Source organism: Pseudomonas sp. zbq_18 (genome assembly GCF_043102245.1).
Classification (GTDB): Bacteria; Pseudomonadota; Gammaproteobacteria; order Pseudomonadales; family Pseudomonadaceae; genus Aquipseudomonas.
The window spans coordinates 169526-226547 of record NZ_JBICIT010000009.1; the positions used below are offsets into that span (position 1 = coordinate 169526).

A 57022-nucleotide genomic window follows, 5' to 3' on the forward strand; every position below is an offset into this window, starting at 1 on the left:
CGCCTGAACACCATCCTCGACAGCGTCGAAGCCTATATCTATATCAAGGATCCGGAGTTCCGTTACCAGTACGCCAACCACAAGATCTGCGAACTGTTCGGCCGCCGGCGTGATGAAGTCATCGGTGCGACCGACGAAAGCTTCTTCGACGCCGCCACCGCGGACAATCTGCGCGCCAACGATCGTCGTGTATTACAGCAGGGCGAACGGGTGCAGCTGGAGGAAATCAATCGCAGCATCGATGGCACCGATGAGCGGGCCTATTTGTCGGTCAAACTGCCGCTGCGCCGCGCCGACGGCAGCATCTATGCCCTGTGCGGCATTTCCACCGACATCACCGAGCACAAGAAGAATCTGGAGCAGATTCACCAACTGGCCTTCTACGATCCGCTCACGGGCCTGCCCAACCGCCGCCTTTTGCAGGAGCGCCTGCAGCACGCCCTGGACCAGCACCAGCGAGGCCAGCAGGAAGGCGCGCTGCTGTTCATCGACCTGGACAACTTCAAGAACCTCAATGACACCCTCGGCCACGCCATGGGCGACCAGTTCCTTCAGCAGGTCGCCCAGCGCCTGCGCAGCCAGGTGCGCCAGGAAGACACCCTGGCCCGCCTGGGCGGCGACGAGTTCGTGTTGATGATCGAGCGGCTGTCGGCAAAACCTGCCGAGGTGTTTGGTGAGATCGAGACGGTCGCCAACAAGCTGCTGGCCAGCCTGGCCATGCCCTACGAGCTGCAGGGGCAGCAGCACAGCAGTACCGCGAGCATCGGCGTGACCCTGTTCTCCGACGCCGAAGGCACGGTGGAAGAGCTGCTCAAGCGCGCCGATCTGGCCATGTACCAGGCCAAGGGCGCCGGGCGCAACGCGGTACGCTTCTTCGACCCGCAGATGCAGGCCGAGGCGCTGGCCCGGGTGGGCCTGGAGAACGACCTGCGCCAGTGCCTGGCGGACGGCAAAGGCCTGCTGCTGCATTACCAGCCGCAGGTAGACCCGCATGGCAAACTGATCGGCGCCGAGGCACTGGTGCGCTGGCAGCACCCTGAACGCGGCCTGATCCCGCCGGGCGACTTCATTCCGCTGGCCGAGAGCACCGACCTGATCTTCCCCCTCGGCCGCTGGATATTGCAGGAGGCCTGCCGCCAACTGGTGGCCTGGCATGATGACCCGCTACTCGGCTCGATACCCCTGGCGGTCAACGTCAGCGCCCGACAACTGCATCACCCTGACTTCGTCACCGAGGTGCTGGCGATTCTTGAGCAGACCGGAGCCAATCCCGCGCGCCTGGAGCTGGAGCTGACCGAGAGTCAGTTGGCCGTGGATGTGGAGGTGCTGATCGGCCGCATGGAGCAACTGCGCGCGCACAAGGTGAGTTTCTCGCTGGACGACTTCGGCACCGGCTACTCGTCGCTCGCCTACCTCAAGCGCCTGCCGCTGTCCTGCCTGAAGATCGACCGCTGCTTCGTCCGCGATCTGCTCACCGATGCGAACGATGCGGCCATCATCCGCACCATGGTGGCCCTGGGACAAAGCCTGGATCTGGAGGTGGTTGCCGAGGGCGTGGAAACCACCGAGCAGCGCGACGCCCTGCTGCAGTACGGTTGCCAGCTGTTTCAGGGCTATCTGTTCGCCGCCCCCGGCCCGGCCGAGCAGTTGCTGCACTGGCAGCCCCAAGGGAACGCGACAACGCCCGCGATGCCATGACGGCCTGCGCGGGCGCAATTGACCTCAGTAACGATACGGCGGACCGGCCTTGTCCATCATCGCGTTGTAGTTCTTGAAGATCTCCACCACCTTGGCGCAGCGCGGGCTGGTCTTGGCGATTTCGTCCCAGAACTTGTGCGCCTCATCCTCCACGGTTTTCCACTCCTCGGCCGCAATGGTGGTGAGTTTGAGCTTGTCGCCCTGCACCCGCAGCTTGGCCTCGCCGCCCCAGTACCAGTGCTGGCGGTAATAGTGCGAGCTGTCCATGCACAGCTTGAACAGGGTCTTGAGCTTGTCCGGCACTTCGGCCCACTTTTCCGAGTTGGCGAAGTAGGAGCCGATCCAGGCGCCGGAGATGTTGTTGGTGAGGAAGTACTTGGTGACGTTGGCCCAGCCTACGGTGTAGTCCTCGGTGATGCCGGACCAGGCGATGCCATCCAGCTCGCCGGTCTGGATCGCCACTTCGACGTCCTCCCAGGGCAGGGTCACCGGGATCACGCCGAAGCGCGAGAGGAACTTGCCCGCCGTGGGGAAGGTGAACACCCGCTTGCCCTTGAGATCGGCGAGTTTGTTGACCGGCTCGACCGTGGCGAAGTGGCACGGGTCCCAGGCCCCGGCGCCGAGCCAGGTCACGCCCTTGACCTCGGCATAGGCCTCTTCCCAGATCTTGCGCAGGCCGAACTCCTCGAACAGCACCGGCACGTCCAGGCTGTAGCGGGTGGCGAAGGGAAAGTAGCCGCCGAATACCGAGACATCCACCGGCGCGGCGATGGAGTCGTCATCGCTCTGCACCGCATCGATGGTGCCCTTCTGCATGGCGCGGAACAGCTCGCCGGTCGGCACCAACTGGTCGGCGAAGTACAGCTGGATCTCCATCTGCCCTTCGGCGACCTTGTTGAAGGCCTCGATGGAGGGCTTGATCACGTGCTCGGCCAGCGCCGGGCCGGCGTAGGTCTGCAGGCGCCAGGTGATCTTTTTCGGCTCTTCGGCATAGATGTGCGCCGAGCCCAGGGCTGCGGTACCGCCCGCTACCGCGGCGGTCTGCAGGAACTTGCGTCTCGTACTCATGCTGTCCTCTCCAAGCTGTGCTGGGTGCCGCACCATTGCGGCTCCCTCTTTCCCGCCCCGCCGCGTGTACTGCCCATGCCCGGGCGACGGTTCGAAAGCTCAGCGCCACTCAGCCACCGTAGTGCCAGTTCGGCAGCCACAGGGCGATCTGCGGATAAATCATGACCAGCGCCAGGGTCAGGCCCATGATCACCACGAAGGGCGTCACCGATACATAGATGTCGCGCAGGCTCACCTCGGGCGGGGCCATGGCGCGCATCAGGAACAGGTTGTAGCCGAACGGCGGGGTCATGTAGGCCATCTGGCAGGTGATGGTGTAGAGCACGCCGTACCACACCAGGTCGAAGCCCAGGCTGCCCACCAGCGGCACGTAGAGCGGAGCGACGATCACCAGCATGGCGGTGTCGTCGAGGAACATGCCCATGATGATGAACGACAGCTGCATCAGGATCAGGATTTCCCAGGGCCCCAGCCCCAGCTCGCCGACGAAGAAGCCCTCGATCGCCTTGACTGCACCGAGGCCGTCGAACACCGCGCCGAAGCACAGGGCGGCGAGGATGATCCACATGAACATGCAGCTGATGGCCAGGGTCTTGCGCAGGGTTTTTTCCATCACCGAGCGGGTCAGCCGGCCCTTGACCAGGGCAGCCAGGGTAGCCGCGGCGGCGCCGACCGCCGAGCTCTCCACCAGGCTGGTGTAGCCCATCAGGAACAGCCCGGTCATGGAGACGAAGATGAACAGCGGCACAATGCCGGCGCTAAGCAGGCGCAGCTTCTCGCACCAGCTGATCTGCGCGCGCTCCTCGGCGGACAGCGTCGGCCCCAGCGAAGGCTGCAGGCGGCAGCGGATAGCGATGTAGAGCACGAACAGCGCGGCCATCAGCAGCCCCGGAATGGCGCCGGCCAGCCACAACTGGCCCACCGGCTGGCGGGCGATCATGCCGTACAGCACCAGCACCACGCTGGGCGGGATCAGAATGCCCAGCGAGCTGCCGGCCTGGATCACGCCCGTGACCATGATCTTGTCGTAGCCGCGCCGGAGCAGCTCGGGCAGGGCGATGGAAGCGCCGATGGCCATGCCGGCCACGCTCAAGCCATTCATCGCCGAGATCACCACCATCAGGCCGATGGTGCCGATGGCCAGGCCGCCATGCAGCGGGCCCATCCAGACGTGGAACATCTTGTACAGGTCTTCGGCGATGCCCGATTCGGAGAGCATGTAGCCCATGTAGACGAACATCGGCAGGGTCAGCAGCGGATACCACTTCATCAGCTTCATCGCCGCGCTGAATGGCAGTTCGGCGCCGCCATCGCCCCACATCAGCAGGGCCGCAGCGGCGGCGACAAAACCGATGGCGCCGAACACCCGCTTGCCGGTGAGCAACAGCAACATCATCGAGGAAAACATCAGCAGAGCGATCAGCTCATAGCTCATTCCAGCGTCTCCCCACGCACGGCGGCAATATCCTTGAAGAGGATGGCGATGGACTGCAGCAGCATCAGCAAGATGCCGACACACATCACCACCTTGATCGGCGCCATGGGCGGCGACCACGCCGAATAGCTGGTTTCGTCGTACTCGAAGGCGTACTGGGTGGAGGAAAGGCCGCCGAACAGCAACAGGCCCAGGTAGAACAACAGGAAGCCGGCGGTGAGCACGTCGACGATGGCGCGAGTGCGCGGCTGCCAGTGGCTGTAGAGCAGGTCCATGCGCACGTGGGCGTCGAGCTGCATCGAGTAGGCACCGCCCAGCAGGAAGTAGGCGACCATGAGGAACTGGGCCGTTTCCAGGGTCCACAGCGCGGGCGCCGAGGCAGCCTTGCTCAACGAGGAGTAGAGCAATACTCCCAGCATGACGAAGATCAGGTACATCGCGCAGCGGCCGATGACCCGATTCATGCGGTCTACCGCTCGCACATACGCCCGGATTGCCTTGTGCATATCCCTGCCTGCTAAGCCGCTATTTTTTTCGTCAGCCTAGTCGATGATTGGCCGATGCCAATCCGCGCCTGCAAGAAGGGGCCTAGTTTTATGCGGCAACCGCTCTAGCCTCTGGCGTGGCGCCAGAAACTTAATTACCGCCGGTCACCCCAAGGCCTACGCCCAGTTCGGCGGCCACGGCGAAGGGCAGCAGCAGGGTGTCGAGCAGGGCACTGGCCGGCAGATCGAGAGCCGCATAGCGCGGCGCCAGTGCACCAAAACGGTCTTTCGGACAGCAACCACCGTTCAGGCTGTACCAGTCCAGACGCGTGCCGGAATAGATGATCGGTGCACCGGGCTTGGCCGCATCCAGGGTACGGATGCTGGCGCAGCCCGGCAGACCGAGCACCAGCAGCAGGCACAGCGCCTTAGTCATCGCTGCTCAGATGATGCTCGCCCCAGCGCGGCAGCATGTCCTGCGGGATACCCAGGCAGTTGAGAATGCGCGCGACGACGAAGTCGACCAGGTCATCCAGGGTCTGCGGCTGGTGATAGAAGCCCGGCGAGGCGGGCAGTATGGTCACGCCGAGGTTGGACAGCTTGAGCATGTTCTCCAGGTGGATGCTGGAGTACGGTGCCTCACGTGGCACCAGGATCAACTGGCGGCGCTCCTTGAGCACCACGTCGGCGGCACGCTCGATCAAGTTGTTGCAGGCCCCGGTGGCAATCGCCGACAGGGTGCCGGTGCTGCACGGCACCACCACCATGGCGCTCGGCGCGCCGGAGCCGGAGGCCGGCGGGGCCATCCAGTCTTCCTTGCCATAGACGCGGATCTGCCCCGCTGCGGCGCCGGTGTATTCGCTGAGAAACTGCTGCATGGCCTGGGGCTTGGCTGGCAGGGTGACGTCGGTCTCGGTGGCCATCACCAGCTGCGCGGCCTTGGAGATCAGGAAGTGCACCTCGCGGTCCTCCTGCACCAGGCAGTCGAGCAGACGCAAGCCGTACTGGGCGCCGGAGGCGCCGGTCATGGCCAGGGTGATGCGTTCGGGGCCGTTCATGGGTACTCCTCGATTTCTATTTCCCCTCTCCCTCTGGGAGAGGGGCCAGGGCGGGCCGCGTAGGATGAGGGAGTTTCAGGCCAATCCCAGCAGGCCTCACCACCCTCACCCCAACCCTCTCCCGGCAGGAGAGGGAGTTGCTGTCTACTCCGCCAGCGCCTTGGCCAGCTTGCCATGCAGGCCGCCGAAGCCGCCGTTGCTCATCACCACCACCTGGGTGCCCGGTGTCGCCACCGCCTTGACCCCGGCAATGATGGATTCCAGCGAATCGCAGACCTGGGTCGGCACCGTGGAGCCGGCCACCGTAGCGGCCAGGTCCCAGCCGAGGTTGGCCGGGGCATACCAGAACACCTGGTCGGCCTGCACCACTGAGTCCGGCAGACCGTCGCGGTGGGCACCGAGTTTCATCGAATTGGAACGCGGCTCGATCACCGCGATCACCGGCGCGTCACCAACGCGCTTGCGCAGGCCGTCGAGAGTCGTGGCGATGGCAGTCGGGTGGTGGGCGAAGTCGTCATAGATGGTCACGCCGCAGACTTCGGCGACCTTCTCCATGCGCCGCTTGACACTCTTGAAGGTGCTCAACCCCGCGATACCCAGCGCCGGCACCACACCGACATGGCGCGCCGCCGCCAGGGTGGCCAGGGCGTTGGCCACGTTATGCTGCCCCGTGAGTTCCCACTCCACAGTGCCTTCGACCTTGCCGTCGAACAGCACCTCGAAGCGCGAGCCATCGGCGCTGAGCAGGCGCGCCTGCCACTGGCCACCCTCGCCAGTCGTCTGCACCGGCGTCCAGCAGCCCATGCCGATCACCCGCTTGAGCGCGCCTTCGCTCTCGGGATGAATGATCAGCCCCTCGCCCGGCACGGTACGCACCAGATGGTGGAACTGCCGCTCGATCGCCGCCAGGTCCGGGAAGATGTCCGCGTGGTCGAACTCCAGGTTGTTGAGGATCGCCGTGCGCGGACGGTAGTGGACGAACTTGCTGCGCTTGTCGAAGAAGGCGCTGTCGTATTCGTCGGCCTCGACCACGAAGAACGGCGTGCCGCCCAGGCGCGCAGACACCCCGAAATTCTGCGGCACGCCGCCGATGAGGAAGCCCGGGCTCATGCCGGCATGCTCCAGCACCCAGGCCAGCATGCTGCTGGTGGTGGTCTTGCCGTGGGTACCGGCCGCGGCCAGCACCCAACGGCCCTGTAGCACATGGTCGGCCAGCCACTGCGGGCCGGACACATAGGGCAGGCCCTTGTTCAACACATATTCCACTGCCGGATTGCCGCGACTCAGGGCATTGCCGACCACTACCAGGTCCGGCGACGGCTCGAGATGAGCCGGCTCGTAGCCCTGCATCAGCTCGATGCCCTGGGCCTGCAACTGGGTGCTCATGGGCGGGTAGACGTTGGCATCGGAACCGGTGACGCGGTGGCCCAGCTCCTTGGCCAGCACGGCCAGCGACCCCATGAAGGTGCCGCAGATGCCGAGGATATGAATGTGCATGAATGACCTCTGAATACCGGCCCACGGGGCCCGGACGGAATGGGCCGCAGGTTAGCACAGCCGCCGAGCGGATCGGACTGACGCGCCTCACGGGAGGTTCCGGACGTCGGCAGATTTTCGTCTAGAGTCAAAGGCAGCCGGCTCGCCCGGCCCTGTCTCCACAACCAGAATCCCGACAACAAGAATCAGGGTCCAGAAGACCCGCAGGGAGTACTACGGATGACTGCCCACCTGACCCTGGCCGGCCTGCGCGAGCTGGCCCTGGCCGGCAAGATCGACACCGTCCTGGCCTGCATGGTCGACATGCAGGGCCGTCTGATCGGCAAGCGCTTCCAGGTCGAGTTCTTCCTCGACAGCGCCCACGAAGAAACCCACGGCTGCGACTACCTGCTGGCCGACGACATCGACATGGAGCCGGTGCCCGGCTACGCCGCCGCCAGCTGGAAGCAGGGCTACGGCGACTTCGTGTTCAAGCCCGACCTGTCGACGATGCGCGTGGTGCCCTGGCTGGAAGGCACCGCCCTGGTGCTGTGCGACGTACAGGACCATCGCCACCAGGACCTGCCACACAGCCCGCGCGGCATTCTCAAGCGGCAGATTGCCCGCCTCACCGAGCGCGGCTACAAGGGTATGTTCGCCTCGGAGCTGGAGTTCTATCTGTTCGACCAGAGCTACGAGGGCATCCACAACCAGCATTACCAGAACCCCAAGACCGCCGGCTACTACATCGAGGACTACAGCATCCTGCAGACCATCCGCGAGGAGCCGGTCATGCGTGCCATCCGCAAGCACCTGCAGGCCGCCGGTATCCCGGTGGAAAACTCCAAGGGCGAATGGGGGCCGGGTCAGGAAGAAATCAACGTGCGCTACGCCGAGGCACTGGTGATGGCCGACCGGCACAGCATCATCAAGCACGCCTGCAAGGAGATCGCCCTGCTGCAAGGCAAGGCCGTGACCTTCATGGCCAAGTGGAACTACAACCTGGCCGGCTCCAGCAGCCATATCCACAACTCGCTGTTCAGCCTCGATGGCGAACAGCCGCTGTTCTTCGACCCCAATGCCGAGTTCGGCATGTCCAAGCTGATGCGCCACTGGGTCGCCGGCCAGCTCAAATACGCCAGCGATATCACCTACTTCCTCGCGCCTTATATCAACTCCTACAAGCGCTTCCAGGCCGGCACCTTCGCCCCCACCCGCGCAGTGTGGAGCTGCGACAACCGCACCGCCGGCTTCCGCCTGTGCGGCGCCGACAGCAAGGGCATCCGCATCGAATGCCGCATCGGTGGCGCCGACCTCAACCCCTACCTGGCCTTCGCCGCGCTGATCGCTGCCGGCCTGGCCGGTATCGACGAGCAGCTGGAGCTACCCGCGCCCTTCTCCGGCGATGCCTACGAGCACGACGAACTGCCCGAGGTGGCCAAGACCCTGCGCGGCGCCAGCGAGGCCCTGGATCACTCGGCACTGCTGCGCAAGGCGTTTGGCGACGAGGTGGTCGAACACTACCTGCACACCGCGCGTTGGGAACAGTTCGAGTACGACCGCCGCGTGACCGACTGGGAACTGCGCCGCGGCTTTGAACGTTACTAGCGGAGGACTGACGATGAACCATATCCGCCTGATTTCACCGGTCGACGGCAGCGTCTACGCCGAGCGCCCGCTAATCGGCAGCGCCGCCCTGGAGCAGGCCCTGCACGAGGCCAACCAGGCCCAGCGCGCCTGGCGCGAGCTGTCCATCGAGCAACGCGCCAGCTACTGCTTGAAAGCGGTCGAGGCCATGCTCGCCATGCAGGACGAGATCATCCCCGAGCTGGCCTGGCAGATGGGCCGCCCGGTCCGTTACGGCGCCGGCGAACTGCGTGGTTTCGAGGAGCGCGCCCGCTACATGGTCGGCATCGCCGCCCGCGCCCTGGCGGACGTGGTGCCGCCGCCGAAAGACGGCTTCCGCCGTTATATCCGCCGCGAACCGCTGGGCACCGTGCTGGTGATCGCGCCGTGGAACTACCCCTACCTGACCGCCGTGAACGCCATCATCCCGGCATTGATGGCCGGCAACGCCGTACTGCTCAAGCATGCCAGCCAGACCCTGCTGGTCGGCGAACGCTTCGCCCTGGCCTTCGAGCGCGCCGGCCTGCCCCATGGTCTGTTCCGCAACCTGGTGCTGGAACACGGCCAGACTGCCACCCTGATCGCCTCCGGCCAGGTGCAGCAGGTCAACTTCACCGGTTCGGTGAACGGCGGCAAGCTGATGGAAAGTGCCGCCGCCGGCCATTTCATCGGCGTCGGCCTGGAGCTGGGCGGCAAGGACCCGGCCTACGTGCGCGCCGATGCCGACCTGGCCCATGCGGTGGAGAACCTGGTCGACGGCGCCTTCTTCAACTCCGGGCAGAGTTGCTGCGGCATCGAACGCATCTATGTGGATAAAGCCATCTATCCAGACTTCGTCGAGGGCTTCGTCGAGCTGACCCGCCAGTACGTGCTGGGCAACCCGCTCAAGGAGGCCACCACCCTCGGCCCGCTGGTGCGCGCGCAGGCCGCCGAGTTCGTCCGCGGGCAGATCGCCGAGGCCCAGGCCAAGGGCGCCAGGGCGCTGATCGACAGCAGCCACTTCGCCGGCGACGCCGCCGGCACGCCCTACATGGCGCCCCAGGTGCTGACCGAGGTGAACCACCAGATGGCGGTGATGCGCGAGGAAAGCTTCGGCCCGGTGGTCGGCATCATGCCGGTGGCCAACGACGCCGAAGCCATCGCCCTGATGAACGACAGCCCCTATGGCCTCAGCGCGGCGATCTGGAGCAGTGACCTGGACGCGGCCGAGCGTATCGGCGGACAGCTGGAAACCGGCACCGTGTTCATGAACCGCTGCGACTACCTCGACCCGGCCCTGGCCTGGACCGGGGTCAAGCACACCGGGCGTGGCGCCACCCTTTCCAGCCTCGGCTACGAGCACCTGACCCGGCCCAAGTCCTTCCATCTACGTCACGTCTTGTAACTCCCCTCTCCCACATGTGGGAGAGGGGGGTGTATCAGTCCTGTAGCCCGGATGCAATCCGGGATGGCCCAGCCCCGGATTGCATCCGGGCTACCCAACCCGAACAAGGAGTGTGCCATGAGCAAAACCGCCAACTGGAACTACCCCACCTCGATACGCTTCGGTGTCGGCCGCATCCAGGAGCTGCCCGAGTTGTGCAAAAGCGTCGGCATGCAGCGCCCGCTGCTGGTCACCGACCGCGGCCTAGCCAGCGCACCGATCACCACCGCCGCACTGGGCTCGCTCAAGGCCGCAGGCCTCGGCGCGGCGCTGTTCAGCGACCTCAAACCCAACCCCGTCGGCGCCAACCTGGAGGCCGGCCTGGCCGCCTATCACGCCGGCAAGCACGACGGTGTGGTCGCCTTCGGCGGCGGCAGCGGCCTGGACATGGGCAAGCTGATCGCCTTCATGAGCGGGCAGAGCCGCCCCGTGTGGGACTTCGAGGACATCGGTGACTGGTGGACCCGCGCCGACCCCAAGGGCATCGCGCCGATCATCGCCGTGCCGACCACCGCCGGCACCGGCTCGGAAGTCGGCCGCGCCGGCATCCTCACCGACGAGCGCACGCATACCAAGCGCATCATCTTCCACCCGCAGATGATGCCGAAGATCGTCATCAGCGACCCGGCGCTGTCCGTTGGCATGCCGGCCTTCATCACCGCAGGCACCGGTATGGACGCCTTCTCCCATTGCCTGGAAGCCTACTGCGCACCGGGGTTCCACCCCATGGCCGAAGGCATCGCCGTGGAAGGCATGCGTCTGGTTCGGCAGTCACTGGTGCGCGCGGTAAAAACGCCGGATGACCTCAACGCCCGCGCCGACATGCTGGCCGCCGCCGCCATGGGTGCCACTGCCTTTCAGAAGGGCCTGGGCGGCATGCACGCCCTCGCCCACCCCATCGGCGCGCTGTACGACAGCCACCACGGCATGACCAACGCCGTGCTGATGCCCTACGTGCTGAAGTTCAACCGCAGCGTGATCGAAGAGCGCATCACCCGCCTGGCCGCCTGGCTGGGCCTGGCCAAGCCCGGCTTCGACAGCTTCCTCGAACTGGTCATGCAACTACGCCGTGACAGCGGCGTGCCGCACAGCCTGGCCGAGATGAAGGTGACCGACGAGCACGCCGCCCAGGTGGCCAAGATGGCGGTGGTCGATCCGTCCGCCGGCGGCAACCCGCGCGAACTGACCGAAGCCAACTGCGCCCAGCTGTTCGATGACGCCCTGCATGGCCGGCTCTAGCAGCTGAACGAAAAACCGCCAGGCCGCCGCAATGCAGGCCTGGCGCCGCGCCGTGGTGGAGGCGAACGGCTTAGGTTGCCCAGCGCCTGTGTGAGCGAAACCCCGCCTCCTTGGCTGGATAGAAAACATCCATCCAGCACCTTTGCCCGGCTACTGTGGCCTGGCCACGTATGCGCACAGCTTACTCACAGCAATGCCCACAGTTACTGTGAGCTAAGTGGCTGATCCAGATCGAAATTCAACCAACCGATGTAAAGCTGCCTGCACACTGGCCCAGCGCCAGCTGCCGACAGCTTATCCACAGCCTCATCCACCACCGCTGGGGGTAAGTTGCTACGCCCCGCATGAGCGCACAACGGGTCAACAACGCCCCCAATCGGCGCCAAAACCACCTTCAATCAGGGCAAAGCCCGCGAATCCAGACTGGCAAGCCAAGGCACAGAGATTGCAAATCGCTGGGCATGAGCAACTACTCCCATACCGTCGGCGGTCACACCTGGCGCTTTGACAGCCTGCGTGAGGTCATGGCCAAGGCCAGCCCGGCGCGCTCCGGCGACTACCTCGCCGGCATCGCCGCAGGCAGCGATGTCGAGCGGGTCGCCGCGCAGATGTGCCTGGCCGAGATTCCGCTGACGCGCTTTCTCGACGAGGCACTGATCCCCTATGAAGACGACGAGGTCACCCGCCTGATCATCGATGGCCACGACCGCGCCGCCTTCGCGCCGGTCAGCCACCTCACGGTCGGCGGCTTCCGCGACTGGCTGCTCGGCGCTGCCGCCACCGAAGCCAGCCTGCGTGCGCTAGCCCCTGGGCTGACGCCGGAGATGGCCGCCGCCGTGTCGAAGATCATGCGCGTGCAGGATCTGGTGCTGGTGGCGCAGAAGATCCGCGTGATCACCCGCTTTCGCAACACACAGGGCCTGCGCGGGCGCATGTCCACCCGCCTGCAGCCGAATCACCCCACCGACGAGCCGGCCGGCATCGCCGCCAGCATTCTCGACGGCCTGCTCTACGGCAACGGCGACGCCATGCTCGGCGTCAACCCGGCCAGCGACAGCCTCAGTGCCATCGGCGAGATGCTGCGCATGCTCGACGGCATCATCCAGCGCTACGAGATTCCTACCCAGGCCTGCGTGCTGACCCACGTCACCACCTCGATCGAGGCGATCAACCGCGGCGCTCCGCTGGATCTGGTGTTCCAGTCCATCGCCGGCACCGAGGCGGCCAATGCCAGCTTCGGCATCAACCTGAGCATCCTTCAGGAAGGCTACGAGGCCGGGTTGTCGCTGGGGCGCGGCAGCCTGGGCAACAACCTGATGTACTTCGAGACCGGCCAGGGCAGCGCGCTGTCGGCCGGCGCCCACCATGGCGTCGATCAGCAGACCTGCGAAGCCCGTGCCTATGCGGTGGCCCGCCACTTCAAGCCGTTCCTGGTCAATACCGTGGTCGGCTTCATCGGCCCGGAGTACCTGTACAACGGCAAGCAGATCATCCGCGCCGGCCTGGAAGACCACTTCTGCGGCAAGCTGCTGGGGCTGCCGATGGGCTGCGACATCTGCTACACCAACCACGCCGAGGCCGACCAGGACGACATGGACACCCTGCTGACCCTGTTCGGCGTGGCCGGCATCAACTTCATCATGGGCATCCCCGGCTCCGACGACGTGATGCTCAACTACCAGACCACCTCGTTCCACGACGCGCTCTATGCGCGCCAGACCATGGGCCTGAAACCGGCGCCGGAATTCGAGGCCTGGCTACAGCGCATGGACATCCTGCGCCAGCACGACGGCCGCCTGGAGCTGGGCCGACAGCTGCCCGCGCCCTTCCGCAAAGCCCTGGAGCAACTGGCATGAGTGCCTTCGTCGACAGCCAGGGCGAGCTGCAGGACGCCAGCGTCGTCAGCCTGGAAACTGAAGAAACGGTGATCACCAACCCCTGGCAGGCCCTGCGCCGCCTGACCCCCGCGCGCATCGCCCTGGGCCGCGCCGGTACCAGCCTGCCGACCGCCGCACAACTGGATTTCCAGCACGCCCATGCCCAGGCCCGTGATGCCGTGCACCTGGCCCTGGACCATGCCAGCCTGGCCGCGGGCCTGGCCGAGCACGGCCACAGCTGCCTGCACCTGCGCAGCGCCGCCGGCGACCGCCACATCTACCTGCAGCGCCCGGACCTGGGCCGCCGCCTGCACCCGGACTCCGCCGCCCTGCTGCGCCAACAGCCGCAGGGCCATGACCTGGCCATCGTGGTTGCCGACGGTCTCTCGGCCCTGGCCGTCCAGCGCCACGCCCTGCCCTTTCTGCAGCGCCTGGAAGAGCTGACAGCAGTCGAAGGCTGGAGCCTGGCGCCGATCGCCCTGGTCGAGCAGGGCCGCGTCGCGGTGGCCGACGAGATCGGCGAGCTGCTCGGCGCACGCATGGTGGTGATCCTGATCGGCGAGCGCCCCGGCCTGAGTTCCCCGGACAGCCTCGGCCTGTACTTCACCTGGGCGCCCCGGGTCGGGCTGACCGACGCCTACCGCAACTGCATCTCCAATATCCGCCTGGAAGGCCTGAGCTACGGCGTGGCCGCCCACAAGCTGCTGTACCTGATGCGCGAGGCCTGCCGCCGCCAGCTATCAGGGGTCAACCTCAAGGACGAGGCCCAGGTGCCCAGCCTGGCCCCGGGCCTGGAGGGGCCACGCAACTTCCTGCTCGACTGAAGCGCAGATCAAACGCTCGCTTGGATTGCGCTTTCCAGCGTCTTTGGGCAGCATCGGGCCTGACCGCTGGCACAGCACCTGCATTGCCCGCTACTCAAGTCCACCGTCCCCGAGGCCTGCCATGCGCATTATCCAAGCCACGCTCGAGCATCTGGACCTGCTGACCCCGCTGTTCATCAAGTACCGCGAGTTCTACGGCGAACTGCCGTTCCCGGACTCGTCGCGCAAGTTCCTCGAGACCCGTCTCAAGCGCAAGGAATCGATCATCTACCTGGCCCTGGCCGACGACGAAGACAAGCTGCTCGGCTACTGCCAGCTGTATCCCAGCTACTCCTCCCTGTCGCTCAAGCGCGTGTGGATTCTCAACGACATCTACGTGGCCGAAGACGCCCGCCGCATGCTGGTCGCTGACCGCCTGCTGCAGACCGCCAAGCAGATGGCCAAGGAAACCAACGCCGTGCGCATGCGCGTGGCCACCAGTGTGGACAACGAAGTCGCGCAGAAGACCTACGAGTCCATCGGTTTCCGCGTCGACGAGAAGTTCAAGAACTACACCCTGGAACTCGGCGACTGACCGTCGCCGCACCATCAAGGGGCAAGACTCCCCGCCGAGAACCGCCCCATGTGGTCATTCCGCGCCTGGCGCCGCCGGCGCATTGTCTCCCGCTCGCCCTACACCACCCGCCACTGGCATGAGGTGCGCGGGCGCCTGCCCATCCTCGACGGCCTGAGCGAAGCCGAGGAACAGCGCCTGTTCCAGCGCGCCATCCTGTTCCTCCATCACAAGCGCCTGACCGCCCTGCCCGGCGTCGAGCTGGATGAGCTGGATCGCCTGACCCTGGCCGCCATGGCCGAACTGCCGCTGCTGCACCTGACGGACCTCGATTGGTACCAGGGCTTCCACGAGATCGTGCTGTACCCAGACGACTTCGTCAGTCCGCAACGCCACCGTGACGCCGCCGGCATCGAGCACGAATGGGACGCCGAGCACAGCGGCGAAGCCTGGCTGCAGGGCCCGGTGATCCTCGCCTGGCCCGGCGTGCAGAGCAGCGGCGGCTGGGACGCCTACAACCTGGTGATCCACGAACTGGCGCACAAGCTGGACATGCTCAATGGCGACGCCAACGGCCTGCCGCCGCTGCACCGCGACATGCATATCGAAGCCTGGGCCCATGCCATGCAGAGCGCCTACGACCAGCTCAACGCCGTGCTGGAAGCCAATCCTGAAGCTCACACCGAGATCGACCCCTACGCGGCGGAAAATCCGGCGGAGTTCTTCGCCGTGACCAGCGAATACTTCTTCAGCGCCCCCGACCTGCTCGCCAAGGCTATGCCCGAGGTCTACCGACAGCTCGGCCTGTTCTACCGCCAGGATCCGCTCGCGCGCCTGCAGCGACTGCAACAGGATCATCCGGACTACCGCGACACGACCAACGGATAAGCATGCGCCCGTGGTATCGCCACGGGAATGTGCCTATAATCCGCGCACTTTTTTAGGCCCACCCTAGGGAGTCGCCCATGAGCTACAGCAAAGTTCCGGCCGGCAAAGACGTGCCGAACGACATCTACGTCGCCATCGAGATCCCGGCCAACCACGCGCCGATCAAATACGAGATCGATCACGACACCGACTGCCTGTTCGTCGATCGCTTCATGGCCACCCCGATGTTCTACCCGGCCAACTACGGTTTCATCCCGCACACCCTGGCCGACGACGGTGACCCCCTCGACGTGCTGGTCGTGACCCCGTACCCGGTCGCTCCGGGCTCGGTCATTCGCTGCCGCCCGGTCGGCGTGCTGAACATGACCGACGAGGCCGGCGGTGACGCCAAGCTGATCGCCGTCCCGCACGACAAGCTGACCCAGCTGTACGTGGACGTTAAGGAATACACCGACCTGCCGGCCCTGCTGCTGGAGCAGATCAAGCACTTCTTCGAGAACTACAAGGATCTGGAGAAGGGCAAGTGGGTCAAGGTCGAGGGCTGGGGCAACGCCGACGAAGCCCGCGCAGCAATTTTGAAGGCGGTTGCGGCTTACCAAAAATAAGCCAATACCTCCCACTGAAGGCCGGCCACAAGCCGGCCTTTTTATTGCCTGCGATATTTATCAGCCTCCCGTACCCGAGCGCAGTGTTGCCTCGCCAGTTGCCCCCTGAGCGAGCAGCCAGTCGAGCGCATCGTCCCAGAGGTGTGCCATCGTGGGGCGGAAGTAGCCCATGTGGCCGATTGGCTGAGTGCGCGAAACAGGCAAGTCACGGCGTTCCAGTGCTGCGTTGCGATAGCCGGCGATAAATGCATCACGCGAGCGAGGCAGGGCCCAGAGATCATCTTCGGCATTGGCGAACAGGCAGGGCATGCGCACGTCCGCGAAGCGGCGTACGGTGTCCGCCATCTGCGGGTCATCAAAGAAATAGCGGGGGAAGCTGCACCAATGCCGCCAGTCCCGATAAACCCCACGCGGCAAGTCCTCACCCATACCGAGCAGGCTCCAGGCCAGATAGCCCTTGGCCCGGACGATCAGCGGCAGCACACCACCCCACATCAAGCGCACCTTGAGCGCCTCCAGACCAGGCATCCAGCCAGCCCAGCCGGCGCCCGTACCAAAGCAGTAGGCTGCCGCAATACGTGCCTGATTGGGTAGCAGCCCCAGCGCGTGCCCGCCGAAGGAGTGCCCCATCCAGTACAGAGGTTGATCGTCTTTGCCCAGGTAATCGACGGCGGCCTTGAGATCAAGCAACGCCCAGTCCAGATAGGCCATGTCGAAGCCTTTGAGGGAGTCGGGCTTGGAATCGCCAACGCCTCGGTAGTCGAGGGTCAGCACGGTGAAACCGCGCTGACTGGCGTGCTCGGCAAAGCGCCGGTAGAAGCGCTGTGGCACTCCCGTGGCAGACGCCATCAACAGGTCGCCCCTGGCCTTGCCCTGCGCCGGATAGCGGATCGCGGCCAGGGGGTAACCATCGTCCGCCTGCAGGGTGAACTGTTCCGGAGAAGTGCTGGCCGTCATCGCTGTCTTCCTGTCTCGTTGCGGTGGTGGCGCAATGCGCCGCCCAGCAAAACTAAACAAACGTTCGGTAACCGTCAAATTGAGACGATACGGCATATGACATAGAATCAACCGCACTTATGAACACCAGGATGCCCGCGTGCGCCCACCGAAGATTTCCCGCGACGAACTGCTGCAGCACTGCGCCAGAACCTTCAAGCGCCACGGCTACCATGGCACGACCATGGACATGCTGGCCCAGGCCTGCGGGCTGACCAAGGCCTCTTTCTACCATCACTACCCCAACAAGGATTCACTGCTGCGTGATGTGCTGGGCTGGTCTCACGAGCGCCTGAAGCATGCTCTGTTTGCCCTGGCCTACGACGAGTCACTACCCGCTGCCGAGCGGCTCACCGTGATGGGGGAAAGAGCCAAGCGCCTGTTTCAGGACGACTCAATCGGCTGCCTGATGGGGGTAGTGGCAGTGGACGCGGCCTATGGCAATGAGACGTTGATGACACCAATCCGTGATTTCATGGATGACTGGGCCAGGGCCTTCGCCTGCCTGTTCGAGGCGCAGCATGGCGCCGAGCAGGCCCTGCAACTGGCCCGTCAGCTGGTTGCCGACTTCGAGGGCGCTATCCTGCTGGCGCGCATCTACGCTGATCCAAACTATATCGATGCAGTTTGCACGCGAGCGGCGCGCCAGTTGCAGGCCTGATCAACCGGCCGCCGTCAGCGCGATGATCACCGGCCCGCACACCGCCAACAGGACGTTGGAGATGGCATAGCACACGGTAAAGCCGACCACCGGGGTATTGCTGCCGGACTGCTCGATAATCTTGTTCATCGACGCCGCTTCGGTCTGTGCCCCCGCCAGGGCGCCCAACAAAATCATCGGGTGCAGGCGCAGGACATAGCGGCCGAAATACAGCGCCACAAGGGGCGGCAACAGCGTCACCACCACGCCCGAAATCAGGATCGCCACTCCGTGTTCTTCCATCGCCGCAATTGCCGCCGGGCCAGCCAGCAGACCGACCACCGCCCCAAAGGCGGTCAGACCGAACTCGGAGAAGGCCCACTGTGCCGCCGGCGGCATGGCCCCCAGCTCTGGATGTCGCGAGTTGATCCAGCCGATCACCAGCGCAACCACCAGCACGCCGCCGCCCACACCAAGCTCCACCGGAATCATGCCGATATGGGTCGATAGCAAACCCAGCAGAGAGCCCAGCGCCATGCCCAGTGCATGCACCGCGATATCGGTTCGGTAGTTTTCCTTGCGGATGCGCCCCAGCCGCGCGGCCAGCGACTCGACGCTGGCAGTACGTCCAGCCAACGCGATGACATCACCACGGCGCAGCACGGTATCCGGCAGTAGAGGCAGCTCCAGCCCTTGACGGGTGATGCTGCGCAGAAAGCAGCCCATGCGCTCGACACCCACCAGCTGGGACTTGATCTGGTGAATGGTGTGGCCGGCAAACTCCTTGCTGGTCAGCACGATATCGACTTTCCGGGTGGGGAAGGACATCGACTCTGGATGGTCGACCTCCTCACCAATCCAGCCGGCCAGCTCACCAACCGCCTCACGCAGGGCATATACCCCCACGATGTCGCCCTCGGCCAGGATCAGCGACGGATCACGCTCGATTACCTGCCCGCCTCTAACCACCCGTTCGACGCTGAAAGACGGATGCCTGGCCTCCACCTCAGCAATGGTCTGCCCAAGCGCGGAGCCACCACTCATCACCCGATGAGCACGAACCACGATGCGCGTGTATGGCACGGTGATGGCGTCTTCGTTCTTGGCGATCCCCAGTTCCAGTTCCAGCTCGCGGGCCGAGCTGACCAGATCAATACCCAACAGGCGCGGCGCCACGCTACCGACGAAAACAATCAGCCCGACCGTGCCGAACAGGTAGGTGATGGCATAGGCGATGGCCATGTGGCTGTTGAGCTGAGCCTTCTCCGCGGCACTCAGGTCCAGGTGGCTAATGGCGCTGCTGGCGGTCCCCATGATCGCCGTATCGGTCAGTGCACCGGCGCCCAGCCCGGCCGTGAAGCCGGCGTCGAACTTGTAGATGCTGAACATCAGCATGATGCTGGCCAACGCCACGCCACAGAGCACCACGGACAGCACCACCAGTTTGAGCGTGCCGCGGTTGAGACTGCCGAAAAACTCCGGCCCACTCTTGAAACCGATGGCATAGATGAACAGCACGAAGAACACTGACTTGAGTACGCTCGGTACCTCCAAGCCGATCTGCCCGATCAGCAGGCCCATCAACAGCGCCCCCGCCACCGAGCCCAGGTGGAAGCTGCCCAGCCGTAGACGTCCAATCAACACACCCAGCGAGATAGCCAGGAAGACGGCTATCTCGGGTGTGGCCCGCAGTGCATCGAGAATGAAGTCGAGCATGTGCTACTCCCTGTTACTGGACAAGGCTGCCACCGGCAGGCCGCTGCATGGTCACTCTTGCGCAGGCTCCCGGGCGGGCGCCTTGAACCAATGCTCGCGTGGCACCAGCTTGTCGCTCTGCGGGTCGCCCAAATAGTGCGGCGACATGATCTGTACGCCGTACTCGTTGAACACATCCTGAATATGGGCGTGCAACATGCTCAGCAGCAGGGCACGGGGCAGCGGCTGGCTGGGTACGGCCTGAGCCACCAGACGGTACTCCGGGTAGAAGTCCGACAAGGCCGTCTGAAACACGATGGGCTCCGGCTTCTGCAGTATGCCGTCGGTACGCCGGGCAGCCTCCAGCAACATGGCCTCGACCTGGCGCCAGGGCGTGTCGTATCCGATGGTGACCACCGTATCGACGATGTAGCCCTCGCCCTGCACGGCTCGCGAGTAATTCTTGGTCACCGCGCCAGTGATCATCGAATTGGGAATGGTCAGCACCTCACCCAGACCGGTGCGGATGGTGGTGGTAAACATGCCCATCTCGGTCACCGTCCCCTCGTGCCCGCCCACCTGGACAAACTCGCCGGGACGCAGGGTGCGTGAATAGGTAAGGATCAGACCCGCCGCCGCCTGGCCGACCACACTGGAGGCGCCCAGAGAAATCATCAGACCGATCAATACCGATAGCCCCTTGAACGCTTCGGTACCGGCCCCCGGCAAGTAGGGATAGGCCATGGCCAGGGCAAACAGCCAGATGGCCAACGACGTCAGTCGAGTCGTCGGTTGCAGCGTCTCGTGACTCAGCCAGCTGATGGTGCCAGGACGCGCCATGCGCTTGAGCAGACTGCGCATGAAGCCGCTGATGCCACGGGCAATCAGGAAGATCATCACGGCGATGGCCAGACCCGGCAATGCACCCACGATGCCATCGAGCAGATAGCGCGCCATGTGCAGCAGATAGATGTTGAGGCTCTCGCCCCAAGGCCGGGTATAGGGAAACTGCGATAGGACGAAGCTCAGCCATTGGTAGCTGAACAACAGCACCAGCAGCCAATAGATCAGCCACAACAGACGATTGACCAGGTAATACAGGTTCTGCATGTCAATGATTGGGGTGTGCCCGACCTTGAGCATGCGGGTGTGGCGCTGCATGACTTGGGGAATCAGATTGAGCAACTTGCTGCGCACAAAGCTCGCGCCACGCAACAGCGCGATAAAGAGCAAGGTCGCGATCGCCGAGAAACCGGCCGCCTTGAGCAGGAAACGCACATTGCGTGCCTCGCCACTCTCCTCCACCACCAGGCGCAGATTGTCTGCCGCCACCTGAGCCGCTTCACGCACCGAAGTCTGACCTACGTCCAGATCCTGAGGCGTCACGATGAAGGCCCGGCTGTAGCCCAGCAATACCATGTAACTCTGCTGGATCGGGTCGATGCTGACCTTCAGCTCATCATCTCCAGCCAGTGCTTCGCTGATGACCGCGCGCGCGCGCTGCACCCTGAGCGCAGGCGTTTCTCCCAGCAAGGTCGCGCGAAACACCATCACACTGCGATTGGCCAGCTTGAGTTCTACAGCCTCTGCTGCAGGTGCCGCAGCCGCCTTTTGCTCTGCCGTTTCCACTGCCTCTGCAGCCACACCGACAGCCGACCAGAAGAGCGCAGCAAGCAGCGCTCCCCATGCAAACATCCGACGCCCCATGACACTCACCCCAATGATTAGACAGCCTCAACGCATGGGGTCTGTGCCCCTGCAACATTCCATTGCACCGCTGACAAGCAAGCGTAGCGCAGCTCCGTAGACACGCATGGCCGCAGCACAGCGATGGCCGAGCCGAATCATTCAAACTTAGCGTCGGAGCCTGCTACTTTTCTTGAGGGGCCACATTGCAACCGATATCCATCATCCAAGCTGCATTCAGCGCATGACCACAGGAGTGCTCAATATGCCGGGACTTTTTCGCTCACGCCGACGCCTGTTCTGCGTCGCACCGCTGCTATTGGCCGTGAGCCCGAGCTGGGCGGGCGGCATCATGATTTACGAGGCCGGTAACGAAGGCAGTGGCCTGGCCAACGCCGGAGCGGCGGCGCTTGCCAGCGACCCCAGCGTATTGATGAACAACCCCGCCGGCCTGACTGAACTGGCCGGCACGCAGATATCCGCCAATGGCCAGTTGATCCTGGGCGACCTGACCTTCTCCCGCGACGGCAATAACAATTTTTCCGGCAACGAAGGCGGCAACATCCTCAAATACCTACCCGGCAGCAGCTTCTTCGTCAGCCATCAGATCAACGAACGGGCCAGCATCGGTTTCGGTATGTATGGCAACTTCGGCCTTGCCGTTGACTACGACGATGACTGGGCCGGGCGCTATTTCACCCAGGAGTCGGCCATTCTGGGGTTATCGCTACAACCCACCTACGCCTACAAGGTCAACGATGACCTCTCCATCGGTTTCGGCCCCCGCCTGATGTATGGCTATTTCCGCACCGAAGTAGCGGTCAATAACAATGTGCTGGGCCTGGTTGACCGTGAAGATGGCCAGCTGGAATACAAGGACACCGATGTCGGCCTTGGCTTCAATATCGGCGCGCTCTACCGCCTCAATGAACGCACCAGGCTTGGTCTTGCCTACACCAGCAAGGTCGACCTGGAGTTCGAAGACAAGGCCAGCCTCGACGACATCAGCAACCCACTGCTGAACCTGGCACTACGTCGAGTGAACCCCGATGGCCTGGAGATTGACATGGAGGTGCCACAAACCGCTGTGCTCAGCCTGGCCTATGACCTGGACTCACAATGGAAACTGCTCGGCAGCCTGGGTTGGCAGGACTGGAGCGAGTTCGGCAAGATCGGCGTCGAAGTGGACACGGATCTCGCGGGCACCAGCACCAGCGTCGATCGCCAGTACAAGGACACCTGGCATGCCTCCCTCGGCGCACAGTACCAGGCCACTCGCCAATTGCGCTGGAGCATGGGGGTGGGGTACGACAGTTCGGCGGTCGACGACGAAGATCGCACGGCCGACAACCCCATGAACGAGAGCTGGCGCCTGGCCACAGGCATCAACTATGCGGTGGACGAGGGACTCGACCTGCATATGGCCTACACCCTGGTATGGCTGGGCGACATGGACATCAGCCAGACCAAGAGCAGATCCGGAGATAGCCTGTCCGGCAGCTATGACAACAGTGCCCTGCATGTCATTGGCGGCGGCGCTACCTGGCGTTTCTAAACAAGCAAACGCCCACAAAAAAGGCCGCATCAGCGGCCTTTTTTCATCACGGCGCCATCAGGCGAACGGGTGACGCAAAACGATGGTCTCGTTGCGGTCCGGGCCGGTGGAGATGATGTCGATCGGCGCGCCGACCAGCTCTTCCACGCGCTTGATGTAGGCACGGGCGGCCGCCGGCAGCTCTTCCAGGCTCTTGGCACCGACGGTGGAGTCCGTCCAGCCCGGCATCTCTTCGTACACCGGCTGCAGGCCGATGTAGCTGTCGGCGTCGGTCGGCGCGTCAGTCAGCAGGTTGCCGGCAGCATCCTGGTAACCGGTGCAGATACGGATGGTTTCCAGGCCGTCAAGCACGTCCAGCTTGGTCAGGCACAGGCCCGAGATGCTGTTGATCTCGATGGCGCGGCGCAGGATTACCGCGTCGAACCAACCACAGCGACGGGCGCGACCGGTGGTGGAGCCGAACTCGTGGCCCTTCTTGGCCAGGTAGGCGCCGGTCTCGTCGAACAGCTCGGTGGGGAACGGGCCGGAGCCGACACGGGTGGTGTAGGCCTTGGTGATACCGAGGATGTAGTCCAGGTACAGCGGGCCAAAACCGGAACCGGTGGCGGTGCCGCCAGCGGTGGTGTTGGAGCTGGTGACGTAGGGGTAGGTACCGTGGTCGATGTCCAGCAGCGAGCCCTGAGCGCCTTCGAACATGATGTCCTTGTCGGCGCGACGCAGCTCGTGCAGCTCGGACGTGACGTCAGTCATCATCGGGCGCAGCTGCTCGGCGTAGGCCATGCACTCGTCCAGCGTCTTCTGAAAGTCGATGGCCGGTTCCTTGTAGTAATTGACCAGCACGAAGTTGTGGTAGTCCAGCAGCTCGCCGAGCTTGGAAGCAAAGCGCTCACGGTGGAACAGGTCACCGATGCGCAAGCCGCGACGGGCCACCTTGTCTTCGTAGGCCGGACCGATGCCGCGGCCGGTGGTGCCGATCTTGGCGTCGCCACGGGCCTTCTCACGGGCCTGGTCGAGGGCCACGTGGTAGGACAGGATCAGCGGGCAGGACGGACTGATGCGCAGGCGCTCACGCACCGGTACGCCCTTTTCTTCCAGCTTGGTGATCTCGCGCATCAGGGCGTCGGGGGCGACCACCACACCGTTGCCGATCAGGCAACGCACACCTTCACGCAGGATGCCGGAAGGGATCAGGTGCAATACGGTCTTCTCACCGTCGATGACCAGGGTGTGGCCGGCATTGTGACCACCCTGATAGCGCACTACCGCGGCGGCCTGCTCGGTCAGCAGGTCGACGATCTTGCCCTTGCCCTCATCACCCCACTGGGTGCCCAGGACGACGACATTCTTACCCATAACACTTGTCCTCTATTCGGAAAGCTCGATGCCGGCCGCAGCCGGCGGAAAACTCGTCAGGACGCCAGCGGCGCCACTTGCCAACGGCCATCGCGCAGCTGCAGCTGGCGATCACAGCCCGCCTCGCTCGCTGCGCTCACATCCTGCTCAGGCAGGGCCTGAACCACGCGAACACCTTCGCTGCGCAGTCGCTGCACGGCCTGCCACAAATACAGATCATGGTGGTCAGGCGCCCAGACGCCGCCGACTGGAGCCTCGGCCTGCATGTCACCCAACGTCACCAGCGTCTTGAGGTCGGTGGAGAAGCCCGTGGCGGGGCGCGCACGACCGAAGTTGCCGCCGACATCATCGTAGCGGCCACCCTGGGCAATGGACTGACCGACACCCGGCACAAAAGCGGCGAACACCACGCCTGTGTGGTAGTGGTAGCCGCGCAGCTCGCCGAGGTCAAAATACAGCGGCAGCTCGGGGTAGCGCAGCTCCAGCTGATCGGCGATGGCGACGAGCTGATCCAGTGCTGCGTGCACTTCGGCTGGCGCCTCGACCAGGACAGCCTGGGCCAGATCCAGCACCTCGCGACCGCCGCACAGCTCGACCAAGGCGCGCAGCATACTGGCCAGGTGCGGCTGCAGCGACTCGGTCAGCGCATCAACCTCATCGACGGCCTTGCGTTGCAGGGCATCAAACAGCTGCTGCTCGGCCTCGCCGGACAAGCCTGCCGCACGAGCCAAGCCGCGGTAGATGCCGACATGCCCCAGGTCCATGTGCACATCCGGCACGCGGGCCAGCGCCAGGGTGTCGAGCATCAGACTGATGACCTCCACGTCGCTGGCCGGGCTGGCGTCGCCATACAACTCGGCACCCAGTTGGATCGGGCTGCGCGAGGTGGCCAGGGCGCGTGGCTTGGCATGCAGCACGCTACCGGCATAACACAGGCGGCTGGGGCCTTCGCGGCGCAGACTGTGAGCATCCATCCGCGCCACCTGCGGGGTGATGTCGGCGCGAAAGCCCATCTGCCGGCCGGACAGCGGATCAGTCACCTTGAAGGTACGCAGATCCAGATCCTGACCAGCACCCGTCAAAAGGGACTCAAGATATTCGATGTGCGGAGTAACGACGAACTCGTAGCCCCAGCGCTGGAACAGATCCAGTACCTGGCGGCGCGCCGTTTCGATCAGTGCCGCTTCCGGCGGCAGTACTTCTTCGATGCCATCTGGCAGCAGCCAGCGGTCTACCGTTGCCATTTCGCCATTCCCCTCTCGGTACGGGCGGCAGCCTTCAGTGAAGCAAATAAAGGAGGGCAGTTCCCAGCAGCATGCTGGCCAGCCCCATGAGGCGCAGCTGACGATCGGACAGCTGAGCCAGTTGCGTGATAGCCCCACGCCAACGTCGCGGATAGAGGAAGGGCAGGATGCCTTCCAGCACCAACATCAGACAAATCGCGATGCCCAGTTCCTGCCACATGATTCCCGCAGACGCAAAAAAGCCGGGCTTTTTCCCGGCTGACTCATGATAACACGTTTTCCCCGAAGATCACCCCGACGCGACCGAACGGCCGCGCCGGGATGACAGTATCAGGGCTTGGACTGCTGCAGATAGCGGAAAAACTCGCTATCGGGGTCCAGCACCAGCACATCGCTCTTGCTGGCGAAGCTATCGCGGTAGGCGCCCAGGCTACGGTAGAAGGCGTAGAACTCTGGGTCCTGCCCATAGGCCTTGGCATAGATGGCTGCGGCCTTGGCATCACCATCACCGCGGATTTCCTCGGATTCGCGATAGGCCTCAGCGATGATCACACGCTTCTGCCGGTCAGCATCGGCACGAATACCCTCGGCCAGCTCGCGACCCTTGGCGCGGTGCTCGCGGGCCTCGCGCTCACGCTCCGAGCTCATACGATCGAAGACGCTGCGATAGACCTCTTTGGGCAAATCAATGGCCTTGACGCGAACGTCCACCACCTCGATGCCCAACTCCTTCTGTGCCATGCCGTTCAGCGACTTGGTGATAGCAGCCATCAACGCGTCACGCTCACCGGAAACCACTTCATGCAGAGTGCGGGTACCGAACTGGTTGGCCAGTGCCGTGATCAAACGCTGGGACAGGCGGTCATCGGCAATCTGGCGAATGCCGGACGTCGCCGTGTAATAGCGCTGGGCATCTGCCACTCGCCATTTGGCGTAAGCATCGACCATCACCGCCTTCTTCTCCAGCGTCAGAACACGTTGGATTGGCGACTCCAGAGTCAGCAGGCGCGCATCGAATTTGCGCACCTGGTTCATCACCGGCACTTTTACATGCAGACCGGGCTGCACGTCAGGTTCAGCAATCTTACCGAACTGCAACAGCACCGCCTTTTCCGTCTGGTTGACGATATATAGGCTGTTCCAGCCAACCACGACCAAGACCACCGCAGCAATCAAGGCAAACAGGGATTTATTGCTCATCAGCGGCTCTCCCTCGTGCGCAGGTCACGCTGCTGCATTTCCTTGGTGATGCGCGAACCGGCGTCGCTATTGCTCGAAATCGCAGAGGCAGACGCGCCAGAGCGCGAATCGACCATCTTGTCCAGCGGCAGGTAGAGCAGATTGTTCTGCCCTTCCTTGCTAGTAACGAGCACCTTACTGGTGTTGCCGAAAACTTCCTGCATGGTGTCCAGATACAGACGCTGACGGGTCACTTCAGGCGCCTTGCGGTACTCGGTCAGCAGCTTGCTGAAGCGATCCGCCTCACCCTCTGCACGTGAAACCACTTCGTCACGATAACCGTTGGCATCTTCGATGATGCGCTGAGCCTGACCACGCGCCTCGGGAACCACCCCATTGGCGTAGGTCTCGGCCAGGTTCTTCTCGCGCTGCTCGTCTTCGCGGGCGCGAATGACGTCGTCGAAGGCGTCTTTCACTTCGGCCGGAGCCGTAGCGCGCTGAATGTTGACCTGGGTAATGGTGATACCCGTGCCATAGTCATCGAGGAAATCCTGCAGACGCTTGCTGACCTCGGCACCCATCTGCTCACGGCCCAAGGTGATCACCTCATCCATCGAGGTGGAACCGGCAACGTGGCGCAGAGCACTCTCAGTAGCGTGCTGCAGACTCACCTCAGGCGCATCGACGTTGAGCACGAAGTCCTTCAGGTTGCTGATCTTGTACTGCACGGTTAGCGGCACTTCGACGATATTCTCGTCCTCGGTGAGCATCTGCCCCTGTTTGGAGAACGAACGCTCGCGAGTGACGTTCTCCTGGAACTTCTTGTCGATCGGCGGGAAGTAGATATTCAGGCCCTGACCAACCGTGTCGTGATACTTGCCAAGACGCAGGATTACGGCCTGTTCCTGAGCATCGACGATGTACACGGCATTCCACAGCCAGACCGCGCCAAGCAGCGCAGCGCCGATCCAAAGCAAGCCGAAGCCACCGCCCTGACCATTGTCATTACGTTTTTTGCCGCCGCCGAAGATACCGTTCAGGCTCTCCTGCAGTTTGCGGAAGGCTTCGTCGAGATCCGGCGGCCCCTGGCGTCCACCGCCCTTGCGGCCACCCCAGGGATCCTGATTGTTCGAGTTGCCACCCGGCTCATTCCAAGCCATAGCGCTCTCCATCTGATAAAGCAAAGACGCGCCCACGACGCGCCGGCCCATGCTACAGAAAGCCCGTTACCAGCCGCAAAAAACGATGGCTCGGGCTTTATTGCAAAGTATGTTGCGCGAGAAACTCTTGCGGTACCAAACCTGCTCGACTAACCAGTCTGTTGAGTTCTGCACGCGGCAAGCGGATTGCCAGCAGAGTATCGCCTACTTCGTTGTGCTGCTCGTCCTGCACCGCATTCATCTCAAAGAACTGCGCACGCAGGCGACCCAACCGCTGCGGTAAACGCAGCGTGCCGACAAACAGATCTTCGCCAAGCAACTCGGCAATTGCCTGACGTAGCAGGTCAAGGCCCTTGCCATCACGCGCCGATAGCCACACACGCTCGGGCTTGCCATCACCGTCGCGCTGAATCTGCGGCTCGACGCCTTCCAGCATGTCGATCTTGTTGTACACCTCAAGCATCGGCAGCTCATTGGCACCGATTTCGCCAAGCACCGCCATGACCTGCTCCATCTGCTGCTCACGCTCGGGCTCGTGGGCGTCAATGACATGCAACAGCAAGTCGGAGTTGCTGGACTCTTCCAGCGTGGCGCGGAAAGCTTCGACCAGCTTGTGCGGGAGATGGCGAATGAAACCCACGGTATCGGCCAGCACCACCGGCCCCAGGTCGTCCAATTCGAGCCGGCGCAGGGTCGGATCGAGCGTGGCGAACAATTGATCGGCCGCATACACCTCGGACGTGGTCAGACTGTTGAACAGGGTCGACTTGCCGGCGTTGGTGTAGCCCACCAGGGACACGGACGGCACATCGGCACGCCGCCGCCCACGCCGGGCCTGCTCACGCTGGCTGCGAACCTTCTCCAGCTTCTGCTTGATCTGGCGGATACGCACTCGCAGCAGGCGACGGTCGGTTTCCAGCTGGGTTTCACCCGGGCCGCGCAGGCCGATACCACCCTTCTGCCGCTCCAGGTGGGTCCAGCCGCGTACCAGACGCGTACTCATATGGTCCAGCTGAGCCAGCTCGACCTGCAGCTTGCCCTCATGGGTACGTGCGCGCTGGGCGAAGATATCGAGAATCAGCCCTGTCCGATCAAGCACGCGACACTCAAACACACGCTCGAGGTTACGTTCCTGACTGGGCGTAAGGGTGTGATTGAAGATGACCAGGTCGGCCTCTTCGACTTTCACCAGGTCGCGCAGCTCCTCGACCTTACCGCTGCCGATCAGGAACTTGGCGCTGGGCACGTGGCGCGACACGGTGACCAGCGCCACCATGTCCGCCCCCGCAGAGAGCGCCAGATCCTGAAACTCCTGCGGGTCTTCAGCCGCCTCGGGGTTACTGCCTTCCAGGTGAACGAGAATGGCCCGCTCACCGCCGCCGTGGCGCTCAAAGAACAAGGCTGGCTCCTATCAAGCGTTGCCCGGCTCGACTTGCTCGCCTTCGCCCGCGCTGGGCAGACGCACCGGACGACTCGGTACCACAGTGGAAATGGCGTGCTTGTAGACCATCTGGCTGACAGTGTTCTTCAGCAAAATCACGAACTGGTCGAAGGATTCGATCTGACCTTGCAGCTTGATGCCGTTGACCAGATAGATGGAAACCGGTACGCGTTCCTTACGCAGGGTATTCAGGTAAGGGTCTTGTAGCGAATGCCCTTTTGACATGTGCCGCACTCCTTAAAGGGTCAAATGTAGTAACGCCAAGATGGCTTATGCCGTATAGGCCTCAAAAACCAAGGATAGACGGCGAATAAACAGGTCCCATCACAATATGGTGACCGAATGTAGGTATTTCAAGGCGCGAGCCAGATTGTCATTGGCCAGACTGTCCAACCAGTGCAGGTTTTCCCAGCCCCGCAACCAAGTGAACTGTCGTTTGGCCAGCTGACGAGTGGCAATAATGCCTCTTTCCGTCATGTCCTTGCGGGTTAGCTGCCCCCCCAGGTAATCCCATACCTGGCGGTAGCCCACTGCGCGGATAGAAGGCAATCCAGCATGCAGGTCGCCCCGCATGCGCAACGCTTCGACCTCTTCGACAAAGCCCTGTTCCAGCATCAGATGAAAACGCTGCGCGATACGCTCGTGCAGCACCGTGCGCTCGATCGGAGCTATGGCGAATTGCGCCACAGTATAAGGCAAATGCGCCATACCAGGCGCCTGCGTAGCGCCATTTTGCCGCTGATGAAGCTCGGTCATACTGAGACCACTGACCCTATACACCTCAAGGGCACGAGTCAGGCGCTGCGGGTCATTCGGATGGATTCGGGCCGCCGACTGCGGATCGACCCGCGCCAGCTCACGATGCAACGCCTCCCAACCTTCGGCCCCAGCCCAGGCCTCCAGCTCAGCGCGCACAACCGGGTCGGCGCTGGGCATTTCAGCCAAGCCTTCCAGCAATGCTTTGTAATAAAGCATGGTGCCGCCAACCAGCAGCGGAATACGGCCTCGCGCAGTGATATCGGCCATGGCGGCCAGGGCATCGGTGCGGAACTCGGCCGCCGAGTAGCTTTCTGCAGGATCACAGATATCGACCAAACAGTGCGGGTAGCGCTCCAGCGTCGCCTTGTCAGGCTTGGCCGTACCGATGTCCATACCCCGATAGATCAGTGCCGAATCGACGCTGATCAGCTCGCAGGGCAGCGCATCGGCCAGCGCCAGGGCCAGGTCGGTCTTGCCGGCGGCAGTGGGCCCCATCAGGAATATTGCAGGCGGCAGGTGTTTGGACATCTAAGGCAGCGCTCCAGGCGCAGTAAATCCCGGCTCAGCGGCCGCGCAGGAACAGCTTGTCGAGGTCATCCATGCCCAGCTGCGTCCAGGTCGGACGGCCATGGTTGCACTGACCGCTGCGCTCGGTGTTTTCCATATCGCGCAGCAGTCCGTTCATCTCGGGGAGGGTCAGGCGCCGGTTGGCCCGCACGGCGCCGTGACAGGCCATGGTCGCCAGCAGCTCGTTCAGATGAGCCTGAATGCGGTCACTGGTACCGTACTCCAGCAGATCAGCCAGTACGTCCCGCACCAACTGGGTAGCCTCGGCCTGTTTGAGCAGTGCCGGAATCTGCCGGATCGCCAGGCTCTCTTCGCCCAGGCGCTGCAATTCGAAGCCCAGACGCTGGAACCACTGTGCATGCTCCTCGGCGCAATCGGCTTCTCGCTGACTCAGGGCAATCGATTCGGGCACCAGCAAGGGCTGGCCGCGCAGACCTTCGCAGGCCATTGCAGTTTTCAGGCGCTCATAGGTAATACGCTCGTGCGCCGCATGCATGTCCACCAACACCATGCCCTGGGCATTTTCGGCGAGGATGTAGACGCCCTTGAGTTGGGCCAGGGCATAGCCCAGCGGCGGGATATCACCCTGACTCTGCGGCAAGGCAGCCGATGCCGACTCCGGCAGGGGCGCAAAATACTCACGATACGCGCCCTGAGCCTCGGCCTGCGGCATCCCGCCTTGCGGGCGCGGCGCCTGGTAACCGGCACCGGCAGAGCGCCACACGGAGCCCGGCTGAGCCTGCGGCTGCTCCAGCACCTGGGCAGCAGAGAGCCCCATTTCACCCTGCGGACCGAACTCACCGGCAGCCAGGCCGGTGGGACGCACGATCTGCCCCACCGCGGCAGGCGCGGCCAACTGATCTTCCGGGCGCACATCACCCAAGGCGCGATGCAGGGTGCCGTAGAGGAAGTCGTGCACCATGCGACTGTCGCGGAAACGCACCTCGTGCTTGGTCGGGTGCACATTGACGTCCACCACCGCGGGGTCGATTTCCAGGAACAGCACGAAGGTCGGATGACGACCGTTGAACAGCACGTCGCGATAAGCCTGACGCACCGCGTGCGCCACCAGCTTGTCGCGCACCATGCGCCCATTCACATAGAAATACTGCAGGTCGGCCTGGCTGCGCGAAAACGTCGGCAGGCCAACCCAACCCCACAGATGCAGGCCATTTCGCTCCACCTCGATAGGCAGCGCCTGCTCGAGAAAAGCCGAGCCACAGACGCTGGCTACTCGCCGGGCGCGGCCAATGTCGTCATTGGCCTCATGCAGGGCGAACACCGTTTTGCCATTGTGGCGCAGGTGGAAAGCCACATCGAAGCGCGCCAGGGCGAGCTTCTTGATGACATCCTGCAGGTGATCGAATTCGGTCTTCTCCGCACGCAGGAACTTGCGCCGCGCCGGGGTATTGAAGAACAGGTCGCGCACTTCCACCGAAGTACCGACCGGATGCGCGGCGGGCTGCACTCGCGCGGCCATGTCGCGCCCCTCGGTCTCCACCTGCCAGGCCTGTTCGGCATCGGCGGTGCGCGAGGTCATGGTCAGGCGCGCAACGGAACTGATCGAGGCCAGCGCCTCGCCACGGAAGCCCAGGCTGGCCACCGCCTCCAAATCCTCCAGCTCGCGAATCTTGCTGGTGGCGTGACGCGCCAGAGCCAGCGGCAGGTCATCGGCCGGAATACCACTGCCATCGTCACGGATGCGCAGCAGCTTGATGCCGCCCTGCTCGACTTCCACGTCGATGCGTTTGGCGCCGGCATCCAGGCTGTTTTCCAGCAGTTCCTTGGCCACCGAAGCAGGACGTTCGACCACCTCACCGGCGGCAATCTGGTTCGCCAGCCGCGGACTCAGCAGCTGGATGCGACGCGCCTCGCTCATGGCTGGCCTGCCAGCGCCGTCGCCGGAATCTGCAGGGTCTGGCCGACCTTGATCACGTCGGTCTTTAGCGAATTGGCACTGCGCAGAGAGGCCAGGCTGATCTGATAGCGCTGGGCAATCAGCGCCAGGCTCTCACCGGAGCTGACCACATGCTCGCGCGGGCCGCTAGGCAGCTTGCCCTGGTCGCGCAGCGCAGCGATGTAGGTGCCCGGCGGCGGGTTCTGCTGGAAGAACTGGCGCACACCGCTGGTAATCGAACGCGCCAGAGCCTGCTGATGGCTGGTGGTGGAAAGTTTCTTGGCTTCATTGGGGTTGGAGATGAAACCGGTCTCCACCAGGATAGAGGGAATATCGGGTGATTTGAGCACCATGAACCCAGCCTGCTCGACCCGCCGCTTGTGCAGCGGCGTGATGCTGCCCATGTTGCTCAGGACTTTCTGCCCGACATTCAGGCTGGACGACAGCGAAGCCGTCATCGACAGGTCGAGCAGCACACCGGCCAGCATGCGGTCCTTGTCATCCAGGCTGACGTTACCAGCCCCGCCGATCAGGTCGGACTGATTTTCGGCATCGGCCAGCCAGCGCGCGGTCTCCGAGGTCGCACCACGCTCGGACAGGGCATAGACGGAAGCGCCGAAGGCTGCTGCACGCGGTGCGGCATCGGCGTGGATAGAGACAAACAGATCGGCGCCCTTTTTGCGGGCGATCTCGGTACGCTTGCGCAGCGGAATGAAGTAGTCGCCGGTACGCACCAGCTCGCCACGGAAGCCCTTCTCGGCATTGATCTGCCGCTGCAGCTCCTTGGAAATCGCCAGCGTAACGTTCTTCTCATAGAGCTTGCGACCAGGACCAAGAGCACCTGGATCCTCGCCGCCATGACCGGCATCGATAGCGATCACGATATCGCGCTGCCCGCCCGGCACCGGGGGCAGCTTGGCCGGCGTGCTACCGGGCACTGCGGCGACCTGAGCCGGACGACTGACAGGTGGTGCAGTAGATGCTACCTGCGGCACGCTTGGCGCCGTATCCCGATCAAACAGATCAACCACCAAACGATGGCCGTATTGCTGATTGGGCGCCAGGCTGAAGCTTTTCGGCGTGACCTCGGCAGACAGATCCAGCACCAGTCGCAGCTCATTGGCCGAGCGCTGGGCTGAGCGGATACCCGTGATGGGAGTGTTGCTCAGCGACAGCTGATCCAGCTTGGTGGCCAACTGGGCGCCGCTGACATCTATGACAATGCGATTGGGAGCGGCCAGGGTGAATACACTGTGCTGCACCGGGCCGGAAAGATCGAAGACCAGACGAGTGTTATCTGGCGCCCGCCACAGGCGCACACTGCGGATATCCGAGGCGGCCAGTACATCAGTCGCGAAGACCGTCAGCGCCAGCCCCAACCCACCAAACAGCGCCCGCATGCGCATAGCCTTCCCCATTTTGTATGCAAACTCTTATAAGGCAGTACACCACGCCTCGGCCCGTGCGCTGTGTGGCTGCAGGTGCAGCGACCGGCCGACTCCTTGCGGGCTAATGGTAATGTCCATGTCTGCCTTTGGCAAAACGCCGGCGCCGCGCTGCGGCCACTCGATCAGGCACAGGGCATCGCCTTCGAAATAGTCGCGGATACCGAGAAACTCCAGCTCCTCGGGGTCGACCAGTCGATACAGGTCGAAGTGATAGGCGCGCAACTCGCCCAGCTCGTAGGGTTCAACCAGGGTAAAGGTCGGGCTCTTCACCGCGCCCTGATGGCCCAGGCCACGCAGCAGGCCGCGTGACAGCGTGGTCTTGCCGGCGCCCAGGTCGCCATGCAGATAGATGATGCCGCGACCGCCGGTCGCCTGAGCCAGGCGCGCGCCCAGCGCAAGCATGGCGTCTTCGCCTTCGGCATAGAGAGTCACTGCAGGCACGGGGCATGCTCCTGTAACAACTGACGGATGGTAGGAATCAAATCGCTGGCCGCCAGCCCACGGCCCAGCTCGCCGAGCTGCTGCCCGGCACTGGCGTGCAGCCAGACGCCCAGGCAAGCAGCTTCGAAAGCCTCCAGCCCCTGACCACGCAGCGCACCGATCAAACCGGCCAGCACGTCTCCCAGGCCGGCTGTAGCCATGGCCGGATGTCCTTTATCGCACAGGCGCAAACGCCCATCGGCCGAAGCGACCAGGCTGCCGGCGCCCTTGAGCACCACCGAAGCCTGGTACTTTTGCGCCAGCGCCAGGGCCGCGGCAGGGCGATCGGCCTGTACCTCTGCTGTACTGCGGCCGAGCAGGCGCGCGGCTTCGCCCGGGTGCGGAGTCAGCACGCAATCCGCAGGCAGCTCGATCTGGCCCGCAGCCAGCAAATTGAGGGCATCGGCATCCCAGACCTGCGCACAGGCGCAGGCTGCCGCCACACTGAGCAAACTGAGCCCCCAGGGCTGCAGCCCCAGGCCAGGACCGACCACCAGCACATCGGCGCGCTGGCACAGCGTCGGCAACTGATAGGTGGACTCGCTGGCCACGCACATTACTTCCGGCAGGCGCGCCAAGCTGGCGGCCACATGCTCCGGGCGGGTAGCCAGCGAAACCAGCCCAGCCCCTGCGCGCAACGCGCTTTCAGCCGCCAGCAGCGCAGCGCCACCGAAGCCACGGTCGCCGCCGATCACCAGCACATGACCAAAGCTGCCCTTGTGTGCGCTGCGCGCTCGCGGCGCCAGACGCGGCAAGGCCGAATCCGCAAGGCGCAGGGCGCTGAACGCCTGCTGCGCGACGATGGTCGGGTCGGCCTGCAAATCATCGAACACCAGCTCGCCGACCCAGTCCGCAGCAGCGCCGGTGAACAGACCAATCTTCAGACCGATGAAACTGACGGTGAGATCGGCGCGCACCGCCAAATCAGCCACATGACCGGTATTGGCACAGAGCCCGGAAGGGATATCCACAGCCAGCACCGGCAACCCGGAGGCATTGATCGCCTCAACGGCAGCCGCATAGGCCGGGCGCAGTTCGCCCTGAAAGCCCGTGCCCAGCAGGGCATCGACCAGCACGCCACGCAACTCGGCGCCGTCATGCCAGACCTCAATCCTCACGCCCGCAGCCAACGCCGCAGCACAAGCAGTAGCCGCATCCCCCCGCAGCTGATCCGGCGCGCCCAGCGCCAGCACGCTGACGGCCCACCCGGCCTTGCGCGCCAGCTCGGCCACCAGATAGCCGTCGCCGGCGTTATTGCCGGAACCGGCCAGCACGGTAATCTCGCCCGCCTGCGGCCAGCGCCGGCGCAAGGCACGCCAAGTGGCATGGGCGGCGCGCTGCATCAGCTCGAAGCCCGGCGTGCCGGCGGCGATCAGCCGCGCATCCAGCTCACGCACCTGAGCGGCGCTGTAAAAAGGAAGAGGAAGAAGAGTGTCATCGGCAGGCATTTTCGGCGCTTCTGGGCGAGGTCTGGCAGAATTATACCCATCTCCCTTGCCCTGCCGCCCCGTCATGTCCAGCTCCCCACCCGATCTCGCGCATCTCGCCCAAGCCATCAAGGACTGGGGCCGCGAGCTGGGCTTTCAGCAGGTCGGCATCACCGACGTCGAACTGGGCGAGCATGAGCAGCACCTGCAGCGCTGGCTGGACGCCGGCTACCAGGGCGAGATGGACTACATGGCCGCCCACGGCAGCAAGCGCTCGCACCCCGACGAACTGGTGCCCGGCACCCTGCGCGTGGTCTCGCTGCGCATGGACTACCTGCCTGGCGATACCCAGATGGCCGAACGCCTGGCCCAGCCCGAGCAAGCCTACGTGTCGCGCTACGCCCTGGGGCGCGACTACCACAAGCTAATCCGCAAGCGCCTGCAACAACTGGCTGAGCGCATCCAGGCCGCCATCGGCCCGTTCGGCTATCGCGCCTTCGTCGACAGTGCCCCGGTGCTGGAGAAGGCCATCGCCGAAAAAGCCGGCCTGGGCTGGATCGGCAAGAACACCCTGGTACTCAACCGCAAGGCCGGCAGCTGGTTCTTCCTCGGCGAGCTGTTCGTCGACCTGCCGCTGCCGGTCGACGCCCCCCACGGCAGCGAGCATTGCGGGCGCTGCAGCGCCTGCCTGGACATCTGCCCGACCCAGGCCTTTGTCGGCCCACATATGCTGGATGCGCGGCGCTGTATTTCCTACCTGACCATCGAGCTCAAAGGCGCGATCCCCGTCGAGCTGCGCAGCCTGATCGGCAACCGCGTGTTCGGCTGCGACGACTGCCAGATCGTCTGCCCGTGGAACCGCTTCGCCCGCCCCACCGAGCAGGGGGACTTCCAGCCGCGCCACGGCCTGGACAATAGCAGCCTGGCCGAGCTGTTCCTGTGGACGGAAGAGGAGTTTCTCAGCCGCACCGAAGGCTCGCCGCTACGCCGCACAGGCTATGAAAACTGGCTGCGCAACCTGGCCGTGGGTCTGGGCAACGCGCCTTCAACCATTCCCGTGCTGCAGGCGCTGCAGGCACGCCGCGAGCACCCTTCGCCCCTGGTGCGCGAACATGTCGAATGGGCCTTGCAGCGCCACGCCCAAACATGAAAAAGCCCGCAGCAGCGGGCTTTTTCACGAGACTCAGACTTTGAGAAAGTGCTCACGATAGTGCTTGAGTTCGGCAATGGACTCACGGATATCGTCCAGCGCCTGATGGGTGCCCTGCTTCTGGAACGAGTCCTTGACCTGTGGCGCCCACATGCCCGCGAGAATCTTCAGGGTAGAGACGTCCAGGTAGCGGTAGTGGAAATAGGCTTCCAGGGCCGGCATGTATTTGTAGAGGAAGCGCCGATCCTGACCAATGCTGTTGCCACAGATCGGCGACTTGCCGATTGGCACCCACTGCTGCAGGAAGGCAATGGTCTGCGCCTCGGCCTCGGCGGTATCGATTTTGCTCTCGCGCACCCGCTGGGTCAGGCCGCTGTCGCCGTGGGTGCGGGTGTTCCACTCGTCCATAGCGGCCAGCTTGGCATCGCTCTGGTGCACGGCGATCACCGGGCCTTCGGCGAGGATATTCAGATCAGGGTCGGTGACGATGGTGGCGATCTCGATGATCACGTCCTGCTCCGGCTCAAGACCGGTCATTTCCAGGTCGATCCAGATCAGGTTGTTGGCGCTCTGCGGCATAACGGTTACTCCTGTGCGAATGGCAGCAGTTTAGCCGTTCACAGACGCCACAGCAGCAGACGCGAGTCGCGCCAGTCGTTCAGCTCGACGACTTCCTGCGCCGGTACGCCCGGCACCTCGAAGCTGTTGCTGATCAGCAGACTGCCGGGGCGCATCTCGCGCCGCGCCTTGGCCCACAGCTCGGCCATGGGGGCCGGCGACAGGAAACAGTAGACCGCGTCGTAAGCAGCCAGATCCTCGCGCCACAGGCTGCGGTAATGAACCCGGCAATTGCGATAGGGCAGGCAGCGCAACCAGGCCAGGGCAAACACCAGGGGCGCAGTCTCTACCCCGACCAGTCGCGCCGCCGGATAGTCGCGTGCCAGTTGCACCAGCGTGCCGGCCAGGCCGCAGCCCAGGTCGACAAAAGCAAAGCCCTCGGGCAGGCGGGACAAGCGCTGACTGAGCAACTGCCGCGTACGAGCCCCACTGAGATACAGCGGCACCCGCTCGCGAAAGCTGTTCCAGTTGAGCAACAGCAACAGCAAAAAAGCCACCAGAAACCACCAGCCCGGCCACTGACGCGCCTGTAGAGCCAGCAACGCCGGCAAAAAAAACAGGTTGAGCAACAGCCACCAGCGCCGCAATCCGAGCCACTGACCCAACATTGCCGCCAGCAGCCCCTGTGCCAGCGCCGCCTGCATCAGACTGGGTCGCCAGGCGCCCAGCTGCGCCAGCGCCCACAGCAACAGGGCCATGGATAACAGCGCCAGGAGTTGGGCCAGCAAGGCCAGCAGTGCCGGATAACGGCTGCGTAGAGATTCGAACATGCCGTCGTTTTACCAGCAGGCAAGCGCCAGGGCCATATGGCGCCCGTGCTAAACTCGCCGCCGTTTTCTCCCTGCGGAATCATCATGGCCAAACGCCAACTCACCCGTCGCCAAAGCTGGCGCATCGACAAGGTTCAGGAAGAGCGCGCCGCCCGTGCCGCCAAGCGCGAGTCACGCATGCTCGAAGAGCTGGAAGGCGGCGACCTCGGCCCGGAGCAGACCGGCCTGGTCATCGCCCACTTCGGCGTACAGGTCGAGGTCGAAGCCCTGGAAGGCGAGCTGAGCGGCCAGGTGCAACGCTGCCATCTGCGCGCCAACCTGCCGGCGCTGGTCACCGGAGACCGCGTGGTGTGGCGCCCCGGCCATCAGGGCAACGGCGTGATTGTCGCCCAACTGCCGAGAACCTCCGAGCTGTGCCGTCCGGACATGCGTGGCCAACTCAAGCCGGTGGCCGGCAACGTCGACTTGATCGTGATTGTCTTCGCCCCCCTACCGCACGCCCACGCCAATCTGATCGACCGCTACCTGGTCGCCGCCGAACATGCTGGCATCCGCCCACTGCTGCTGCTCAACAAGGCCGACCTGATCGACGACGAAAACGCCGCACACCTCAACGGCCTGCTCACCACCTACCGTCAACTAGGTTACGAACTGCTGGAAGTCTCGGCGCGCGAAGGTGGCGGCATGGAAGAGCTGAAGGTTCGCCTGGACGGCCACGTCAGCGTCTTCGTTGGCCAGTCAGGTGTCGGCAAGTCCTCGCTGGTCAACAGCCTGCTGCCGGGCGTGGACACCCGCGTCGGCGCACTCTCGGAAGTCACCGGCAAGGGTACGCACACAACCACTACGGCGCGCCTGTTCCACTTCCCGGGCGGCGGCGAGTTGATCGACTCCCCCGGTATCCGCGAATTTGGTCTGGCCCACGTCAGCCGTGACGACGTGGAAGCCGGCTTCATCGAATTCCGCGACCTGCTCGGCACCTGTCGCTTCCGCGACTGCAAGCACGACCGTGAGCCAGGCTGCGCCCTGCTTAAAGCCCTGGAGGACGGGCGTATCCAGCCGCAGCGCATGGCCAGCTACCGCCATATCCTCAGTGGTATCAGCCAAGACGAGTACTGATTAAAAAGCCGCGATCATCGCGGCTTTTTACTTACTCCTGAGGTTCGTCGAACTGCAGGGCACCCTCTTCGAAGATGTTCAATCGCTGTCGCAACTCAGGCGCCTGCACGGGTGCACCAGGCGCGGCAGGCGGAGCTGACGAGGCTTCAGTGGGCACCTCAGGCTGCACAGCGCCTCCATCTTGCTCGCCCTCAATGTCGCGTTGGGCCCTCTTGGTGAGCACGATGATGTCGATGCGACGATTCACCGGATTGAACGGGTCATTGCGGTCAAACAACGCTGATGAGGCATAGCCAACGACCCGCGCCACGTTATCGTCCGGATAGCCTCCCGCCACCAGAGTGCGCCGCGCGGCGTTGGCACGGTTGGCCGACAATTCCCAGTTGCCAAACTCGCCGGTGCCGGCAAAAGGCTTGGCATCGGTATGGCCACTGACGCTGATCTTGTTCGGTACTTCCCTGATGGTTTCGGCGAGGATCAACAGGATGTCCTCGAAATAGGGCTGCAACCGCGCACTGCCGATGTCGAACATGGGCCGGTTCTCGGCATCCATGATCTGGATGCGCAGGCCGTCCTGGGTGATCTCGAAGAGGATCTGATCCTTGAACTTCTGTAACTGCGGGTTCTCATCGACCTTGGTCTGCAATTCCTGCAGCAGGAGCTCCAGGCGCTCACGCTCGATCTGCTCGGCCAGGCTTTCGGCCTGCTCCTTATTGACCGAAGCCTCCTGATCAGACTCGGCGTCGACCGCTGACTCGGCAGCGTCCGGGGCATCCTTCATCTCGGGATTGAGGGTTCGATCCGGCGCCGGTGTTGGCGTGCCTCCTAGATCGATGACGTAGGGGCTGGCGCTCTCGGTGAAGCCGATCGGGTCCTGAAAGTAGCCGGAAATCGCCTTCTTCTGCTCCGGCGTGGCCGAGGACATCAGCCACATCACCAGGAAGAAGGCCATCATAGCGGTGGCGAAGTCGGCGAAAGCGATCTTCCAGGCACCACCATGGTGGCCGCCGGCAACCTTCTTGACCCGCTTGACCAGTATCGGCTGATTGTTCTCCATGGCTCAGCCTTGATCAGTTGCCGCGCATGGCCTGCTCGAGCTCGCTGAAGCTCGGGCGGTGCGCAGGCAGAAGCACCTTGCGACCAAACTCCACGGCCAGGGTCGGCGGCATGCCGGAGGCAGAGGCAACCAGCGTGGCCTTGATCGCTTCGTAAAGATTCAGCTCCTCCTTGGCATCGTGCTCCAGGGCACCGGCCAGCGGAGCGAAGAAGCCGTAGGAGGCGAGAATGCCGAGGAAGGTGCCGACCAGCGCGGTACCGACCTTCTCACCGATCTGAGCGTTGCTCGCGCTGGCGAGGATCGACATGGTGATCACGATACCCAATACCGCAGCGACGATACCCATGGCCGGCATGCCGTCGGCGACCTTGGCGACGGCGTGGGCCGGGTGCTCCAGCTCTTCCTTCAGGCTGGCGATTTCCATGTCGAAGAGGTTTTCCAGCTCGTGCGGCGCCATGTTGCCACTGGACATGATGCGCAGGTAATCACAGATGAACTCTGTCATCCGCGCATCCTTGAGGATCCCCGGATACTTGCTGAAGATCGGACTGGCATTGGGATCCTCGACATCCGCCTCGATGGCCATCATGCCTTCGCGACGGCTTTTGTTGAGGATCTCGTAGAGCAGTTTCAGCACTTCCAGATAGAACGCATGGGTAAAACGACTGCTGAACATCGCCAGCGACTTCTTGAACACGGTCATGAAGGCGCTAGAGGGGTTGGCCTGCAGGAAAGCACCTAATGCAGCGCCGCCGATGATCAGCACTTCGAAGGGATGCACCAGCGCCATGAACTTGCCGCCGGACAGAATGAAACCGCCGATTACGCAGCCGAAAACAACCAGGATGCCGATGATCTTGACCATGAGAAAAATATGCTTGCTGAGTCAGTCGAAAGGGTTATGCAAAACAACCCTTCTATTTATCGGAAGTATTGCGCCAGACTATAGGCAGTAAAGGCGAAAAGCCAGTTTGGCTCAACCTGCATGCCCATGACTCAAGCCTCTCCGCGCAGTCTCGACAGCTGGATCAAGCAGCTCGATGCCGTGCGCCTGCCCATCGCCCGCCAGCATCATGAAATGGCGCGCCGCACCCTGCTCGATGGGCGCAAGTCGCTGCGCGAAATCGCCGACAGCATGCAGGCCAGCCCGGCTATTGCCCTGACCATTTTGCGCGAAGCCAACCGCAACGCTGGCAGTTTTGGTGAACCGGCAGAAAGCCTGGAGATGGCCCTCAATCGCCTGGGCCTGAAACGCGCGGAAACGCTGCTTGAACAGATGCCAGTGCAGGAAGAAGCCGAGATCCCACTGGCCTTGCGCCAGCTACAACTGATCAGCCTGCATGCCTCACAGCAGGCCAATGGTCTGTTTGCCGGCCGACTGGCACGCCTGTGGCAGGAAATACACTGGGGCAGCCTGCTGTTTCTGGCACCGCTATGGCCCCTGGTGGCCCACCAGCCGGCACTGTTCGAAGCCTGGGAAAGACGCGTACTTGGCCAAGGCGAGCCCGCTGCCAAAGTCGAGCGCGAACTGCTCGGCACACCCCTGCTACCGCTGTGCCTGGCACTGGCCCGGCACTGGCGACTACCGGAATGGATCTGCCAGGGCTACCGCCTGCTGGTGGAAGACCGTCGCCTGCTGGTCAAGGCGCTGCACATCGCCCATGACAATGAACATCCGCTGCACCAGCAACAGCTGCTCGATGCCGACCCAGCGCTACGGCGCTGGCTGACCCTGCCAGGCAACTGCGTGCTACTGGCCAACGGCCTGGCCCTGTCCAGCCATCATAACTGGAGCTGCCAGCACCACTTGCGCTGGCAGCGCCTGACGGGCCTGTACCTGCAAACCGCGGTAAACGAACTACAGCAACTGATCCACCAGCAGGCCGTGATGAGCGCGCGCCATCACACCGGCAAGGGTCTCTGGCACCCGACCGAAGCCCTGCTCTGGCCCTGGGACAGCTGTCGCCTGAAGGCACTCCAGCCGCCCGCCGCCCCGCCACCCCGCGACACGCTGAGCCAATGGAAACAGCACTGCTCGCGCCTGCTGGCGCAGCCAAGCGCCTTTGCCAACGTGCTGCAGCTGACCGACTGCGCTGCCGAGGCTGTGTACAGCGGCGGTATGCAGCGGGTGTTGATCCTGCTGGCCGACCGCCAACACAGTCGCCTGCACGCTCAGCAAGCCCTGGGCCTGCAGGACGCCGCCAAGCAACTGCGCCTGGACCCAGCACAGAGCCAGGTGCTGCGTAAACTGCTGGCCGAACCTGGGCAACTGCGCCTGAGCCCGGCCAATATGGCGCAGGTTTCCGCCCTGCTGCCCGGCACGCTCAAGGCCCTGTTCAACGGCGAACACCTGCTGCTGCGCTCGATAGCCCATAACGGCCGGGTGGCGATGCTGCTGATCGTCGATCAGGGCGGCGGCGAATTCGGCGCCACTCAGCTGCAGGTATTCGGCAAGACCGTGCAGTGCATCGAGCGTGCCCTCAGTACGTTCGCTCGACGTAGCAGTTGAACCCGCCGTAACGTTTTCCGCCGCCCGGCGCCGTCAGCATTCGCTACAATCCGCCCTTCCCCTCACGCCACGGAGCCTTTTATGTCCGCCTTCTCCGGCCTGCCGCTAGTGATCGAGCCCGTCGACCTGGCCACTCGCCTGCAGGCTCCCGAGCTGATTTTGCTCGACCTGAGCGGTGCTGCGCGCTACGCCGAGGGGCATATTCCCGGCGCGCACTGGGTCGACAGCAAGCGCACGCAGCTGGGCCTGCCGCCGGCACCCGGATTGCTGCCGGAGCGCGCTCAACTGGAAGCGCTATTCGGCGAACTGGGCCATCGAGCGAATGCCGTCTATGTGGTGTACGACGACGAAGGGGGCGGCTGGGCGGGGCGTTTCATCTGGCTGCTCGACGTGATCGGCCACAGCCACTATCACTTCCTCAACGGTGGCCTGCAGGCCTGGATGAGCGAAGGCCGCGAGCTGAGCCAGGCCGTACCGCCAAGCACATCCAGCCAGATCAGCCTGACGCTGCACGATGAACCTACCGCCAGCCGCGACTATCTGCAGAGCCGCCTGGGCGCGACCGACCTGGCCATCTGGGATGCTCGCAGCCCAGCCGAGTTCAGCGGCGAGAAGCTACTGGCCGCACGCGGCGGCCATGTGCCGGGCGCGGTCAACTTCGAGTGGACTGCCGGCATGGACACCCAGCACGGGCTGCGCATCCGCAGCGACATGGCCGAGGTATTGGAAAACCTCGGCATCACCAAGGACAAGGAAGTGATCACCCATTGCCAGACCCATCGCCGCTCCGGCTTCACCTATGTGGTGGCCAAGGCGCTGGGCTATCCGCGGGTCAGGGCCTATGCCGGCTCCTGGTCCGAATGGGGCAACCTGCCCGATACCCCGATCGAACACTGATTTCAAGGAAATGCGATGAAAGAGCGCCTGTTTATCCTCAGCCAGTACCTGCTGCCGCACCACCTGCTGTCACGCCTGATCGGTTTCGCCGCCGAGTGCCGCGCCAGCTGGTTCAAGGACCGCCTGATTGGCTGGTTCGCCAAGCAGTATCAGGTCAACATGGCCGAGGCCGAGGTCGAGAACCTGGCCGCCTACGAGCACTTCAACGCCTTCTTCACCCGCGCCCTGAAGGAAGGCGCGCGCCCGCTGGACGAGACGCCCGGCGCCATTCTCTGCCCGGCCGACGGCGCCGTCAGCCAGCTCGGCCCCATCGAGCAGGGCCGCTGCTTCCAGGCCAAGGGGCACAGCTTTAGCGTGCTGGAACTGCTCGGCGGCGACGCCGAACGTGCCAAACCCTTCATGGGCGGCGACTTCGCCACCATCTACCTGTCACCCAAGGACTACCACCGCGTGCACATGCCGCTGGCCGGCACCCTGCGCGAGATGGTCTATGTGCCGGGCCGCCTGTTCTCGGTCAACCAGACTACTGCCGAAAACGTACCCGAGCTGTTCGCCCGCAACGAGCGCGTCGTCTGCCTGTTCGATACCGAGCGCGGGCCGATGGCCGTAGTGCTGGTCGGCGCGATGATCGTTGCCAGCATCGAGACGGTCTGGGCAGGCCTGGTCACGCCACCCAAGCGCGAGCTGAAAACCACCCGTTACGACGCTGCAGCCCGTACCGCCATCGAACTGGCAAAAGGCGGCGAACTGGGTCGCTTCAAGCTCGGCTCCACCGCCATCGTGCTATTCGGCCCGCAACAGGTGCAATGGGCCGAAGACCTTGCCGCTGGCAGCGCCGTGCGCATGGGCCAAGCCCTGGCTGTACCTCGCAATGCCTGAGCTAAATCGCGCGACGGAACATCCGTCGCGCCTTGCCTGTCGAAGACTTACCCAATCTTGCTGGGTTGGTGCTTGCCTATGCTGCTAGAGTTCCTGCAAAGCTCGTCACCAGAAAGAGCTGCCTGACCCTTGGATATCGTCTCCGGTATGGATAAGCAAAGCCCTCACCTGCTACTGCGTGTTTCGACTCCCGACAGACAGGGCCTGTCCTTCTGCGAAGCAACTCCGCGCGAGTTCAAACGCTGGATTGCCGACCTGCCCAAGGCCAATATCGGCGAAACCGCACGCCAGCTTTACCAATGCCTGGTGGAACTGAACCAGCTGGTCACCCCCAGCGAAAACCGCCTGCAACTGCTCGAGCTGCTGCGCCCTGAGGTGTACTTCGTCTGCAGCCACCTGGAACGCCACTTTCTCAACCAGTCCATCGTCCTCGATGAACGCCCACGCAAGGTCGCCAACCTGTGCCAGGCGCTGCAGAACCACCTGGCCATTGGCTACAAGTTGATCGTTACCCGGGTAATGCCGCGTTTCAGCAAGGACAATGCTCCGGTGCTGGCCATGGCCCTGCAGCGCGCCAGCCATAGCCTGTGCGGCCCACTGGTGCGCGCCAGTCAGCTCTACTGCCCGGTCCCGGAGGGCTTGTGGCTGGAACTGCACCAGCTTTACCTGATGGCACGCCGGCATGGGCTGCAGCAACTGCAGATCAGCGATGGCCTGGCCCGTAATGGTCGCAGCCTGAGCATCGAGCAGGTGTACATCGGCGCATTGCTGCTGGGGTGCGCCCGCTGCAACCAGATGCGCCAAAGCAGCATCGCTCGCCTGGCCGAGGGCCTGGAAAGCTGGAGCAGGCTGGCTACCCTGCAGGCGGCCGATACACCCGGCAGCCTGTTTGCCATCAGCCCACAACTGGATGGTCCGCCTCGCTACAAGTCGCTGTTCGGCGAAGCTGAACTGCATAGCCTGCTGGGCCTCGACCCGACCCCGCTGGTCGATGCCATCAAAGAGTTCCTCCTCCTGCCCCCTGAGAGCACGGAAGCCAAGCAGCTGCAGATACCAGAAGGGATGCCGCTGGATCTGCTGCAGCACCTGAGCTCCGCCTGGGGCGACATCGCCGAACGCACCTTCCAACGCAACCCAGGGCGCGGCAGCCTGTTCATCTGCATTGGCATGTCTGCCCTGCATTTCAATCTGGCCGGGCAACGCAGCTTCGCTGAAGTCCTGAAGCGCCCCGAAGAAGAGCGCAGTGCCCGATTCAGTGTGAGCAACACCAGCGAGGCCGCCGGCCCGGACATCTGGGCAGGCGCCTTCGACGCCCAGCGCATCAGCAACTGGGAGCCCGGCATGCCACTGGAGGAGATCCAGTACCGCTCCACCAAACCGGGCGAACAGCACGCAGTCGAAGAAATCGCCGAGAGCTATCCCAGCCATGAGCTACCCATCGTCAACCACAGTCCGGGCGGCTACTGCCTGAGCTGGCCACGGGAAGTCCCGGGTCAACTGCAGGCCGGAGAGCTGCTGGGCATCCAGGACATGCCCGGGCAATCCTGGAGCGTGGCCGTGGTGCGCTGGATCCGCCAGGTGCGTGGTGGCGGCACGCAGATGGGCATTGAACTGATCGCCCCGCACGCACAGCCCTGCGGCGTACAACTGGTGCGCAAGAGTGAGCAGAACAGTCAGTACCTGCGCGCTCTGCTGCTACCGGAAATTCGCGTGGTATCGCGCCCTGCCACACTGATCACGCCACGCTTGCCCTTCCAGGAGAGCCACAAGGTGCTGATCAACCACAACGGCGAGGAAACCCGCGCCGTGCTCAGTCGCAAACAGAGCTCCACCGGTAGCTTCAGCCAGTTCGAATACCGTCCGCTAACCCAGACGGAACAGCCCGGAGGGACTTCTGTCACAGCCGTGAAAGAGCCCGGCAAGGCTGGGGACGAAGACTTTGACTCCCTCTGGAAGTCGCTGTAGATTGCCGAAATAGACGATTTGTCGCCTTTTTCGCCCGCTCTTCGGCGCACTCCAAGCAAACTCTCATGGCCATCGAAAAAAAAACCATACGGCTGCTGATACTTGAAGATTCGCAGAACGAGGCCGAGCGCCTGGTTAGCTTGTTCCGTAACGCCGGCCGCGCCACCCGTGTTCATCGCATCACTTCCAGCGACAACCTTAACGAAGCCTTACAGCAAAGCTGGGATCTGTTGATCAGCGCCCCGAGCAGCGAGCAGATCGCCCCCAGCGAAGCCATCGGCATCATCCGCCGTCAGGCCAAGGACATTCCCGTCATCCAGCTCACGGATGGCAATGACTCCGACCTCATCACCGAAGCGCTGATGCTCGGCGCTCAGGATGCGCTGCCCCAGGGCGAAGATGAACGCCTGATTCTGGTGGCCAATCGTGAACTGGCCAACCTTGAACAGCGTCGCGCACGCCGCGCGGCCGAGGTGGCCCTGCGCGAAGCGGAAAAGCGCTGCCAGCTACTGCTGAACAGCTCGGTGGACGCCATCACCTACGTCCACGACGGCATGCATATCTATGCCAACCGTGCCTACCTCAAGCTGTTCGACTACGAGGATGCCGACGAGCTGGAAGGCATGCCGATGATCGACCTGATCGCTTCGGCTGATCAGAGCCGTTTCAAAGACTTCCTGAAGAACTATGCCAATGCAGAAGGTGACGCGGAACTGAGCTGTGGCGGAGTCAAACCGAATGGCCAGCAGTTCCAGGCACGCATGAGCTTCTCGCCTGCCACCTATGACGGCGAACCCTGCATCCAGGTGGTCATCCGCGCCGAAAACGACAATGCCGAGCTGGAAGAAAAACTGCGCGAGATCAGCAGCCAGGACCTGGTCACCGGACTGTTCAACCGCTCGCACTTCCTTGAACTGATGGATGGCGCCGCACAACGCGCGATCAACCACAACCAGATAGCCAGCCTCGCCTACATCCGCGTCGACCGCTTCAGCGAGTCCGTTGGCGAGGTAGGTGTAGCAGGCATCGATATTCTTCTGACCGATCTGGCCAACCTGCTGCGCAGCCACTTTGGCAGCGACGTTCAGCTCGCGCGCTTCAGTGACGACGTCTTTACCGCTCTGATCAGCGGTAGCGCACCGGAGCAATGCCAGGAACAGCTGTCCAGCCTGCTGAAAAAGGTCGAGGGACATCTGTTCGATGTCAGCGGCCGCACCGTGCAGACCACACTGTCGATCGGAGTCGCCGGCCTGAGCGAGCAGACCAGCAAGGCGCAGGAAGTAATCGAGAGAGCCCACCGCTGCGCCGACGAAATCAGCGACGGCAATGCCATCAAGACCTACAACCCAGCCGACGAACTGGCTGCCGCCGCCAACCGCGGCAATCTGGTCGCCATGGTGCAGCAGGCACTGGAGAACAACAGCTTCCGCCTGTTGTTCCAGCCCATCATCAGCCTGCGCGGCGATAGCGACGAACATTACGAGGTGCTGCTGCGCCTACTCAGCCCTCAAGGCACTGAAGTGCCACCGACGGACTTCCTCGCCGCCGCACGCGATGCCGGCCTGGCCGAGAAGATCGACCGCTGGGTAATCCTCAACTCGATAAAGTTGCTGGCCGAACACCGCAGCAAGGGCCACAACACTCGCCTGTTCGTACACCTGTCGAGCAGCAGCGTGCAGGATCAGACCCTGCTGCCCTGGCTCAGCGTAGCGCTCAAGGCTGCCCGCCTGCCTTCTGACGCACTGGTGCTCCAACTCAGCGAGCAGGACGCCGTGGCCTACCTCAAGCAAGCCAAAGCGCTCACCCAGGGGCTGGCGGAGTTGCACTGCAAGGTGGCGCTCGGCCAGTTCGGCTGCGCACTCAACCCGTTCAACACCCTCAAGCACCTGAACATCGACTTCGTGAAGGTCGACGGCTCGTTCTCCCAGGACCTGTCCAGCGCCGAGAACCAGGAGGCTCTGAAGACGCTGCTGGCCAGCCTGCACGCCCAGGCCAAGCTAACCATCGTCCCCTTCGTCGAAACCGCCAGCGTGCTGGCGACCCTTTGGCAGGCCGGGGTCAACTACATACAAGGGCACTACCTGCAGGGCCCGAGCCAGTCGATGGACTACGACTTCTCCGCCGGCGACGAATAAGCCGCAAGAAAAAGCCCCGCATCTGCGGGGCTTTTACCATCACTCCAGACCGTCTCGGTCGCGGAAACCCAACAGATAAAGAATGCCATCCAGACCCAGGGTGGATATCGCCTGCTTGGCCGATTGCTTGACCAGCGGTTTGGCGCGGAAGGCCACACCGAGGCCGGCCAGACCGAGCATCGGCAGGTCGTTGGCGCCATCGCCCACGGCAATGGTCTGCTCCAGGCGCAAGCCTTCCTGTTCGGCTAGCTGACGCAGCAGGTCAGCCTTGCGCTGGGCGTCGACGATGGGCTCCAATGCACGCCCCGTGACTTTGCCGTCGACGATTTCCAGCTCGTTGGCAAACACGTAGTCGATGCCCAGCTTGGCCTGCAACTGTTTGGCGAAGTAGGTAAAGCCGCCTGACAGAATGGCGGTCTTGTAACCCAGACGCTTGAGCTCGGCGAACAGCACTTCGGCGCCTTCGGTCAGACGCAGCGAGGCACCTATTTCCTCCAGCACGCCCTCGGAAAGCCCCTGCAGCAGGGCCAGACGCTCCTTGAAGCTGGCGCGAAAATCCAGCTCGCCACGCATGGCCCGCTCGGTGATCTCGCTGACCTGTTCGCCAACACCGGCCGCCTTGGCCAGCTCATCGATCACCTCGGCCTCGATCAGGGTCGAGTCCATGTCGAACACCGCAAGACGGCGGTTACGACGGAACACCGAGTCACGCTGGAAAGCGATATCGACATTCAGTTCCTGGGCCACGCTGAGGAACTCGGCACGCAGGGCATCCACATCGGCCGGCTCGCCGCGCACCGAGAACTCGATGCAACCCTTGCCCTGATCCGCCGGCATGTCCAGGCCCATGCGCCCGGAAAGACGATCGATATGATCAATATTCAGCCCGTACTGGGCGGTGATGGCGCTAACTCGCTGCAACTGCTCGGCGCTTACCTTGCGGGTCAACAGGGTGACGATGTAACGGCTCTTGCCCTGTCCGCTGACCCACTGCTGGTAATCGGCCTCGGACACCGGTGTGAAACGCACCTGCTGATCCAGCTTGTAAGCCGTGAACAGCACTTCCTTGAGCACGGACGAGCCCCGCTCGGTATGCGGAATCTCGACCAGAATGCCGAAGGACAGGGTGTCGTGGATCACCGCCTGACCGATGTCGAGAATATTCACCCCACCCTGAGCCAGGGCCCCGGTGATGGCCGCGGTCAGGCCCGGGCGATCTTCTCCGGTGATGTTGATCAGGACGATTTCGCGCAAGGCGTTCACTCCCATGCAGGCAAGGGGGCAGACGCCCCATGAAAAGGCGCACATTCTAACCGGATTCGCCCCGCCCATGGCACGGGCGGCGCTTTGCCGCCCTGTATGCGCTGGGTATACTGCGCGGCAATTCCCGTCGAGAAGAGCCGCGCTCCCGTGAACCGGCCCGCCCAAGTCAAGCCTGACAATTTCTTCCTCCTGCTGTTCAACGCTCTGCGCCAGCGCCGTGTCCCGCTGGCGTTGCGCATTGCCAGCCACAGTCTCCTGCTGGTCGCCCTGGCGCTGGTGATCTATGCCTGGGTCATGGGTATGCAGTTCAAGCAGGCCATGCAGCAGCAGGCCGACGCCCTGGGCCAAAGCCTGATTGTGCAGACGGCCGCCTCGGCCACCGAGCTGCTGGTGTCCAACGACATCCTCAGCCTCAACGTCTTGCTCAGCAATCTGGCGAAGAATCCGCTGGTGGCCCATGCAGCTATCTACAGCGTGGACAACCGCATCCTCGCCGAAGCCGGCGCGCGCCCGGCACAGAGCCTGCTGGGCGAGGATGACGGGCTGTATTCGACCGTCATCAACTTCCAGGAAGTGATGGCCGGGCAGCTGAGCATCAGCCTGGACATGCAGCAATTCCAGCAGCCGATGACCATCAGCCTGCAGAGCATGGGGCTGCTCAGCCTGATCCTGCTAGCCCTGACCCTGTCGCTCAGCCTACGTTTGGGCCGGCATATCTCCACGCCACTCATGCAGCTGCGCCTGTGGCTGCGCGACCCCGACGATCCTGCGCCGGGCGCAGGCCGCCAGGACGAGATCGGTGACCTGGCCCGCCAGCTGCAAGCCAGACTGGTGCCTGAGAAGCCTGAGCCGGAAGTGCAGTTCGAGGAAGAACAGGATCACTTCGACCCCGAACCAGGCTTCCACGAAGAGGAAGACGCGGAACCGGGCTTCGCCATGCCTGACCTGCACGCGGCAGACGAGGCGAACTTCAACGAGGCTCACCAATACCGCAAGCCCAGCACGCAGCCCGAGGCGGATGACCCCTTTGCCGACCTGCGCGACCTGCGCGACCTGCAGGAGTTGCAAGATCAGCACGCCGCGGCACCTACGCCAGCGCTTCCCGAGCCGGAAACAGAGCCTGAGCTGGAGCCGGAGCCCGAACAGCCGATCAGCAACGCCGTGTTGGCCGTACAACTGGGCGCCCAGGAACAACTGCGCCACCTGCCCCGTGCACGCCTGATGGAGTTGCTGCAGCATTATCGCGACTGCCTGGAAAAGGCCGCGGCGCTGTATCAGGGCAAACTGTTCACCCTGAGCGACGGCAGCAGCCTGATCCTGTTCAGCAGCGCCAACAGCGACGAAGACTACCTGACCCATGCCCTGTGCTGCGGTGAGCTGTTGCGGGCGCTCGGCCATGCCCTGCAGATCGAGGTGGCGGACAGCGGCATCACCTTGCAACTGCAACTGGGCCTGACCCGCAGCGATGAGGAGATCGTCCCCAGCCAGGCCGAACTGCTGCTCAGCGAAGCCGCCCAGGCCGCCCTGGCCCTGGCCCAGCACAGCCGCAACCTGCTGCTGGTGCAACGCAGCGTGGCCGACGATCCGCTGCTGCGCCAGCGGGCGCGCATCCGCGCCATCGCCAGTCCGGAAGGCGCCAGCTGTGTCGAGCGCCTGCTGGAGCCCTACCCTTCGCTGCTGGAGCGGCAACTGGCGCGCATGCACGAACACTCGTGACCACGCCGATCAGCCAGGCGCTGCCCGGATCATCTCTCGGCGTGGCGCCTGGCTCAGTATCAACCCGTTGCCGGCCGGCCTGACTTTCGGCCGGGTGCCATTGCTCCAGCCTTCACCCTCGCCATGCCCTGTGCCAACGCTCAGGCCCGGGTGGTTTCAGCCGCTCTCGGGTATTGGCATCGTTCACGCCTCTGGGTTGCCGCCTACACGGCTGAGCACCGCTCACAGTCCTTCTCTGCAGCGAACAGACCACGACATCCCACCCTTTGCGGGATGTCGCCACCGAGGGCAGGCTGGGTCTGGTGCCATACCTGGGGCTGGCCGGCACCTGCTAACGCACCGGCAACAGCCGCTCTAGCCCCGACAGCAAGCGCGCCAGCGCGCCCTGATTGGCCTGCAGTACGCTCAGTCCGGCCGCGGCCATGCGCGCCGCGACCTGCGGCTCGGCAAATAGCTGGCGCAACGCCGTAGACAACTGCTCGGCATCCGCCACCTCCAGCAGATCCCCCGCCTCGCGCAGCTGATTGGCGATTTCCAGAAAATTGAACAGGTGCGGCCCACTCAGCAGCGGCTTGCCCAGTGCCGCCGGCTCCAACAGGTTGTGCCCACCATTGGCCACCAGGCTGCCGCCGACGAACGCCAGGTCGGCCAGGGCGTAAAGGAACAGCAACTCACCCAGGGTATCGCCCAGCAACACCTGAGTACCGAAAGCAACCGGCTCGTCTATTGAACGGCGCACCGTGACAAAGCCATCACGCCGGCACAGCTCATAAACATCGGCGAAACGCTCCGGGTGACGCGGCACCAGGATCAGCAAGGCATCGGCATGCTCAAGCAGCAACTGGCGGTGGGCCGCCAGAATCACTTCGTCCTCGCCAGCGTGGGTACTGGCCGCGATCCACATCGGCCGCTGCGCCGCGCCCCACTTGGCACGCAACTCGGCAGCACGGACGGGAAGCTGCGGATCGACGCTGAGATCGAACTTGATCGAGCCGGTCACTGCGATGCATTCATTACGCGCCCCCAATTGACGGAAACGCTCGGCCTCAGCCTGGGTCTGCACGGCGATCAGGCTCAGCTCGGCCAGCATCGGCGCCGTCAGCTTGGCGAAACGTGCATAGCCCCGCGCCGAGCGCTCGGACAGCCGCGCGTTGGCCAGCACCACGGGCACCCCGCGGCGATGACAGGCATGGATATGGTTGGGCCACAGCTCGGTTTCCATTACCACCGCCAGACACGGCTGCAGACGCGCCTGAAAGCGCGCGCACGCCCAAGGTAGATCGTAAGGCAGATAGCAATGCTGGATGCGCGAACCGAACAGCGCCTGAATACGCTCCGAGCCGGTCGGGGTCATACAGGTGACGGTGATCGGCAGTTCGGGGTGACGGGCCAGCAGCTCGCGTATCAGCGGTGCCGCGGCGATGCTCTCGCCCAGCGACACGGCATGAATCCAGATACCACCCCGACGCAGGGGCGGCAGGCCGAAGGCGAAGCGCTCGCCAATGCGCCGCCCATAGGCCGGTGCGCGCCAGACGCGCCACAGCAGGCGCAGAAAAATGAACGGCAGGGCCAGGTGCAAAATCAGGCTATAGAGGGTTCTGTTCATGGGCGCGCAGCTTATCAGTCCATCACCTGTAGGTGTTCGGCAAAGGCCTTGGCCAACCACAACGCCGCCGGCCCCAGTGCCTCGTCACGTCGGCAAACCAGTTCCACCACCAACGGCGGCGGCGTCCAGTCGCAACTGAGCTCGACCAGATGCCCCTGGTAAGTCGGGTACTGCACCACATGACGCGGCAACCAGGCCCACCCCAGATTACGCATCAACAGCTCAGCCATGGCGTAAAAGCTGTCGGCCCGCCATACCGACGGGCTGATCTGCTCGCCACCGGGGTAGTGGCTGTCCTGCGGCGCCATCAGCAGCTGCCGATGACGCGCCAATTCGCGCCGCTGCAGCGGGCCGGCAACGGCCAGCGGATGCCCGGCACCACACACGGTGACCATCTCGATGGTGCCCAGGCGCTGGCGCTCCAGTTCGGCGGGCATCTGCTCATGGTGAAACAACAGGCCCAGGTCGGCGCGACGCTCCAGCAGTTTGCGCGCCACATCTCCCTGGGCACCACTGGCCAACTGCACTTCCAGCAGCGGAAACGCCTGAGCCAGGGCCTCCAGGCTATCGAGCACAGGCTGATAGGGCATCGCTTCGTCCTGGGCCAGGCGCAGGCACTCTTCCTCACCACGCACCAGGCCCTGGGCCCGCGCCTCCAGGCGCTCGCCCTGGCGCAGCAGCTCACGCGCCTCCTCCAGCAATGCACTGCCGGCACGGGTCAGGCGCGGCTGACGTCCGCTGCTGCGCTCGAACAGCACGACCCCGAGGTCGGCCTCCAGCAGGGCGATGGCACTGCTCACCGCTGACTGAGCTCGGCGCATGTCTCGTGCCACCGCCGAAAAGGACTGCCCTTCGGCCACGCCGACAAACAGACGGATTTGCTCAAGGTTCCACTGCATACCTATCTCCATAATAGATAGGTAATGACTTTATCCCATCACCCCGAAATCTAGAATGGTGCCGTTCAGCCAGGAGTCATGACATGCACGGCTATTTCTATCTCGCCATCGCCATCACCGCCGAGGTGATCGCCACCACCTCGATGAAAGCCCTGGACGGCTTCAACAAACCGCTGCCACTGTTGCTGGTAGTGCTGGGCTATGGACTGTCGTTCTGGATGCTCAGTCTCGTGGTCAAGACCATCCCGGTCGGCGTCGCCTATGCCGTGTGGGCGGGCCTGGGCATCGTCCTGGTGAGCATTGCCGCCACCGTGCTGTACCAGCAGCGCCTTGACCTGCCCGCCATGCTCGGCATGGCCCTGATCGTCGCCGGCGTGGTGGTGATCCAGCTGTTCTCGCAGAGCGTCGGCCACTGATCGACCGACCCAGGGCAGGCGCGCGTTATACTGCGCGCCTGTTCAGATGCGAGCCTTATTCATGTCCCAAGCCCTCAGCACCGATGTCCTGATCGTCGGCGGCGGTATCGCCGGCCTCTGGCTCAACGCCCGCCTGCGCAAGCTGGGCTACTCCACCGTCCTGGTGGAGAACGCCAGCCTCGGCGGCGGGCAGAGCGTGAAGTCTCAGGGCATCATCCACGGCGGCGCCAAGTACGCCCTGCATGGCGCCCTGACCGGCGCCTCCGAGGCCATCGCCGACATGCCGCGACGCTGGCGCGAGGCACTGAGCGGCAGCGGCGAGCTGGATCTGCGCGGCGTGCGCCTGCTGTCCGAGGCTCACTACCTGTGGTCACCCGGCAGCCTGGCCGGCAACCTCACCAGCTTCTTCGCCAGCAAGGCAGTGCGTGGCCGCGTCGACCAGGTCAAGGGCGAGCAGTTGCCCCCCGCCCTGCAACACCCCAAGTTCAAGGGCAAGGTCTACCGCCTGGCTGAACTGGTGCTCGACGTGCCCAGCCTGATCACACGCCTGGCCGAACTGGCCGAGGACAGCCTGCTGCACGGCCACGCAATCAGCGCGCTACGCGAGAACGATCAACTGACCGGCCTGGTGGTCGACGGCCGGGAAATCCGCGCCCAGCGCATCGTGCTCGGTGCCGGTGCCGGCAACGCCGCCCTGCTCGCCACACTGGACGTACAGCAGCCACAACAGCAGCTGCGTCCGCTACACATGGTGCTGGTCAAGGGGCCGGGCCTGAAGCCGCTGTATGCGCACTGTCTGGGCGGTGGGCCCAAGCCGCGCATCACCGTCACCAGCCACCCTGCCGCCGATGGTCAGTGGGTCTGGTACCTGGGTGGCGACATTGCCGAAGCCGACGGCGTGGCCCGCGACGAAGGCGCACAGATTCGCGCCGCACAACAGGAGCTGGGCCAACTGCTGCCATGGATCGATCTTGCCACCGCACGCTGGGCCTGCCTGCGGGTCGACCGCGCCGAACCGGCACAATCCGGCCTGGTGCGCCCCGACAACGCCTTCCTCGCCGAGCAGGGCCGGCTGCTGGTGGGCTGGCCAACCAAGCTGGCGCTGTCCCCGGACTTCAGCGACCGGGTCATCGCCGCCCTGCAGCGCGACGGTATCCAGCCAGCTCAGCACTCGGCACTGCCCGAACTGCCGCGCCCCCCTCTGGCGCAGCCGGTCTGGGAGGAACTGCTGCCATGAGCCTGCACGACCTGCACCGCCCGCTGGGCTGCAGCGGCCTGATCGTCTCGCCGCTGGGGCTGGGTACCGTCAAGCTGGGCCGCGACCAGGGCGTGAAATACCCCAACGGCTTCACCATCCCCGACGATGCCGCCGCCCGCGCCCTGCTCGACCAGGCCCGCGCGCTCGGCATCAACCTGATCGACACCGCACCGGCCTATGGCGTCAGCGAGCAGCGCCTGGGCCCGCTGCTGCGCGGACAGCGCCAGGACTGGGTGATTGTCAGCAAGGTCGGCGAGGAGTTCGACAACGGCCAATCCAGCTTCGACTTTTCCCCGGCACATGCGCGTCTATCTTTGGAGCGCAGCCTCAAGCGCCTGGAAACCGATCATATCGACCTGCTGCTGGTGCACTCGGACGGCAACGACGTCGCCATCCTGCGTGACAGCGGGCTCTACGAAACCCTGGCGGAGTTCAAACGCGAAGGCAAAATCCGCGCCTTCGGCCTCTCTGGCAAGACGGTCGAAGGCGGCCTGCTAGCGCTTGAGCAAGGCGACTGCGCGATGGTCACCTACAACCTCGCCGAGCAGGGCGAGAAGCCAGTGCTCGACTACGCGGCCGCCCACGGCAAGGGCATCCTGATCAAGAAGGCCCTGGCCAGCGGCCATGCCGTACTGCGCGAAGGGCAGGACCCGATCCAGGCCAGCTTCGAGTTGTTGTTCAGCCACCCCGGCGTCAGCAGCGCCATCGTCGGCACCATCAACCCGCAACATCTTGCGGCAAACGTCGCGGCCGCCGCCGCCGCGATACGCGGCTAAACTGCAAGGCTCCGACCCGCCGCCTGTACCGGGCGGCCCCGATCGAGGAGCCGATATGTCGAGACTGCTGGCGCGCAAGGATCCTACGGCGTTCAAGACCCTGCCACTCTACGTGGAGGCTGATCGCGAACGCCTGCACTACCGCAGCCTGGGCCTGCCGCTGAATTTCAGCCAGATGCTCGAACGCCGCCGCGGTATCGCGATCAGCAA

Annotated in this window: 51 protein-coding genes (2 of these 51 cut by a window edge); 23 read left to right on the plus strand and 28 right to left on the minus strand. The window is 63.9% G+C overall.

Features of this window, described 5'->3' with window-relative positions:
- Window positions 1-1698 carry the 3' portion of an EAL domain-containing protein gene (locus ACF8C6_RS08240; protein WP_392498824.1) on the plus strand. 900 nt of this gene lie to the left of the window's left edge, so the window shows 1698 of its 2598 coding nt (coding positions 901-2598); the start codon falls outside the window, past its left edge; its stop codon occupies window positions 1696-1698.
- A gap of 24 nt (window positions 1699-1722) precedes the next feature.
- On the opposite strand, the gene ACF8C6_RS08245 is transcribed toward ACF8C6_RS08240, so the two are convergent.
- The 6 genes from ACF8C6_RS08245 to mpl all read right to left on the minus strand — a co-directional run bounded on the left by ACF8C6_RS08245 (window position 1723) and on the right by mpl (window position 7241).
- Entirely contained in the window at window positions 1723-2766 is a 1044-nt protein-coding gene (locus tag ACF8C6_RS08245) for a TRAP transporter substrate-binding protein (RefSeq protein ID WP_392498825.1), read from the minus strand.
- A 109-nt stretch (window positions 2767-2875) separates the two neighbouring features.
- A complete protein-coding gene (locus ACF8C6_RS08250; protein ID WP_392498826.1) occupies window positions 2876-4201 on the minus strand; it encodes a TRAP transporter large permease subunit in 1326 nt (441 codons plus the stop codon).
- The gene (locus ACF8C6_RS08255) at window positions 4198-4707 is read right to left on the minus strand and encodes a TRAP transporter small permease subunit (protein WP_277691919.1); all 510 of its coding nucleotides are present in this window, start codon (window positions 4705-4707) and stop codon (window positions 4198-4200) included. The genes ACF8C6_RS08250 and ACF8C6_RS08255 overlap by 4 nt, the downstream gene beginning before the upstream one ends.
- Window positions 4708-4837: 130 nt before the next feature.
- Window positions 4838-5122: a YceK/YidQ family lipoprotein gene (locus ACF8C6_RS08260; protein ID WP_277691917.1), complete on the minus strand. Its 285-nt coding sequence runs from the start codon at window positions 5120-5122 to the stop codon at window positions 4838-4840.
- On the minus strand, window positions 5115-5744 hold the full coding sequence (gene ubiX / locus ACF8C6_RS08265; RefSeq protein WP_392498827.1) for a flavin prenyltransferase UbiX: 630 nt from the start codon (window positions 5742-5744) through the stop codon (window positions 5115-5117). The genes ACF8C6_RS08260 and ubiX overlap by 8 nt, the downstream gene beginning before the upstream one ends.
- A gap of 144 nt (window positions 5745-5888) precedes the next feature.
- Entirely contained in the window at window positions 5889-7241 is a 1353-nt protein-coding gene (mpl, locus tag ACF8C6_RS08270) for a UDP-N-acetylmuramate:L-alanyl-gamma-D-glutamyl-meso-diaminopimelate ligase (protein ID WP_392498828.1), read from the minus strand.
- A gap of 219 nt (window positions 7242-7460) precedes the next feature.
- On the opposite strand from mpl, the gene ACF8C6_RS08275 reads away from it, so the two are divergent.
- The 8 genes from ACF8C6_RS08275 (at window position 7461) to ppa (ending at window position 16255) form a co-directional block, all read left to right on the plus strand.
- Complete coding sequence (locus ACF8C6_RS08275) at window positions 7461-8828, plus strand: glutamine synthetase family protein (RefSeq protein WP_392498829.1); 1368 nt, start codon at window positions 7461-7463, stop codon at window positions 8826-8828.
- Window positions 8829-8841: 13 nt separating this feature from the next.
- The gene (locus ACF8C6_RS08280) at window positions 8842-10230 is read left to right on the plus strand and encodes an aldehyde dehydrogenase family protein (protein ID WP_392498830.1); all 1389 of its coding nucleotides are present in this window, start codon (window positions 8842-8844) and stop codon (window positions 10228-10230) included.
- Between the two features lie 117 nt (window positions 10231-10347).
- Window positions 10348-11508 carry an iron-containing alcohol dehydrogenase gene (locus ACF8C6_RS08285; RefSeq protein ID WP_392498831.1) on the plus strand — a complete coding sequence of 387 codons (1161 nt, stop codon included), beginning with the start codon at window positions 10348-10350 and terminating at the stop codon, window positions 11506-11508.
- A gap of 461 nt (window positions 11509-11969) precedes the next feature.
- A complete protein-coding gene (locus tag ACF8C6_RS08290; protein ID WP_392498833.1) occupies window positions 11970-13364 on the plus strand; it encodes an ethanolamine ammonia-lyase subunit EutB in 1395 nt (464 codons plus the stop codon).
- Window positions 13361-14209 carry an ethanolamine ammonia-lyase subunit EutC gene (gene eutC / locus ACF8C6_RS08295; RefSeq protein WP_392498834.1) on the plus strand — a complete coding sequence of 283 codons (849 nt, stop codon included), beginning with the start codon at window positions 13361-13363 and terminating at the stop codon, window positions 14207-14209. Before ACF8C6_RS08290 ends, eutC begins: the two co-directional genes overlap by 4 nt.
- Window positions 14210-14330: 121 nt before the next feature.
- On the plus strand, window positions 14331-14783 hold the full coding sequence (locus tag ACF8C6_RS08300) for a GNAT family N-acetyltransferase (protein WP_392498835.1): 453 nt from the start codon (window positions 14331-14333) through the stop codon (window positions 14781-14783).
- Between the two features lie 48 nt (window positions 14784-14831).
- A complete protein-coding gene (locus ACF8C6_RS08305) occupies window positions 14832-15650 on the plus strand; it encodes a zinc-dependent peptidase (protein WP_392498836.1) in 819 nt (272 codons plus the stop codon).
- A gap of 77 nt (window positions 15651-15727) precedes the next feature.
- Window positions 15728-16255 carry an inorganic diphosphatase gene (ppa, locus tag ACF8C6_RS08310; protein WP_068830309.1) on the plus strand — a complete coding sequence of 176 codons (528 nt, stop codon included), beginning with the start codon at window positions 15728-15730 and terminating at the stop codon, window positions 16253-16255.
- 60 nt (window positions 16256-16315) lie between these two features.
- Here the strand turns inward: ppa and ACF8C6_RS08315 are convergent, their stop codons facing one another.
- On the minus strand, window positions 16316-17212 hold the full coding sequence (locus tag ACF8C6_RS08315; RefSeq protein WP_392498839.1) for an alpha/beta fold hydrolase: 897 nt from the start codon (window positions 17210-17212) through the stop codon (window positions 16316-16318).
- Window positions 17213-17351: 139 nt separating this feature from the next.
- On the opposite strand from ACF8C6_RS08315, the gene ACF8C6_RS08320 reads away from it, so the two are divergent.
- Window positions 17352-17912 (plus strand): TetR/AcrR family transcriptional regulator, encoded by a 561-nt coding sequence (locus tag ACF8C6_RS08320; protein WP_392498840.1) that lies wholly within the window; start codon window positions 17352-17354, stop codon window positions 17910-17912.
- Here ACF8C6_RS08320 and aspT read toward each other — a convergent pair whose 3' ends face one another.
- Window positions 17913-19607 (minus strand): aspartate-alanine antiporter, encoded by a 1695-nt coding sequence (gene aspT / locus ACF8C6_RS08325; protein WP_392498841.1) that lies wholly within the window; start codon window positions 19605-19607, stop codon window positions 17913-17915.
- A 51-nt stretch (window positions 19608-19658) separates the two neighbouring features.
- Window positions 19659-21293: a mechanosensitive ion channel family protein gene (locus ACF8C6_RS08330; RefSeq protein WP_392498842.1), complete on the minus strand. Its 1635-nt coding sequence runs from the start codon at window positions 21291-21293 to the stop codon at window positions 19659-19661.
- Window positions 21294-21537: 244 nt separating this feature from the next.
- Here ACF8C6_RS08330 and ACF8C6_RS08335 point away from each other — a divergent pair, with 244 nt between their 5' ends.
- Window positions 21538-22827 (plus strand): OmpP1/FadL family transporter, encoded by a 1290-nt coding sequence (locus ACF8C6_RS08335; RefSeq protein ID WP_392498843.1) that lies wholly within the window; start codon window positions 21538-21540, stop codon window positions 22825-22827.
- A gap of 57 nt (window positions 22828-22884) precedes the next feature.
- Here the strand turns inward: ACF8C6_RS08335 and ACF8C6_RS08340 are convergent, their stop codons facing one another.
- The 12 genes from ACF8C6_RS08340 to ACF8C6_RS08395 form a co-directional block, all read right to left on the minus strand.
- Entirely contained in the window at window positions 22885-24180 is a 1296-nt protein-coding gene (locus ACF8C6_RS08340; RefSeq protein WP_392498844.1) for an adenylosuccinate synthase, read from the minus strand.
- A 56-nt stretch (window positions 24181-24236) separates the two neighbouring features.
- A complete protein-coding gene (locus ACF8C6_RS08345; RefSeq protein WP_392498845.1) occupies window positions 24237-25424 on the minus strand; it encodes an ATP phosphoribosyltransferase regulatory subunit in 1188 nt (395 codons plus the stop codon).
- Between the two features lie 34 nt (window positions 25425-25458).
- Window positions 25459-25644, minus strand: a complete 186-nt coding sequence (locus ACF8C6_RS08350) for a DUF2065 family protein (RefSeq protein ID WP_277691036.1) — start codon at window positions 25642-25644, stop codon at window positions 25459-25461.
- Between the two features lie 110 nt (window positions 25645-25754).
- Complete coding sequence (hflC, locus tag ACF8C6_RS08355; protein WP_392498846.1) at window positions 25755-26624, minus strand: protease modulator HflC; 870 nt, start codon at window positions 26622-26624, stop codon at window positions 25755-25757.
- Window positions 26624-27763, minus strand: coding sequence for an FtsH protease activity modulator HflK (gene hflK / locus ACF8C6_RS08360; RefSeq protein ID WP_392498847.1), 1140 nt, complete (start codon window positions 27761-27763; stop codon window positions 26624-26626). Before hflK ends, hflC begins: the two co-directional genes overlap by 1 nt.
- A 97-nt stretch (window positions 27764-27860) precedes the next feature.
- Complete coding sequence (gene hflX, locus ACF8C6_RS08365; RefSeq protein ID WP_392498848.1) at window positions 27861-29162, minus strand: ribosome rescue GTPase HflX; 1302 nt, start codon at window positions 29160-29162, stop codon at window positions 27861-27863.
- 12 nt (window positions 29163-29174) lie between these two features.
- Complete coding sequence (gene hfq / locus ACF8C6_RS08370) at window positions 29175-29429, minus strand: RNA chaperone Hfq (protein WP_277691040.1); 255 nt, start codon at window positions 29427-29429, stop codon at window positions 29175-29177.
- A gap of 99 nt (window positions 29430-29528) precedes the next feature.
- Window positions 29529-30491 (minus strand): tRNA (adenosine(37)-N6)-dimethylallyltransferase MiaA, encoded by a 963-nt coding sequence (gene miaA / locus ACF8C6_RS08375; RefSeq protein ID WP_392498849.1) that lies wholly within the window; start codon window positions 30489-30491, stop codon window positions 29529-29531.
- A gap of 34 nt (window positions 30492-30525) precedes the next feature.
- The gene (mutL, locus tag ACF8C6_RS08380; protein WP_392498850.1) at window positions 30526-32409 is read right to left on the minus strand and encodes a DNA mismatch repair endonuclease MutL; all 1884 of its coding nucleotides are present in this window, start codon (window positions 32407-32409) and stop codon (window positions 30526-30528) included.
- Entirely contained in the window at window positions 32406-33845 is a 1440-nt protein-coding gene (locus tag ACF8C6_RS08385) for an N-acetylmuramoyl-L-alanine amidase (protein WP_392498851.1), read from the minus strand. The genes mutL and ACF8C6_RS08385 overlap by 4 nt, the downstream gene beginning before the upstream one ends.
- A gap of 15 nt (window positions 33846-33860) precedes the next feature.
- On the minus strand, window positions 33861-34277 hold the full coding sequence (gene tsaE / locus ACF8C6_RS08390; protein WP_392498909.1) for a tRNA (adenosine(37)-N6)-threonylcarbamoyltransferase complex ATPase subunit type 1 TsaE: 417 nt from the start codon (window positions 34275-34277) through the stop codon (window positions 33861-33863).
- Between the two features lie 26 nt (window positions 34278-34303).
- Entirely contained in the window at window positions 34304-35803 is a 1500-nt protein-coding gene (locus ACF8C6_RS08395) for an NAD(P)H-hydrate dehydratase (RefSeq protein ID WP_392498852.1), read from the minus strand.
- A 64-nt stretch (window positions 35804-35867) separates the two neighbouring features.
- On the opposite strand from ACF8C6_RS08395, the gene queG reads away from it, so the two are divergent.
- A complete protein-coding gene (queG, locus tag ACF8C6_RS08400; RefSeq protein ID WP_392498853.1) occupies window positions 35868-36932 on the plus strand; it encodes a tRNA epoxyqueuosine(34) reductase QueG in 1065 nt (354 codons plus the stop codon).
- Between the two features lie 33 nt (window positions 36933-36965).
- On the opposite strand, the gene orn is transcribed toward queG, so the two are convergent.
- Complete coding sequence (orn, locus tag ACF8C6_RS08405; RefSeq protein WP_277691047.1) at window positions 36966-37511, minus strand: oligoribonuclease; 546 nt, start codon at window positions 37509-37511, stop codon at window positions 36966-36968.
- A 38-nt stretch (window positions 37512-37549) separates the two neighbouring features.
- A complete protein-coding gene (locus tag ACF8C6_RS08410) occupies window positions 37550-38320 on the minus strand; it encodes a class I SAM-dependent methyltransferase (protein ID WP_392498854.1) in 771 nt (256 codons plus the stop codon).
- 84 nt (window positions 38321-38404) lie between these two features.
- Here ACF8C6_RS08410 and rsgA point away from each other — a divergent pair, with 84 nt between their 5' ends.
- Entirely contained in the window at window positions 38405-39436 is a 1032-nt protein-coding gene (gene rsgA / locus ACF8C6_RS08415; protein ID WP_277691050.1) for a small ribosomal subunit biogenesis GTPase RsgA, read from the plus strand.
- Between the two features lie 31 nt (window positions 39437-39467).
- On the opposite strand, the gene motB is transcribed toward rsgA, so the two are convergent.
- Both motB and motA read right to left on the minus strand, forming a co-directional pair.
- Window positions 39468-40493 (minus strand): flagellar motor protein MotB, encoded by a 1026-nt coding sequence (gene motB / locus ACF8C6_RS08420; protein WP_392498855.1) that lies wholly within the window; start codon window positions 40491-40493, stop codon window positions 39468-39470.
- A gap of 13 nt (window positions 40494-40506) precedes the next feature.
- Complete coding sequence (gene motA, locus ACF8C6_RS08425) at window positions 40507-41358, minus strand: flagellar motor stator protein MotA (RefSeq protein ID WP_392498856.1); 852 nt, start codon at window positions 41356-41358, stop codon at window positions 40507-40509.
- A 120-nt stretch (window positions 41359-41478) separates the two neighbouring features.
- Here motA and ACF8C6_RS08430 point away from each other — a divergent pair, with 120 nt between their 5' ends.
- From ACF8C6_RS08430 to ACF8C6_RS08450, 5 genes are all read left to right on the plus strand, one after another.
- Window positions 41479-43002 carry an HDOD domain-containing protein gene (locus tag ACF8C6_RS08430; RefSeq protein WP_392498857.1) on the plus strand — a complete coding sequence of 508 codons (1524 nt, stop codon included), beginning with the start codon at window positions 41479-41481 and terminating at the stop codon, window positions 43000-43002.
- Between the two features lie 81 nt (window positions 43003-43083).
- Window positions 43084-43899 (plus strand): rhodanese-like domain-containing protein, encoded by an 816-nt coding sequence (locus ACF8C6_RS08435; RefSeq protein ID WP_392498858.1) that lies wholly within the window; start codon window positions 43084-43086, stop codon window positions 43897-43899.
- Window positions 43900-43914: 15 nt separating this feature from the next.
- Window positions 43915-44778 (plus strand): archaetidylserine decarboxylase, encoded by an 864-nt coding sequence (gene asd / locus ACF8C6_RS08440; protein ID WP_392498860.1) that lies wholly within the window; start codon window positions 43915-43917, stop codon window positions 44776-44778.
- A gap of 147 nt (window positions 44779-44925) precedes the next feature.
- Window positions 44926-46743: a molecular chaperone gene (locus ACF8C6_RS08445; protein WP_392498910.1), complete on the plus strand. Its 1818-nt coding sequence runs from the start codon at window positions 44926-44928 to the stop codon at window positions 46741-46743.
- Window positions 46744-46808: 65 nt separating this feature from the next.
- Window positions 46809-48878, plus strand: coding sequence for an EAL domain-containing protein (locus ACF8C6_RS08450; RefSeq protein ID WP_392498861.1), 2070 nt, complete (start codon window positions 46809-46811; stop codon window positions 48876-48878).
- Window positions 48879-48917: 39 nt separating this feature from the next.
- On the opposite strand, the gene serB is transcribed toward ACF8C6_RS08450, so the two are convergent.
- Window positions 48918-50132 (minus strand): phosphoserine phosphatase SerB, encoded by a 1215-nt coding sequence (gene serB, locus ACF8C6_RS08455; RefSeq protein WP_392498862.1) that lies wholly within the window; start codon window positions 50130-50132, stop codon window positions 48918-48920.
- 156 nt (window positions 50133-50288) lie between these two features.
- On the opposite strand from serB, the gene ACF8C6_RS08460 reads away from it, so the two are divergent.
- Entirely contained in the window at window positions 50289-51857 is a 1569-nt protein-coding gene (locus tag ACF8C6_RS08460; RefSeq protein WP_392498863.1) for a histidine kinase, read from the plus strand.
- Window positions 51858-52188: 331 nt separating this feature from the next.
- Here the strand turns inward: ACF8C6_RS08460 and waaA are convergent, their stop codons facing one another.
- Window positions 52189-53463: a lipid IV(A) 3-deoxy-D-manno-octulosonic acid transferase gene (gene waaA, locus ACF8C6_RS08465; RefSeq protein WP_392498864.1), complete on the minus strand. Its 1275-nt coding sequence runs from the start codon at window positions 53461-53463 to the stop codon at window positions 52189-52191.
- A gap of 14 nt (window positions 53464-53477) precedes the next feature.
- On the minus strand, window positions 53478-54362 hold the full coding sequence (locus ACF8C6_RS08470) for a LysR family transcriptional regulator (RefSeq protein WP_392498865.1): 885 nt from the start codon (window positions 54360-54362) through the stop codon (window positions 53478-53480).
- A gap of 83 nt (window positions 54363-54445) precedes the next feature.
- Here ACF8C6_RS08470 and ACF8C6_RS08475 point away from each other — a divergent pair, with 83 nt between their 5' ends.
- The 4 genes from ACF8C6_RS08475 to ACF8C6_RS08490 all read left to right on the plus strand — a co-directional run.
- Window positions 54446-54778, plus strand: coding sequence for a multidrug efflux SMR transporter (locus ACF8C6_RS08475; protein ID WP_277691063.1), 333 nt, complete (start codon window positions 54446-54448; stop codon window positions 54776-54778).
- Between the two features lie 61 nt (window positions 54779-54839).
- Window positions 54840-56015: an FAD-dependent oxidoreductase gene (locus ACF8C6_RS08480; protein WP_392498866.1), complete on the plus strand. Its 1176-nt coding sequence runs from the start codon at window positions 54840-54842 to the stop codon at window positions 56013-56015.
- Window positions 56012-56812, plus strand: coding sequence for an aldo/keto reductase (locus ACF8C6_RS08485; protein ID WP_392498867.1), 801 nt, complete (start codon window positions 56012-56014; stop codon window positions 56810-56812). Before ACF8C6_RS08480 ends, ACF8C6_RS08485 begins: the two co-directional genes overlap by 4 nt.
- A 55-nt stretch (window positions 56813-56867) precedes the next feature.
- Window positions 56868-57022, plus strand: partial view of a metal ABC transporter ATPase gene (locus tag ACF8C6_RS08490; protein ID WP_392498868.1) — the start only. It continues 751 nt past the right edge of the window; only the first 155 of its 906 coding nucleotides appear in the window; the start codon lies at window positions 56868-56870; its stop codon lies off the right edge, out of view.

Excerpts from the sequence above, each read along its gene's own strand:
- ACF8C6_RS08345 (WP_392498845.1), bottom strand. The coding sequence starts at position 25,424 with ATGGCAACGGTAGACCGCTGGCTGCTGCCAGATGGCATCGAAGAAGTA.
- ppa (WP_068830309.1), top strand. The coding sequence starts at position 15,728 with ATGAGCTACAGCAAAGTTCCGGCCGGCAAAGACGTGCCGAACGACATC.
- tsaE (WP_392498909.1), bottom strand. The coding sequence starts at position 34,277 with ATGCTTGCGCTGGGCGCGCGCCTGGCTCAGGCGACCGGCGGTCGCGGC.
- ACF8C6_RS08305 (WP_392498836.1), top strand. The coding sequence starts at position 14,832 with ATGTGGTCATTCCGCGCCTGGCGCCGCCGGCGCATTGTCTCCCGCTCG.
- ACF8C6_RS08255 (WP_277691919.1), bottom strand. The coding sequence starts at position 4,707 with ATGCACAAGGCAATCCGGGCGTATGTGCGAGCGGTAGACCGCATGAAT.
- ubiX (WP_392498827.1), bottom strand. The coding sequence starts at position 5,744 with ATGAACGGCCCCGAACGCATCACCCTGGCCATGACCGGCGCCTCCGGC.
- ACF8C6_RS08385 (WP_392498851.1), bottom strand. The coding sequence starts at position 33,845 with ATGGGGAAGGCTATGCGCATGCGGGCGCTGTTTGGTGGGTTGGGGCTG.
- queG (WP_392498853.1), top strand. The coding sequence starts at position 35,868 with ATGTCCAGCTCCCCACCCGATCTCGCGCATCTCGCCCAAGCCATCAAG.
- ACF8C6_RS08290 (WP_392498833.1), top strand. The coding sequence starts at position 11,970 with ATGAGCAACTACTCCCATACCGTCGGCGGTCACACCTGGCGCTTTGAC.
- ACF8C6_RS08250 (WP_392498826.1), bottom strand. The coding sequence starts at position 4,201 with ATGAGCTATGAGCTGATCGCTCTGCTGATGTTTTCCTCGATGATGTTG.
- ACF8C6_RS08395 (WP_392498852.1), bottom strand. The coding sequence starts at position 35,803 with ATGCCTGCCGATGACACTCTTCTTCCTCTTCCTTTTTACAGCGCCGCT.
- ACF8C6_RS08280 (WP_392498830.1), top strand. The coding sequence starts at position 8,842 with ATGAACCATATCCGCCTGATTTCACCGGTCGACGGCAGCGTCTACGCC.
- ACF8C6_RS08480 (WP_392498866.1), top strand. The coding sequence starts at position 54,840 with ATGTCCCAAGCCCTCAGCACCGATGTCCTGATCGTCGGCGGCGGTATC.
- motB (WP_392498855.1), bottom strand. The coding sequence starts at position 40,493 with ATGGAGAACAATCAGCCGATACTGGTCAAGCGGGTCAAGAAGGTTGCC.
- ACF8C6_RS08285 (WP_392498831.1), top strand. The coding sequence starts at position 10,348 with ATGAGCAAAACCGCCAACTGGAACTACCCCACCTCGATACGCTTCGGT.
- ACF8C6_RS08430 (WP_392498857.1), top strand. The coding sequence starts at position 41,479 with ATGCCCATGACTCAAGCCTCTCCGCGCAGTCTCGACAGCTGGATCAAG.
- ACF8C6_RS08485 (WP_392498867.1), top strand. The coding sequence starts at position 56,012 with ATGAGCCTGCACGACCTGCACCGCCCGCTGGGCTGCAGCGGCCTGATC.
- motA (WP_392498856.1), bottom strand. The coding sequence starts at position 41,358 with ATGGTCAAGATCATCGGCATCCTGGTTGTTTTCGGCTGCGTAATCGGC.
- ACF8C6_RS08350 (WP_277691036.1), bottom strand. The coding sequence starts at position 25,644 with ATGTGGCAGGAACTGGGCATCGCGATTTGTCTGATGTTGGTGCTGGAA.
- aspT (WP_392498841.1), bottom strand. The coding sequence starts at position 19,607 with ATGCTCGACTTCATTCTCGATGCACTGCGGGCCACACCCGAGATAGCC.
- eutC (WP_392498834.1), top strand. The coding sequence starts at position 13,361 with ATGAGTGCCTTCGTCGACAGCCAGGGCGAGCTGCAGGACGCCAGCGTC.
- rsgA (WP_277691050.1), top strand. The coding sequence starts at position 38,405 with ATGGCCAAACGCCAACTCACCCGTCGCCAAAGCTGGCGCATCGACAAG.
- miaA (WP_392498849.1), bottom strand. The coding sequence starts at position 30,491 with ATGTCCAAACACCTGCCGCCTGCAATATTCCTGATGGGGCCCACTGCC.
- ACF8C6_RS08260 (WP_277691917.1), bottom strand. The coding sequence starts at position 5,122 with ATGACTAAGGCGCTGTGCCTGCTGCTGGTGCTCGGTCTGCCGGGCTGC.
- hflC (WP_392498846.1), bottom strand. The coding sequence starts at position 26,624 with ATGAGCAATAAATCCCTGTTTGCCTTGATTGCTGCGGTGGTCTTGGTC.
- ACF8C6_RS08410 (WP_392498854.1), bottom strand. The coding sequence starts at position 38,320 with ATGTTCGAATCTCTACGCAGCCGTTATCCGGCACTGCTGGCCTTGCTG.
- ACF8C6_RS08275 (WP_392498829.1), top strand. The coding sequence starts at position 7,461 with ATGACTGCCCACCTGACCCTGGCCGGCCTGCGCGAGCTGGCCCTGGCC.
- mpl (WP_392498828.1), bottom strand. The coding sequence starts at position 7,241 with ATGCACATTCATATCCTCGGCATCTGCGGCACCTTCATGGGGTCGCTG.
- ACF8C6_RS08450 (WP_392498861.1), top strand. The coding sequence starts at position 46,809 with ATGGCCATCGAAAAAAAAACCATACGGCTGCTGATACTTGAAGATTCG.
- ACF8C6_RS08245 (WP_392498825.1), bottom strand. The coding sequence starts at position 2,766 with ATGAGTACGAGACGCAAGTTCCTGCAGACCGCCGCGGTAGCGGGCGGT.
- hflK (WP_392498847.1), bottom strand. The coding sequence starts at position 27,763 with ATGGCTTGGAATGAGCCGGGTGGCAACTCGAACAATCAGGATCCCTGG.
- ACF8C6_RS08340 (WP_392498844.1), bottom strand. The coding sequence starts at position 24,180 with ATGGGTAAGAATGTCGTCGTCCTGGGCACCCAGTGGGGTGATGAGGGC.
- asd (WP_392498860.1), top strand. The coding sequence starts at position 43,915 with ATGAAAGAGCGCCTGTTTATCCTCAGCCAGTACCTGCTGCCGCACCAC.
- mutL (WP_392498850.1), bottom strand. The coding sequence starts at position 32,409 with ATGAGCGAGGCGCGTCGCATCCAGCTGCTGAGTCCGCGGCTGGCGAAC.
- waaA (WP_392498864.1), bottom strand. The coding sequence starts at position 53,463 with ATGAACAGAACCCTCTATAGCCTGATTTTGCACCTGGCCCTGCCGTTC.
- hfq (WP_277691040.1), bottom strand. The coding sequence starts at position 29,429 with ATGTCAAAAGGGCATTCGCTACAAGACCCTTACCTGAATACCCTGCGT.
- ACF8C6_RS08315 (WP_392498839.1), bottom strand. The coding sequence starts at position 17,212 with ATGACGGCCAGCACTTCTCCGGAACAGTTCACCCTGCAGGCGGACGAT.
- ACF8C6_RS08300 (WP_392498835.1), top strand. The coding sequence starts at position 14,331 with ATGCGCATTATCCAAGCCACGCTCGAGCATCTGGACCTGCTGACCCCG.
- ACF8C6_RS08330 (WP_392498842.1), bottom strand. The coding sequence starts at position 21,293 with ATGGGGCGTCGGATGTTTGCATGGGGAGCGCTGCTTGCTGCGCTCTTC.
- ACF8C6_RS08470 (WP_392498865.1), bottom strand. The coding sequence starts at position 54,362 with ATGCAGTGGAACCTTGAGCAAATCCGTCTGTTTGTCGGCGTGGCCGAA.
- ACF8C6_RS08445 (WP_392498910.1), top strand. The coding sequence starts at position 44,926 with ATGGATAAGCAAAGCCCTCACCTGCTACTGCGTGTTTCGACTCCCGAC.
- ACF8C6_RS08335 (WP_392498843.1), top strand. The coding sequence starts at position 21,538 with ATGCCGGGACTTTTTCGCTCACGCCGACGCCTGTTCTGCGTCGCACCG.
- ACF8C6_RS08435 (WP_392498858.1), top strand. The coding sequence starts at position 43,084 with ATGTCCGCCTTCTCCGGCCTGCCGCTAGTGATCGAGCCCGTCGACCTG.
- ACF8C6_RS08475 (WP_277691063.1), top strand. The coding sequence starts at position 54,446 with ATGCACGGCTATTTCTATCTCGCCATCGCCATCACCGCCGAGGTGATC.
- orn (WP_277691047.1), bottom strand. The coding sequence starts at position 37,511 with ATGCCGCAGAGCGCCAACAACCTGATCTGGATCGACCTGGAAATGACC.